The organism is Helcobacillus massiliensis (genome assembly GCF_014191425.1).
Classification (GTDB): Bacteria; Actinomycetota; Actinomycetes; order Actinomycetales; family Dermabacteraceae; genus Helcobacillus; species Helcobacillus massiliensis.
The window spans coordinates 1-57671 of record NZ_JACHWP010000004.1; the positions used below are offsets into that span (position 1 = coordinate 1).

The following is a 57671-nucleotide window of genomic DNA, read 5'->3' on the forward strand; positions in this document are numbered from 1 at the left end:
ATCTCCCGATCATCGCCATCGGCCTGGCCACCACCGGCGGGCAGGGCGGCGCCGCGGCCCTGCCGTTCATCTACGGCTCCGTCATCATCGCGGGCCTGTTCACGTTCTTCGCCGCCCCCTACTTCGCGCGGCTCATCCGCTTCTTCCCGCCGGTGGTGATCGGCACCGTCCTCACCTGCATGGGCATCACCCTGCTCGCCGTCTCCGCGAACGACATCACCTCCTGGGCCGACGGCACGCCCGCCAGCAGCGACGTCCTCTACGCCGCCCTGACCCTCGCCGTCATCGTGGCCGCCCAGCGGTTCTTCCGCGGATTCCTCGGCACCATCGCCATCCTCATCGGCCTGATCATCGGCACCGCCACCGCCCTCGCCCTGGGCGACGCGTCCTTCGCGGAGGTCGGCACAGCCGACTGGGTGGGCGTCACCACCCCGTTCTACTTCGGCCTGCCCGCCTTCACCCTCACCGGCGCCATCTCCATGATCGTGGTCATGCTGATCACCATGGTGGAGACCACCGGTGACGTGTTCGCGGCCGGGGAGATCGTCGGCAAGCGCATCACCCGCGGCCACATCCGCGCCGCCATCCGCGCCGACGGGCTCTCCACCACCCTCGGCGGCGTCCTCAACTCCTTCCCCTACACCTGCTTCGCGCAGAACGTGGGGCTGGTGCGCCTCACCGGCGTCCGCTCCCGCTGGGTGGTGGCCGGCGCCGGCGTCATCATGATCATCCTCGGCGTGCTGCCGAAGGCCGGAGCAGTGGTCGCCTCCATCCCGGGGCCCGTCCTCGGCGCCGCCTCCCTCGCCCTGTTCGCGAACGTGGCACTGGTGGGCATCCAGACCCTCGCCTCCGTGGACCTGCGGGACAACCGCAACGCCGTGGTGGTCACCATCTCGCTCGGCCTCGCCCTGCTCGTCACGTTCAAACCCGCCATCGCGGAGCTCGTGCCCTCCTCCCTGCAGGTGCTGTTCGCCTCCGGCGTCACAGTCGGCTCCATCTGCGCGATCGTGCTGAACCTCCTGTTCTTCCACGTGGGCCGCCAGGCCGGCCCGGATGTTGCGGTGGGGGCCGACGGGTCCCGCCTCACCATGGAGGAGATCTCCGCGATGGACACCGCCGAGTTCGCCACCGCCCTCGCACCCCTGTTCAACAACGAGACCTGGCCGCTGGAGGCCGCCGCCCAGCGCGGCCCCTTCTCCTCCGTCCAGGACCTGCGCGAAGCGATCCAGGAAGCGGTCCTCACCGCACCCCACGAGAAGCAGATCGCCCTCATCGAGGACTACCCCGACATGGCCGAACTCCTCCTGGCCGACGACACCCGCGCAGAGGAGATCGCGAAGGTCGCCGGCTCCCTCGCCCTGGAGAACATGGACGATGCCGAACAGCAGCAGCTGCAGGAGCTCGCCGACGCCTACCGCGAGAAGTTCGACCTCCCGTTCGTGGCATGCCTGGGCCGGATGGACTCCCGCCAGCAGATCATCACCTCCGGCATCCGTCGGCTGGAGAACTCCCGCGAACAGGAGCGCGTGGTCGCGCTCGCGGAGGTCGTGGAGATCGCCAACGACCGCTTCGGCATCATGATGGCGGACGCCAACCCGATCGCCTCGGCCTGGCACCGCAAGTTCGAACAGCTGCACTGAGGAGTCATGCCGGCAACCCGCGCGAAGAGCGCCCACCTGGGCGCCCTCACCATCACCATCCTGACGGCGCTCGCCGCCATCGGTCCGCTCGCCACCGACATGTACATCCCGGCGTTCCCGCAGGTCGCCGCGGACCTCACCGCCCGCGCCGCCCACGTGCAGCTGACGCTGACGGCGTTCTTCGCCGGTGCGGCCGCCGGCCAGGTGGTGGCGGGCCCCCTCAGCGACCGCCTGGGCCGACGGGTGCCGCTGATCTCCGGGACGCTGCTGTGCCTGGTGGGCTCCATCGGCTGCGCTCTCGCCCCGAGCATCGGCTGGCTGCTGGTGTGCCGTGTCCTGCAGGGCATGGGCGGCGGGTTCGGGATGGTGCTCTCGCGCGCCATCCTCATCGATCTGGCGCGCGGGCCGGAACTGTTCCGCTCCATGAACCTGCTGCAGGGCATGGTCGGCATCGCCCCGATCATCGCGCCACTGATCGGCGGGGTGATCCTGATCGTGGGGTCGTGGCGGGAGGTGTTCATCGTGATCGCCACCGCCACCGCCCTGTCCCTGATCGCCCTGGTGCTGCGGATCCCCGAATCGCTGCCGAGGCAGGACCGTCAGCCCGGCGGCTTCCGCACCTTCGCACGGAATGTGGCGCGGCTGCTGCGCCGGCCCGCGTTCACCTCCTACCTGCTGGTGAACGCGTTCAGTGCGTTCGCGCTGATGGCGTACGTGTCCGCCTCCAGCTTCGTGGTGCAGAACCTGCTCGGGTTCTCCTCCACCGTCTATTCGATCTCGTTCGCGGTGAATGCGACGGGCATGATGCTGGCGAGCTTCACCTCCGCGCGGCTTACCCAGACCCGCAGTCCGCGGTCCCTGATGCGCTGGGCGATCCCCGTGGTGATCGCCGCCGGCGCGCTCCTGCTGGTTGGGGTGCTGCTGCTGGGCACTCCGGCGTGGGTGGTGTTCCCGGCGTTCTTCCTCACCGTGGTGCCGCAGGGCTTCATCTTCGGCAACGGCGCCGCGATGGCGTCCCGCGAGGCGACGGACATCGCCGGCACCGGGTCTGCACTGATCGGCCTCGGCTTCGCCTGCGCTGCGTCCCTCGCCGCCCCGGTGGTGGGCCTCGCGGGGGAGGGGTCGGCGCTGCCGGCCGCGATCGGCATCTTCGTGGGCGGCATCATCAGCCTGATCCTGTTCGTGATCGCGGGGCGCTTCGAGCGCGCGTCGGCGTAGTCCGTCGCCAGGACCGTCTGGAAGAGGGGAAGCGGATGCTGAAGCGGAACCCGTCGGCCGCCTGACCAGCCGGGCCCCGCCCGTGCCCGCACGCCCCACCCGACCCCGTCCGATTCGTCCCAGTTCGCCCGGGCGGCCCCCGTCGGTCCCTCAACTCCCGTATCATGCGGGAAGGACCGTGTTGTGCGCACTGCCGGGCGCTGAGGGGAGAGCTGGAATGGACACCACGATGGTGCAGCGGCTGCGCATGCCGCGCGCGCTGATGATGATGGCGATCGCAGCGGTGATGATGCTGGTGCTGGCGGCGTGCGGCCCCACCCTCAACACCAAGCTCACCATCGACGACAAGGGCGCTGGCTCCCGCGTCATCTCCCTCGTCATCACGCAGAGCGACATGGAGTCCATCCCCGGCGGCGCCGGCGTCATCGACGAGACCATCAAGGCGAACGTGCCCGGTGAGATCACCTACCACGGCATGTCCTCGGGGGCCGACGGGGCCACTGTCTACAACTTCGAGATCACCTTCACCGACCCCGCCGACTACGAAGCGAAGGCGCAGAAGGTGCTGGACGCCGGCGGCGTGGACAAGCAGGCATCCGTGACACTGACCCTGCCGAAGAAGCCGTTCGCCGAAGGCGCCCGCATCGACGAGAACTTCACCTCCGCCGACCTGCTCGCTTGGGCGGCCAACGCCCTTGAGGCGAAGCTCGGCTCCGACACCGTCAGCGCATCCGACTTCTCCGGCTCCGGCGAGGTCACCGTTGCGCTGCCGGGCCAGGATGAGATCACCGACCAGCTCGAACCGATCGACGCCGGCGAGGCCTCCCAGCACGGCTTCACGGCCATCGCGGTGAAGACCGGCGGCATCGGCAGCGGCGACGCACTCACCCGCACCATTACCTACACTCTGCCCGCGGATTCCTACGCCCGCAGCCCCAAGGACTATGACGCGTGGATCGACTCGGTCACTCCGGACGGCGGCAAGGCCGAGAAGTCCACGGACGACAACGGCGACACCCAGTGGGTGCTCACCCTTCCCGAGGGTGATGCGCAGGCGATCTCCGCGCAGACCGACACCGCCCTGAACACCTCCGGCACCTCCCTCGAGGTCACCACTGAGCCGGACTCCGAGAACCCCCTGCGGTCCACCACCTACGTCACCGACACCCTGACCTGCTCCACGATCTGCACGGACTCCGGTGTCATCCGTGCGGAGCACGACGTGCCGGAGGGCTGGGAGCACCTGACCGAGAGCGGCGTCGATTCGGACACGGGCAAGTCCACCGTGACGTACTCGCACATGGTGCTGGTGCAGGACTTCCGCGCCACCACCACAATCGGTGAGGTCGGTGGCGGCGAGGTCGCCTACGCGTACACGTTCTCCAAGGAGGACGACGCGAAGATGGGCAAGGACATCGCCGCCTGGGTCAAGGGCGACAGCCGCGCAGCGGACCCGAAGCGCACTGAGGACGGCGACACCGTCACCTACACGATGACGTTCAGCGGCACCGCTGAGCAGCTGGCGGGGGATGTGGGCGAGTACATCGGCGCCGACGGGCCCTACGGCACCGGCACCATCACGAAGTCCGGCGAGTCGATGTTCACCACCACCAGCCGCTTCCACACATCCTTCGCCGCACCTCGCCAGCTCAGTGAGAACCCGCCGGCGGCCAGCACGTGGACCGTGAAGCTGCCCGACGGGTACGAGGCCCAGCCCGGCACCGTGTCCTCCGACCCGAAGGGGAAGACCTCCGCGAAGGGCAGCAGCGTCTCCATCACCACCACGGAGGCGACCTCCAGCGCACCCTCCGTCACCGGTGAGGCGGAGTCCCGCAACTGGGTGGGCGTGATCGCACTGATCGTGCTGCTGGTGTTCGCCCTCGCGATCGTGTTCGCGATCATCGCGCTGGTGCGCCGGGCGAAGCGTCGCTCCGCGCAGGCCGCGCCGCACCCCGCGCCGAACGGGGCGCAGTTCGCCGGCGCGCCGATGGCGGCGGCGGGGGTGCAGGGGCCGACGGGTTCTCACGCGGCACCGCCCGCCGCGTCGGGCATGTCCGCCCCGTCGGCCCCGCCCTCCCCGCACACCGGCCAGTACCCGGCGCAGCCTCCTGCTCAGCCGCCGGCGCAGCCGCCCGTGCAGCCGCCGGCGCAGCAGGGCTTCGGCCCGGGCAGCCACACCTCGGTGATGTCCGCGCCGACCCCGCCGCGCGCGCCGCGCAGCTGACCCCGCGCAGCCGCGTCACAGCACCATCGCGGCGATCCAGCCGGCGGCCAGCAGCGGCAGGTTGAAGTGCAGGAACGTCGGGATCACCGAGTCGCGGATGTGGTCGTGCTGCCCGTCGGCGTTGAGGCCGGCGGTCGGCCCGAGCGTCGAATCCGATGCCGGTGAGCCCGCATCACCCAGGGCCCCGGCCGTGCCGATCAGAGCGACCGTCGCCGCCGGGGAGAACCCGAGCGAGATGCACAGCGGCACATAGATCGTCGCGATGATGGGCAGGGTCGAGAACGACGACCCGATGCCGAGCGTCACCACCAGGCCCACCACCAGCATCGCCAGCGCGGCCGCGCCCCGGTTGTCGCCCACGAGCTCAGCGGCGGACTTCACCAGCGGCTCCACCTGACCGGTCGCGGTCATCACCGCGGCGAAGCCCTGCGCGGCGATCATGATGAACCCGATCAGCGCCATCATCCGCATCCCGCCGGTGAACACGTCATCCGCGCGGCGCCACGGTACTGCGCCCGTGCCCAGCATCAGCGCGAGGCCCACCAGCGCGCCCACCAGCAGCGGGTTCGCCTCCGATTCGAGAGCGGTCAGCACCAGCTGGATCGCGAAGCAGGCGGCGACCGCCACCAGGCTCATGACCATGGAGAAGCGCTGGCGGCCAGCGCTGGGGCCCTCGTCGGCCCGCCCGGCCGCTGTTGCTGGGCTGCTCGCGGCATCGGCTGCCTCGCCGGCGTCGTCGGGTTCGGGGGCCGACGGATTCGGGCGCGCGTCGGCCGCCCCGACCGCCACATCCGCGTACATCCGCGGGCGGCGGTAGCTCACCAGCAGCGCCACCAGCAGACCCGCCGCCATCCCAGCCGCGGGGATGCCCATCGCCGCCATCACGTTGACGGAGCCGACCGGCATGCCCGCCTTTTCGATGTTGCCGAGCAGGATGTCGTTCAGGTAGATCGATCCGAAGCCGACGGGCAGCAGCATATAGGTGGTGACCAGGCCGAACGTGAGGGTACAGGCGATGGCGCGGCGATCCAGGCGCAGACGGTTCATCACCACCAGCAACGGCGGGATCAGCAGCGGAATGAACGCGATGTGCACCGGGATCAGGTTCTGGCTCACCACCGACATCGCCAGCACGCCCGCCACCAGCGCCCACCGCACGGCCGTGACGGCGCCCTGCTGCGCGGAATCGGAGGCCCCGCTGAGCCGGCCGACGATCCACGCCGCCAGCGCGTCCGGCAGGCCCGAACTCGCCACCGCCATCGCGAACGCGCCCAGCAGGGCGTACGCGAGCGCGATCTGGGCGCCGCCGGCCAGGCCGTCCTGGAAGGCCACCATCGTGGCGTCCAGGCCGAGACCGGCCACGAGACCGCCGACGACGGCGCCGATGAACAGGGCAAGGACCACGTGCACGCGCGCCAGGGACAGCACGAGCATCACGATCACAGCGAGGAGAACAGCATTCAGCACCCCGAAACACTAGGCCGAAGCATGCCGCCGCTGCGTGTCAGACCGCCTGGTGGGCGCCGCCCGTGCCGGTGTTCCGGGAGGTCACCGGGCCCCGGGGCCCTTGAAGTGGCGCAGTGCACGCCATCCGGCTACGCTGTCACCAATCATTGTGATGTGGTGCACGCGATGGTGCGTTCACACTCGCTCCCTTGTTCCCCGAAGGAAAGAAGAACATGGATCTCTCACGTCGATCACTCCTCGCCGGCTCCGTCGCATTCGTCGGCCTCGGCGCCCTTGCAGCCTGCGGCGGCGACAACAAGAGCGGCAGCGGCTCCGGCGGCGGCGGCGGTGCAGCCGTCATCGTGAACGGCACCGAGCCGTAGAACGCCCTCGTTCCCACCAACACCAACGAGACCGGCGGCGGTCGCGTGATCCAGTCGATCTTCTCCGGCCTCATGTACTACAAGGAGGACGGCTCCGCTGAGCCCGACCTCGCCGAGTCCGTCGAGTCCGATGACTCCAAGGTCTGGACCGTCAAGCTCAAGGCCGACCAGAAGTACTCCGACGGGTCCGTCATCACGGCGCAGGACTTCGTGGACTCCTGGAACTACGGTGCCGCGGCCGCCAACGGCCAGCTCCTGCAGTCCTTCTTCGACCCGATCGAGGGCTTCGCCGAGGTCGCCGAAGAGGGCAGCACCATCAAGGAGATGAAGGGCCTCAAGGTCGAGGACGACACCACCTTCACCGTGACCCTGGTGGCCCCGCAGTCCGACTTCGCTCAGCGCCTCGGCTACTCCGCGTACATGCCGATGCCGCCCTCCGCGTTCAAGGACATGAAGGCGTTCGGCGAGAAGCCGATCTCCTCCGGCCCGTACAAGCTGGAGACCTGGTCCCACGACCAGGAGATCGTCACCGTGCCCAACGAGCACTACAACGGTCCCCGCAAGGCCAAGAACGGCGGCATCACCTACCGCATCTACCTCGAAGACGACACGATGTACAACGACCTCCTCTCGGACGCCGTTGACGTCACCGACACCATCCCGCCGAGCCGCCTGTCCACCTTCCAGGACGAGCTCGGTGAGCGATCGGTCAACGCACCGGGTGCGGTGTTCCAGTCGATCACCTTCTCCCCGACGGACAAGAACTACCAGGGAGAAGCGGGCAAGCTGCGCCGCCAGGCGATCTCCCGCGCCATCAACCGCGAGTCGATCTGCAAGAACCTGTTCTTCGACTCCCGCACCCCGGCGACCGACTTCGTCGCTCCTGTGATCGAGGGCGGCGGTGCCACCGACATCAAGGGCGCCGAGGTCCTCCAGTACGACAAGGCGAAGGCCAAGGAGCTGTGGGACAAGGCCGAGGCCATGCAGAAGTTCGAGGGCGAGTTCACCCTCGGCTACAACTCCGACGGTCCCCACAAGGACTGGGTGGAGGCCGTGTGCAACTCCGTGAAGGAGGCGCTCGGCGTCAAGGCGACCCCGAAGCCGTTCCCCGAGTTCGGCAAGTTCCGTGAGCAGATCACCAACCGCAAGATGCCCGGCGCGTTCCGCTCCGGCTGGCAGGCGGACTACCCGTCGATGTTCAACTTCCTCGGCCCGATCTACAGCTCCGCTGCGGCCGACGGCAAGGGCTCGAACGACGCCGACTACAAGAACCCCGAGTTCGACAAGCTCCTCGCCGAGGGCCTGTCCGCCACCGACACCGAGGGCGCGCTCGCGAAGTTCAAGGAAGCCCAGGCCCTGCTGATGGAGGATCTGCCCGCCATCCCGCTGTGGTACCAGAACAGCCTCGGCGGCTTCTCGAACGTCGTCAAGGACGTCAAGTACGCCTGGGACACCACCCCGATCTACTACGAGATCACCAAGGAGTGATCCCTCCGGGCGGCCCGGCACCGGGTCACCCCATCTGAGAAGCGGGCCCCTCACCCATGCGGTGAGGGGCCCGCTTCGCTGTGCGCGGGGACGAAGTTCCCCGCGCGGCCACCGGATCGTCACCGCGTCCATCCCTGCCGCCAATCCTCACGCCAACGCCCGGTCACCCGCGCCGCCTACCCTCGGTGAAACCACAGGTCACCGCAGGAAGGAAGCCGCGCCATGATCCTCGAACGCTTCGGCGACGATGACCTCTCACAGGTGAGCTACCTCGTCGGCTGCCCCGCCGCCGGCGACGCGATCGTCATCGACCCTCGCCGCGACATCCAGGTCTACCTCGACCGCGCCGACGCCCTCGGCGTGCGCATCACCGCCGTGACCGAGACCCACATCCACGCCGACTACCTCTCCGGCACCCGCGAACTCGCCGCCGCCACCGGCGCCCGCATCTTCCTCTCCGGGGAGGGCGGCACCGACTGGGCCTACGGGTACGACGCCACCCTCCTCCACAGCGGCGACGACATCCAGATCGGCTCCCTCACGATCGAAGCGGTGCACACGCCCGGCCACACCCCCGAGCACCTCATGTTCCTCGTGGCCGACGGATCCCGCACCACCGACGTGGACGGCGTCGGCGAGGTCGGCTACGCCTTCACCGGTGACTTCGTGTTCGTCGGCGACCTCGGCCGTCCCGACCTGCTCGATGAGGTCGCCGGCGGCACCGACACCCGCTACGAGGGCGCGCGGCAGCTCTTCGATTCGCTGCGTGAGCACTTCCTGCCGCTGGAGGACTACGTGCAGGTGCTGCCCGCGCACGGCGCCGGGTCCGCGTGCGGCAAGGCGATGAGCGCGGTTCCCACGACTACCGTCGGCTACGAGCGCGAGTTCGCCTGGTGGGTTCCGTACGTGCGGATGGGTGACCTCGAGGGCTTCACCGACCAGCTGCTGAACGGCCAGCCCGACGCGCACGCCTACTTCTCCCGCATGAAGCGCCAGAACCGTCAGGGCCCCGCGATCCTGGGGGAGCGGCCCGGGCTCGCGGAGTTCTCCGGCGGGGCGGCGCAGGCGGCACTGGCCGACGGGTCCCACGTCCTCATCGATGCGCGCGGCCTCGACGACATCGCCGAGGGGGTGGCCGACGGGTCCCTCACCATCCCGGCGCCCCGCAGGCTCGCCAGCTTCGGCGCCTGGGCGGTGGACCCGGAGACCGACTCCGCGGGCATCATCCTGCTCGCCGCCAGTGAGGAGAAGGCGCAGCGGATGGCGGACCACCTGGTGCGGGTCGGCATCGATCGAGTGGTCGGGTTCATCCGCTGCCTCGACGGCATCGAGCTGCACTCCCCGGCATCCGTCGGCCCCGAGGAGCTGGACGGGTTCGGGCACGACATGCTGCTGGATGTGCGGCAGAAGGCGGAGTTCGCGCGCGGAACCATCCCGGGGGCGCAGCAGCTGAGCGCGGGCCGGGTGCTGTGGGACCGGTGCGAGCTGCGGCAGGGCCGGATCGTGGTGTTCTGCCAATCGGGGGTGCGCAGTGCGGTGGCGGCGAGCGTGCTGCGCCGGGCCGGGCTGGACGTTGTTGAGCTGACGGGCGGATTCGCCCGCTATTGTGAGGCCACCGCGGAGCGCCGAGCTGAGAAGCCCCAGCTCACGAGCGCTCCCTGAAACCCATCGAAAGGAGAACGTCGATGACTGTCACCGATAAGAAGGTCGCATTCCTCCTCACCCGCGGGGTGGAGCAGATCGAGCTCACCAGCCCCCGCAAGGCCCTCGACGACGCCGGCGCCACCACCGTGATCGTGTCGCCGTCGGAGGGAACGCTGCAGGCGATGGAAGGCGATTGGGAACATGCCGACACCTTCGATGTGGATGTGCCCGTCGGCGAGGCGAACGCGGATGACTACGACATGCTGGTGCTGCCCGGCGGCACCCTCAACGCCGACGCGCTCCGCCTCGACGAGGACGCCGTCGCGCTCGTGAAGGCATTCTTCGACGCGGACAAGCCGGTCGCGGCGATCTGCCACGCCCCGTGGATCCTCGCTCAGGCGGACCTCGCCCGCGGCCGCCGTCTCACCAGCTTCGCCTCCACGAAGGTGGACCTGGTCAACGCCGGTGCGGCCTGGGAGGACAGTGAGGTCGTGGTGGACGGCAACCTCATCACCTCCCGCAGCCCGGGCGACCTCGAGGCGTTCAACCGCGAGATCCTCAAGGCCCTCGGCGCCTGACACCACCGCCGCGCCGCTCAGTCCTTCGTCCAGATCCTCGTGTTCAGGTCGAAGTCCTGCACGAGCCGCAGGAACCGCACCATGTCCCGGTAGATCTGCTCGGTCGCGGCGCGGATGTCTCCGTTCGTCGGGTCGAGGCTGAACCGGTCCGTGTCCACACCCACGGCGATGTTCATCCGGTTGTCGGTGAACGACACCGCGACCGCATCAGACCCCGCCTCGGCCACGAAAGCGTTCAGCGCCTCGATGAGCTGCGGCGTCACCAGATAGCGCGCCTCCGCCTGGTCGCTGGTCCAGCCGTCCACACCGTCGGGCGTCTGCGTGCCGACCAGCCGCATCGGTTCAAGCCCCGCCCCGTCGGCCTCCGAAGCGATCTTCGTGTACACCGGCAAGACCCAGACCACCGTCGCCGTGGGCGACGAAGTGCAGGTCACCGGCACCGCCGACGAATACCGCGGCCGCACCCAGATCTCCGGCAAGATCGAAGTGACCCCGCTGAACGAAGGCCTCGAACCCGTCCGCCCGCTCACCATGGACTGGGCCTCCACCGACGGGAAGCGCGAGAACCTCGAGTCGATGCTGTACCTGCCGAACGAGAAGTTCCTCGTCTCCGACGTGTACCCCGTCGGCCGCTACGGCGAGATCGGCCTCGCCTCCGGCAAGCAGCTGCCCACCCAGCCCACCGACATCGCCCGCCCCACCAGCCCCGAGGCGAAGGCGCAGGCTGAGCGCAACGACGCCATCAGCGTCATCCTCGACGACGGAACCGGCCAGGGCTTCGCCGCCAGCCCCACCCTCGACCCCCGCCCGGTCCCGTACATCGACCCCGAGGACCCCATCGACGTGGGCGACAGCGCCCACATCACCGAACCCGTCATCATCGACTACCGGTACGACACCTGGCGCCTCCAGCCCACCCGCCCCATCACCGACGGCGACGAACCCGCCCGCTTCCACGGCCGCGCCCACCCCGTCCCGAAGCCCGGAGGGCAGATCAGCATCGCCTCGTTCAACGTCCTGAACTACTTCACCACCACCGGCGATGAACTCGGCTGCAAGGGCGGCAACTACTCCACCGACGGCACCAACAACGTCGCCGGGAACCCCTGCGACGTGCGAGGCGTGTTCGACCGCGACGACCTCCACCGCCAGCAGGCGAAGACCGTCGCCGCCATCAACCGTCTCGACGCCTCCGTGGTGGGCCTGATGGAGATGGAGAACTCCGCCAAGCTCGGTGAGGGCAAGGACGAAGCGACGAAGAACCTCGTTGCCGCCCTCAACAAGGACGCCGGCTACGCGAAATGGGACTACATCGAGATCCCCGACTCCGAGCTGCCGGCGATCGAGGACCAGGACTTCATCACCAACGCGATCATCTACCAGCCCGCCGAGGCGCGCCCCACCGGCCACGTGCAGGCCCTCGACGAGGAAGCCGGCGACAACGGCGCCTTCCACAACGCGCGCACTCCCATCGCCGCCACCTTCACTGCAGTCAAGAGCGGCAAGAAGGCCGTGCCCACCACCGTGGTCGTGAACCACTTCAAGTCCAAGGGCTCCGCACCGAAGGCCGGCCCGAACAAGGACCAGGGCGACGGCCAGGGCAACTGGAACGCCGCCCGGATCGAACAGGCGCAGGCCCTCGTGGACTGGACGCCGCAGCTGGTGCGGGACTCCGGCTCTGCCGACATCGCGATGCTCGGCGACTTCAACTCCTACGCGCAGGAGGACCCGATGCACGTCCTGTACGGCGCGCACTACCGTCCGGCTGCGACCGGCGAGTTCTCCTACGTGTTCGGCGGGCAGGTCGGCTCGTTGGACCACTTGCTTCTCTCGCCGTCGCTCGCGGCCCGCATGACCGGCGCCGACGTCTGGAACATCAACTCGGTGCAGTCGCCGCTGCTGCAGTACGCGCAGTACCGCACGGTGGGGGAGGACTTCTACCGCCCGGATGCGACGGCGTTCTCCGACCACGACCCGTACATCGCAGGGTTCCGCGCGAAGTGAGGTGACGGGCCCAGCCTGAGCGCGGGTGCGGGGCGTCGGTGGTCGTGCAAAGGGCGCGAGATGCTGCGGGCGGGTGCAGCGCCGTACAAAAGTTGGAGCAGATTGCCCGTTCGGCCGCGAAAATGGCCGGATCGGTGGAATTTTGGTCGGAAAGTGCACGCCGCGGCTCGATGGGCTCGGTCGTGTTGGGCCTGGCCGAACAAGAACCGCGACAGAATCGGCCGTTCGGGCAGTCAGATGCCACTGAGAGGCGGTTTCGTCGCGGAATCTGTCCGTGAGGCGTGCTGGGTGCTGCAGCTCCGGCGCGGGAACGGCAGAGCCGTTCGGCGTGGAAACGAGAAGAGCCCCGATCGTGAGATCGGGGCTCTTCTGCTCGGCGGAGGATGGGGGATTTGAACCCCCGAGGGCTATTAACCCAACACGCGTTCCAGGCGTGCGCACTAGGCCGCTATGCGAATCCTCCTCGAGCTGTCCGCGAACACATGTGCTCGCGAGCAGTGGCTTCCATCCTAGCGGACGCTCCCGTTGCCTGCATCCTCAGCCCCCTTGCGGGGGCGAAGGTCACACTCGTGGCGTGCAGTGCGCGGTGAGCGGCGTCTGGTCACCGGTGAGCGGCCGGCCGCAATGGTCAGCGGTCAGCAGTCACGGCCAGCCGTCACCGGTCGGCGGCGTGGGAACCGTTGAGCGCTGCGTGCCCGTCGGCTTCCTGGTCGCGCCCGACGGAGTCCGCACCGCCGCGGGACTGAGAACGGTCGGCAGGCGCATCAGCCGTGTCGGGGTTGTGCCGATCAGCGGAGTAGTCCTCATTGCGGATCAGGTTCAGCACGGCGAGGCCGAGGCCGCCCCAGAGCAGGACCATGGACAGAACGAGCAGAACAATGGCTCCGGTGCTCATCGGGCGTCTCCCTTCGCGGCAGTGTCGGTGATGTCGGCATCAGTGCCGGGGTGCGGGGCCCGATGGGTCTGGCCGGTGCCGAGGTCAGCGGCCGAGGACTCACCTTCGGCCTCCACGGCGATCCCACCGGGGCCCACCTTGTCCGGCTGGGCATGCGATCCGGCGATCACCGCACCGGCGGGGACGTCCACCGGGTCCGCCTGCCGCACCGCGGCGACATCCGCCCGCAGCTCCTGCGGGTAGCGGTGGCCGTGCGGCGCCTCAAGGCGGGTGTCGGGGATCGCGGGATCGGCGATGGGGTCGCCGTCGGAGTCCAGACGGTGCGCGTTGGAGCGCGCGGACCACGGCAACAGGCTCAGCAGCACTGCCACCACCAGGACAGCGCCGGCCATGCCCCAGCCGAACGTGTTGACGAACGAGCTGGGCATCCCGTTGTACCCGTTCTTCAGGATGTCGCTGGCATCCAGCCACAGGGTGCTCAGCAGGATCAGCGGCGCCACGGCCGCCACTGTGATCAGCCAGAAGTTGCCCACGCGGAACGTCCCGTACATGTTCAGGTGGTCGCGCAGGGTGGGCAGGGCCCTCAGCACGAAGGCGATCAGGAAGGTGCCCACCAGTGCGGCGGTGACGATGCCGAAGGAGTTGATGAACTTGTCCGTCACGTCCAGCAGGTTCAGGCCGGAGGTGGTGGAGAACAGCAGCACGGAGATCACGGACATCGGGAGCACCACGGCGAGTGTGCCGCTCAGGCGCCCGAGGCCGAGCTTGTCCTGCACTGCCGCCACGACCACTTCGATGATCGAGATGAGGGAGGTGAAGCCGGCCAGCACGAGGGAGCCGAAGAACAGCACTCCCACCAGCTCACCCATGGGTGCTTCATTGATGATCGCGGGGAAGGCGATGAACGCCAGGCCCACACCGGCGGCGGCGACGTCGTTGACGCCCTGGCCGGTGGCAGTCGCCATGAAGCCGAGCGCGGCGAACACGCCGATGCCGGCGAGCAGTTCGAAGCCGGAGTTGGCGAAGCCCACCACGAGACCGGACCCGGTCAGGTCGGTCTTCTTCTTCAGGTAGGAGGCGTAGGTGAGCATGATGCCGAACGCGACGGACAGGGAGAAGAAGATCTGTCCGTAGGCGGCGACCCAGACGCTGCCGTTGGTCAGCTCGCTCCAGTCCGGCTGGAACAGCTGGTTGAGACCCACCTCGGCGCCCTTCAGGGTGACGGCGCGGATCACCAGCACGATGAACATGACGATCAGCAGGGGGATGAACACTGCGGAGGAGCGCGCGATGCCCTTGTGCACGCCGAGCGCGAGGACCACGGCGACCAGAATCCACACGAGCAGAATGCCGCCGAGCAGCGTCGGCACGAAGTCCCAGGTGATGGAGGCGGTCTCAGGGGCGTCGGCCTGGGTGAACTCGCCGAAGAACGCGGCGGGGTCCGAGCCCCACTTCTTGGTGAAGGAGAACAGGGTGTACCAGAGCGACCAGGCGAGGATCGCTGCGTAGTACGCACCGATGACCACGCAGATGAGCACCTGCCACCAGCCGACTGCTTCTGCGCGACGGTTCATGCGGCGCCACGCCAGCGGTGCGGAGCCGCGCCAGCGGTGGCCGATGGCGTAGTCCACGAACAGCAGGGGGATGCCGGCGGTGAGCAGGGCGATCAGGTAGGGGATCATGAACGCGCCGCCGCCGTTGTCGTAGGCGGTGTAGGGGAAGCGCCAGATGTTGCCGAGGCCCACTGCCGAGCCGATGGCCGCGAAGATGAACGCGGTGCGGCCCGAGAAGGCGCCGCGGTCGGCTGCCTCCGTGGGGGCTGGGGTGGATGGACGTGCCATGTCTGCCTTCTGTGGATTGCTGATCAGAGGAATAAGTATGCGCAACCCGCCGGTTCGAGACCAGAGTGTTCACATGGTGGGCGGCCGACGGGGGCGGGTTGGTGGCCGACGGGGAAAGTGAAGCGCCCGGTCCACTGCGGGGGCAGTGAGCCGGGCGCTTCGATGCTCCGAGCGGAGCTGGTGTGCGGGCCGTCAGCGGCGGTCGTCGACCGCGGTGGAGCCGGTCTGCTGGCCGACGGCTTCGTGGCCGACGGTTTCGCGGTCGGTGATGCCGTCGATGCGGTTCTCCCAGAAGGTCGCACCGGCGATGCCGAGGGCGCGCGGGTCGAAGGTGATGTCCTCGAACAGCTTGCCGGCCTTCTTCTGGGCGCGGTAGTCCTTCAGTGCCTTGAGGGCCGGGCCCTGCATGATGAGCACTGCGACGATGTTCAGCCAGGCCATGCTGCCCACGCCGATGTCGCCGAGGGCCCAGGCTGCGCCCGAGGTGGAGACTGCGCCGTAGATGACGGAGATGCAGATCAGGATGCGCAGGAACCAGATGATGCCGCGGCGCACAGCGGGGTTCTTCACGTACCGGTTCATGTAGGTGAAGTTGGTCTCCGCCATGTAGTAGTAGGCGAGCACGGTGGTGAAGCAGAACAGGGCGATGGCGATGGCCACGAAGGTGGGGCCGAAGCCGGGCGCCAGGCTGTCCAGACCGGACTGCACGTAGGCGGGGCCGGGCTCCTGGTCGATCGGCATGTTCTTGCCGTTGTGCACCACGGCGCCCTCGATCGATTCGTCGCGGTACACGTTGTACGCACCGGTGGAGATGATCATGAACGCCGTCGCGGAGCACACGAACAGGGTGTCCACGTAGACCGCGAAGGACTGCACGAAGCCCTGCTTCGCCGGGTGGGACACCTCGGAGGCTGCAGCGGCGTGCGGGCCGGTGCCCTGACCGGCCTCGTTCGAGTAGATGCCGCGCTTCACGCCCCAGGCGATGGCGGCGCCGATCATGCCGGAGAACGCAGCCTCGGCGTCGAAGGCGGAGCGGAAGATGAGCCCGAAGACCTCGGGGATCTGCTGGAAGTTCACGATCATGACGATGATCGCGGCGAGGATGTAGAGGACGGCCATGAACGGCACAGCCATGCCGGCGAAGGTGGCGATGCGCTTGATGCCGCCGAACACGATGGCGGCGAGGACGCCTGCCAGGACGATCGCGGAGATCCACGGGCTGATGCCCCAGGCCTGGTCGACGGCCTGGGAGACGCCGTTGGCCTGCACGCCCGGAAGGAAGAAGCTCATGGCGAGGATGGTGATGATCGCGAAGACGATCGCGTACACCTTGAAGATGCCGCTGGCTTTGGTGTGGGCGAAGGACTTCTCGATGAAGTAGGCGGGGCCGCCGCGGTACTCACCGGTGTCCTGGTCCTTCTCCTTGTAGATCTGGCCGAGGGTGGATTCCACGAACGAGGTGGCGGAGCCGAGGAAGGCCACGGCCCACATCCAGAACACGGCACCGGGGCCGCCGAAGGCGATGGCGGTGGCCACGCCGCCGATGTTGCCCATGCCGACTCGGCCGGCCAGTGACAGCATCAGGGACTGGAACGAGGAGATGCCGTCGGGCGACTTCGCGCCGCGGGCCATCGAGGTGAACATGTCCGGCAGGTGCAGCACCTGCAGGAACAGGGTCCGGATGGTGAAGTAGAGGCCTGCGAGCAGGCACAGGTAGACCAGGTAGTCCGACCAGATGACGTCGTTCAACCAGGAGATGAGTGGTTCCATTGAGTGTCCTCCGAGGAGAAGGGGGTGCGAGCCAAGACTCCGTTGTGGCTTGGGTCACCCCATAGGGATCCCGGCTAGTGTGCCCTGTTCAACAATCTGCGTCCAGCCAGGATTGTCGGCCATGGGTAAGTGTTACCTATTCGTTATCGGTTCGTGATCGCTCCCCAAGGGCGCGTTGGGACAATCCGCCGCATGGACACCACTCGCTCCGCGGCCTCCGTCGGCCTCCTCAGCTCTGATCGACGCCTCTCCTACACCGTCACCGGGCCCGCGGCGGGTCCCACCCTCGTCACGGTCCACGGCGTCACCGGCAGCTCCGCCGCCCTCCACGGCCAGACCGTTCACCTCGCCGCCGCCGGCTACCGCGTGATCACGGTCGACCTGCTCGGCCACGGCTCGTCCCCCCGCTTCAGCGCCGACGACCTCAAGCGCGCTGCGGCACCCGACGCCGCGGTCGACACGATGATCGACCTGGTGGAGGAGATCGCCGCATCCCACGGCCCCGTCGGCCTGATCGGCCACTCCATGGGCGGCGCCGTCATGGCCGAGGTCGCCGTCCGCGTCGGCCCCGAGAAGGTCGCGTGCGCCGTCCTGGAGGACCCCGCCTGGCTGACCGAGGAGCAGGCCGACGGGTACCGCGAGCGGGGCCCGCGCGGCGCGTCGGATGACCTCGTGCGTGCGCGGAGGGATCCGGGCGCCGTGGTGAAGGAGCTGTTCGAGCAGCGGCCGCAGCGCGCCCCGGAGGATGCGGTCGTGTCGGTGCTGTCGTGGATGCGGACCGACCCGGAGCTGGTGCGGCTCGGCCAGGTGGCGCCGTCCACGCCGTGGCAGGACGTCGCCGCTGCGCTGAAGGTCCCCACGATGGTCATCACCTCGGATACCAGTGAGGTCCTCGTGGGCGCGGACCAGCGCCGCGAGCTCGAAGTGATCGGCAATGAGCTGGTCGAGGTGGCGGAGGTTCCGAACGCCGGTCATGGGGTCCGCCAAGACCAGCCGGAGGGCTTCTTCGCCGTGGTGGATCCGTTCCTGGCGGAGCACCTGCGCTGACCTCGCCGGCCTGAGCGGCGCGATCCCCGGCAGAACGGGCAGCGGCGCGACCGCCAGCGGCATGGGCCGCGGCGCGTGAACTGCGCCGCGCTCCTTTCGACTGGAGGGCCCTCACTGTGTACAGTGGGAGCGACCCCTCATGCGGTGTCATCTTTCTGAATCCCCCAGGGCTTGACGGCAGCAAGGGCAGGAGAGCTCTGGCAGGTGCATGAGGGGTCGTTTCGTACCCACCGGCTGGTCCTGCCGGTGATCCACAACCCGGGCGGCGCGGGCCCGGCCCTGAACTACGCTGGAGCGGTGGCTACTACTGCTCTGTATCGTCGTCTCCGTCCGGAATCCTTCGCCGAGGTCATCGGCCAGGACCATGTGACCGAACCGCTGCGCCGCGCGCTGCGCGCGAACCGCGTCGGCCATGCCTACCTCTTCTCCGGGCCGCGCGGCTGCGGCAAGACCACCTCAGCCAGGATCCTGGCGCGCTGTCTGAACTGCGCGGAGGGCCCCACGGACACTCCCTGCGGCACCTGCGATTCGTGCCGTGACCTGGCCCGGGACGGCGCCGGCAGCCTCGACGTGGTGGAGATCGACGCCGCCAGCCACGGTGGTGTGGACGATGCGCGCGAACTGCGCGAACGCGCCTCGTTCGCGCCGGTGCGGGACCGCTTCAAGGTGTTCATCATCGACGAGGCCCACATGGTCACCTCGGCGGGGTTCAACGCGCTGCTGAAGCTGGTGGAGGAGCCGCCGGAGCATGTGAAGTTCATCTTCGCGACAACGGAGCCGGACAAGGTCATCGGCACGATCCGGTCGCGCACGCACCACTACCCGTTCCGGCTGATCCCGCCGCAGGTCCTGCTGCCGTACCTGGAGGAGATCTGCCGGCAGGAGAACGTGCCGGTGGGCGAGGGTGTGCTGTCCCTTGTGATCCGCGCGGGCGGCGGCAGTGCCCGCGACACTCTGTCGGTGCTGGACCAGCTGATGGCGGGGTCGGACGAGCGGGGTCTGGATGTGGAGCTGGCGGCGGCGCTGCTCGGCTTCACCGATATCGAGCTGATGAACCGGGCGACCCTCGCGATCGCTGAGACGGATGCGAACGCACTGTTCACGGCGATCGATGAGGTGATCGGCTCGGGCCATGAGCCGCGCGGGTTCGTGGAGGACCTGTTGGCGCGCTTCCGCGACCTGATCGTGCTGACGGCGGCGCCGGACCATGCGGCGGAGCTGCTGCCGGATGTGCCGGTGGACCAGCTGGAGGCGCTGATGGAGCAGGCGCAGCGGTTCCAGCCGCGGGAGCTGACGGACTGCGCGGAGATCGTCTCGGCGGCGCTGGATGCGATGTCGGGGGCTACGGCGCCGCGGCTGCACCTGGAGCTGCTGGCGGCGAAGCTGATGCTGCGCGGTCAGCCGGCGCCGCAGGCGGGTCATGCTCAGGGGCCGACGGGTGCCGCTGCGGGCGGGTCCGCGGCCGGTCGCGCTGGCGGTGCCGGTGCGGCGGGTGGCTCGCAGGGGCCGACGGGTGCCGGCTCGGGCGGGTCGGCACGGGAGCGTGCGATGCAGGTGGCGCGTGCGCAGGCGGAGGCGTCGCGGAACCGTCGGGCGCAGGCGGAGCAGCAGATGCCGGGCGGCGGCGCGCCGCCGCAGGCGCCGGCCGAGAGCCAGCAGGCGCCCGCCCGGTCAGCCGTGCCTGCCCAGTCCGCGGCGCCCGCACCTTCCGCCCCGTCCGCGGCGCCTGCCCAGTCCGCGGCGCCTGCCCAGTCCGCGGATGCTGATGATTGGGGACCTGTCGCTCAGCCCGGCGGGGGAGGGGCTCAGGCGATCTCCCCGTCGAGCGGCCAGTCCGCGCCGGCGCAGCAGAACGGCCAGGGCGGCGGCCAGCAGGCCGCATCGACCGGCGCGAACGGTCAGCGCCCTGCCGAGCAGAGCACATCCCAGCCGAGCGCTCGCCAGGCCAGCGCCGTGCAGCCCAGTGCTGTTCAGGCCAGCGCCGTGCAGCCGAGCGCTGCCCAGCAGTCGGCGCAGCAGCCGAGTGCCGCGCAGCCTCCCGCTGAGGGCGGCTCTGCACCCGGCGGGGCGGAGCGCATCGAGCAGCATTGGTCGGCGATCATGGACGAGCTGCAGTCGATTCGTCGACCGTCCTGGGCGCTGATCGCGCAGAACGGCACCGTGCATTCGTTCGACGGCACTCAGCTCGTCCTCGCGTTCCGCTCCACCGGCCTGGTGGCAGCGTTCTACCGCGGCACCGCCCAGCAGAATATGGCCGAAGCGGTCAAGAAGATCACCCACCTCGACGTGACCGTGGAGGCCACGGCCGGGGGAGAGATGCCCCCATCGGGTAGTGCCGGACGCCCGGCGGCGGGCGGCCCGGCGGCTAGCGACCCGAGCGGCGGGCCCGCAGCCGGCGGCCCGCAGGGGCAGGGTGGCCCGAACCAGGGTGGAATGCACCGGGGCGGGCAGCAGGCTGGTCGCGGACCGCAGGGGCAGGGCGGCGGGCCGACGGGTGCCGCTGGCACTGGACCGGGCTCGCAGAACGCGTCGAGTAGCGGTGGGGCGCAGTCGGCATCTCCGCAGGCGGGCGATGATGGTGGCTGGGGTGACGTCGTGGTCAACCGCCCGCCGAGCGAGGCAGCGCCTCCGCAGCAGGCGTCAGTGCCAGCGAAGGCGGCAGAGCCAGCACCAGTGCAGTCCGCCGCCCCGTCGGCACCCTCTGCTGCACCCGCACAGTGGGGCGACGCAGCCGGCGACGCATCCCCGTCGCCTCGAGCCGCGGATCATGAGTCCGTTGCCCCCACTGCGAACGCGTCTGCCCAGTCGACTCCCGCCCCGTCGGCGCCGCCGGCGCCCCAGGGGTCAGCCGGTGAGGACTCCTTCATCGACGAGGAGCCCCCGTTCGACCCCTACCACGACGACTTCCCCGCCGACGACGGCTACGCCGCCCCCTCGGAGCGAGGCGCCTCCGCTGCCGGGCAGCAGAATGCCGCGCAGGCGCCCGCATCACGAGGCGCAGATGAGCGCCCGGCCCCGGCGAAGCCCGCAGCGATCGACCCGGTGAGCCTCCCGCCGCAGCCGGGGGAGGACGAGCCGCGCACCCACGGGCAGGGCGAACTCGTCGCCGCCATGCGCGAGGCGTACGGAGCGGACTTCGCCCCGTCGGCGACACTCGTGATCGGATCCGACGATGCCGGAGCGCAGGCCGATGCCGACGCACAGGACGCGCCCCCAGCGGGCCCCGCAAGCCCCGCCGCCGACCCTGGCCCCGCTCCCTTCGGCGACACCTCCGCCGGCACCGGTGCTGCCTCGCCCGAACCCGCCTCCTGGGGCGATGCTGTTGTTGCGCAGCCGCCCGCAGTCGAGCCGCCCTCTGCGCCCGGCTCGACCTCCGGTCCTAGCTCGGCTCCGGCCGCCACGCAGGTGGGCCCCGCCGCCGGCCAGCAGGGCCGCCCGCTGTCCGGCGCCGACCTCGCTCGCGCCGCCGCCCGACAGAACCTCGCGAACGCCCGCGGCCGCGGCCCCGGCATCGCTGATGCGGGGAACCCGTCGGTCAGCAGCGCCGCCGCCCCGATCGACGACGACCCGTTCGGCGGCGCGTCCCGCGACGACGCCGACGCCACCGGTCCCTCCACGTCACGTCGGCCCGGCCGCGACATCGTGGAACAGGTCCTCGGCGGCGAAGTCCTCGAAGTCATCGACGAGACGCAGAACACCGACGCCTACTGACCACCGCGCCCGGTGGCGCAGCCGATGTCTGAGCTCACGAGCGGGTCAGGCGACGAGGTCGTCCGGTTCGCCGTCCTCGTCGTTGTCCAGCGCAATGAAGAGGTCTGTGCGGTTCAGCGCTGGGTCCCCGTCGGCCGTCGGCTCGGTGACGTAGACCTCCCAGAAGTGCTTCGTCGGCACCAGGCCGCGCTCCGCCACCTGCCCGAGGAACGACTGCCATGCCCCGCCGAGGCCGTCGTACCCACCCATGTAGGTGTGCGCCGCGACCCGCGACTCCGGCAAGTGCGAGAGCTCCACGGTGTACTCCGTGTCCGCCAGCTGCAGAGGCTCCGACAGCGCCGCGGTCGACTCCTCAGCGATCGGGAACCCGACCTGCACGTCGATGCCCGACGGCTCCAGGCGCGTGTAATAGGACAGGGGTGCGCCGACGAGCTCCACACCCTGGGCGGCGAGCGTCGGCATGAGGTGCGTGAACACGGCATCCATCAGAGCGGGCAGGTCAGCGAACGTGAGACCGGTCTGCTTCACCACGGCGATCGGCTCCGCTTCGGGAGCGAGCACGGTCACCGACTCGAACGGTGCGGGGGACTGGGGCATGAGCTTCCTTCCATGGGGCGCGGGCGCGCCGCAGTTGCGCACCACACTATCGGCGCAGGACCGACGGATTCGGGTGTCACCTGAACCCCGGCAGGCGCCCTCCCATGCCCCGTCACCGAGGGGGCAGACGCGCCGACGGGCCGACACATCCGGAGCTTTGGTCACGCCCGGTGGAACCGGTCATAAAAAGATAACGAAATGACCCCCGGAGACTCGGTGCCGGGTACGGTCCAGCCATGGGGACGAATCGAACATTCCGCACATCTGTGACCACTCGGGCCACTCGCGCTGTTGCCGCCGCCACCGCCGCGGTCGCGTCGGCTGCTCTGATCGCCGGTTGCGGCATGATCGACCAGTTCAGCGGGTCCGATCCTGACGCCTCTCCGACCTTCACCGGCAAGGAGACGGCGGCCCAGGACAGCTCGCCGAGCGCATCGCCCAGCGAGTCGCCCACCGCGGACGACAGCGCGTCGCCCAGTGAGACCGCGAGCGAATCGGCAAGCGCGACCCCGTCGGCCACCCCGGCGGAGAGCACCAGCGCCGCACCGTCGCCGACGGCTGCGCCGTCCTCCGCAGCGCCGAAGCCGAAGGCGCAGAACAACCAGAGCGCCCCCGCGCAGCAGCCATCCACCAACAATCCGGACCCCGGCCCTGCTGGGAACGGCCCGGCCGCTGACGGCCTCGACGGCGCGCCCGCCGAAGTGAAGCGTGGGTTCAGCAAGGTGAAGCAGCCCGAAAACGGATCCTTCCAAGGGTGGCTGACGAATTCCCACGGGTACGATCCGAACCTGCCGCTGTCCTATGCGACGCTCGCGTCGGACGCTGACGCCGAGTTCGCGGCCTCGCAGATCATGCTGTTCCACAAGGGCACGTACATCGGCACCACCACCGGCAAGGCGCAGACCGGCTGGTACCGGATCGACCGGAACAGCCCGTCGTCCATCACCGTCACGTATTACCACGAAGACGGCGGCGAATACGTGTCCACCTACACGTGGAACGACGCCAAGAACAAGATCGACTACTCCGGCGAGGTCCCCTTCAAGTAAGCCCGCCCGCCTGCTTGCCAGCCTTCCCGGCCACGCAGCCCGCTTGGCCGCCAGCTTCCCGGGGCGCCCCGCCCACCTCGGTAGAGTAGGGCGCGTGTTCGAAGGTGTGGTTCAGGATCTGGTCGATGAGCTCGGGACGCTGCCCGGCATCGGCCCCAAGTCAGCGCAGCGCATTGCTTTCCACCTGCTCGACCGCGACGAGGAGAGCGTGCGCCGCCTCGCCGATGTCCTCATCGAGGTGAAGGAGAAAGTCCGCTTCTGCGAGATCTGCGGTGGCATCTCCGAGACCGAGATCTGTCGCATCTGCTCCGATGCCCGGCGCTCCAACGACATCATCTGCGTGGTCGAAGAGTCCAAGGACGTGTTCGCGATCGAACGCCTGCGCGAATTCCGCGGCCGCTACCACGTGCTCGGCGGCGCCATCGACCCGATCGGCGGTGTCGGTCCCGACGACCTGCGCATCTCCGAGCTCATGCAGCGCATCGCAAAGGGCGAGACCGACGAGGTCATCCTCGCGCTCGACCCCAACATCGAAGGCGAAGCGACCTCCTCGTACCTGGCGCGCATGCTCGGCGCGCAGGATGTGAAGGTCACGCGCCTCGCCTCCGGGCTGCCGGTGGGCGGAGACCTCGACTACGCCGACGAGATGACGCTCGGCCGCGCCTTCCTCGGCCGCCGCTCGATCTGAGCCTTCCCGGCCGAGCTGAACGGTCCGCGGGGCCGAACTCCCCACCGGGACCCATGCCGCGCCGCGCATGATCTGCGTAGTGTCGAAGCATGGACACGATGCCGACACCCCACCCCACCGAGGCCCCCGGCCGACTCGCGCCGCTGCGCCCCGAGAGTCGGCACATCGACCTGCCCAGTGAGATCCTCGCCGAATCGCCTCGGGCGTTCGTCGCGCAGGCACCCGTCGGCCTCTACGTCACCGCCGCTCTGCTCGGCGCGTTCGTCTGGCCGCTGTTCATCGTGGGGTCGCTCCTTGCCGGGTTCGGCGGCGTGTTCGCCGGCACCGCCGCCATCGGCACCATCACCCGCGATCACACCGGCTTGGGCACATTCCCCTCCGGCTTCGTCACCACCGTGCTGCTGGCCGGAGGGCTCGCCGCTCTCGGAGCGGTGGTCTCTGCGGTCATGGTGCCGGCGGGTCTGCTGCTGGTGGCGCGGGTCCGGCCCCGCGCGTACGGCACCGAGGCAGCGTTCCAGCAGGCTGTGGCGGGACGGATCGCGGCCGTTGTGCTGGCGCCGCTGCTGCTGACCGTGCCGTTCCTGCTGCTCGTGCCGGGCAGGCTCGGCGACGCCGGCTGGGACTACTTTGCGGCCCACCGGCCGTTCCTGCTGATGTGGATGGTGGTGGCGGGCTCCTGCGCGTACGGCCTGCTGCGCGCCGCCGTGCCGGTGCCGAGGCTGCTGGGGATCCAGAGCGTGGGGGCGCTGCGCACAGTCGCCCTGACGGACGCGGCGCGCTCGGACCGGGCGCGCGCGATCCTCGGTGTCGATGACCCCCGCGCCGCTCATGTCCTCGCCGCGGACCTCGCCCACGTGGATCTGCACATCGGTCCACAGATGCCGCTTCGCGCGCTCGAAGCGGTGATCCGGGGTGCGTGGGTGGCCGCGCTCGTGGTGTTCCCGCTGATGCTGATGATGGAGGAGCCGCTGCTGTGGATCATCGCCGCCGGGTACGACTCCTCCTCCGACCTGGTCGGCTACCCGCTGCCGCTCGTCCTGCTGGCCGCTGTGTCGCTCGCCGGGTGGGTCGCAGCGAGCACGGCGGCGTATGCGGGCCTGCTGCGGCTGCTGCCGAACCGGTTCGCGGCGTCGTGGATCGCTGCGGCGGCATCCGTCGGCCTCGGCGGGGCGCTCCTGGTGGCGCTGCTGGTGCTGCGCGGCCCGTTGGGGTGGTCGGGCCGGGCGACGCTCGATGCGCTGCTCACGCAGCCGGTGGTCATGGTGCCGCTGGCGCTGCTCGCGTTCATCGCGATGGGGATCGTGCTGCATCGGCAGGCGGTGACGGTGCTGGTGGGCCCGGCCCACTGGTATGCGCGCCGCCCGGTGGACTTCACCGCGATCGTGCCGCCGACGGGGACCCGCACCCAGTGGGCGCAGCGGCTGGACGTGCAGGACGCGGAGCACCGCACGATGGCCCGCCGTGCTCTCGCGCAGGAGGAGCGCCGGATCCAGAAGGCGGCCCGGGCCGAGGAGCAGCAGATGCCGTCGGCCCCTCACGTGCCCGCTCCCGCGCAGGATGCCGTGCGGCAGGGCGCGGAGCAGGTGAGGACCCGTGTGGACGAGATGCTGCCCGCGGCGCGCATCCGCCACGGCGCCCCGGTGCAGAAGCAGAGCACCGTGCGCCTGCCCGACTTCGGCCGGTCCGCCGCAGCCGCCCGCCCGATCCTGCGGCACCGCGCGGAGGCCACCTCGGACCGCAACGGCATCCCCGCGGGGGTGGATGTGCTGCGTGACCGCGGCGTCGGCGCGACGGGGGAGCGTGCGCGCCGGCTGATCGGTCGCCTCGCGGGGCGTGCGGGCCGCGCCGGTGAGCGACGCGCCGGGGGAGCGGGCCGACGGGTGGAGCGCTGGTAGGTCCCCATCCCGGCCGACGGATGTCGGCCACCCGACGGATGCCGCACCTGCCTTAGGTGACCGTCCAATTGGCAGGAATTGGACACACTTGTTGGGCTGTGGGCGCAGAGCGTGCCAAGATCTACCGAGGGCTAACTGAAAGTTTTCACCTCGGTAGTCACCGCAACGTCGAAGGAGCAGGCGCATGGCCCTCGTGGTCCAGAAGTACGGCGGGTCGTCCGTAGAGGACGCCACCGCGATCAAGCGAGTCGCTGCGAGGATCGCCAAGTACTCCAAGGCCGGTCATGAAGTGGTCGTCGTGGTCTCCGCCATGGGCGACACCACCGATGAGCTCATCGACCTCGCCGAAGAGGTCACCCCCACCCCGCCGCCGCGCGAACTCGACATGCTGCTGACCGCCGGCGAGCGCATCTCCATGGCCGTGCTGTCCATGGCGCTGAACAACCTCGGCATCTCCGCCCACGCCTACACCGGGTCCCAGGCCGGTGTCATCACCGACGACTCCCACGGCTCCGCCCGCATCATCGACGTCACCCCCGGCCGCATCCGCAGCGCCCTCGACCAGGGCCATGTCGCCATCGTCGCCGGCTTCCAGGGCGTCTCCCACAGCGCCAAGGAGATCACCACCCTCGGCCGCGGCGGCTCCGACACCACCGCGGTCGCGCTCGCCGCCGCCCTCGGCGCCGACGTCTGCGAGATCTACTCCGACGTGGACGGCGTCTTCACCGCCGACCCCCGCATCGTCCCCACCGCCCGCCGCATCCCCGAGCTCTCCGCCGAGGAGATGCTGGAGATGGCCGCCAGCGGCGCCAAGATCCTGATGCTGCGCTGCGTGGAGTACGCGCGCCGCTTCGGCGTGCCGCTGCACGTGCGCTCCAGCTACAGCGGGAAGATCGGCACCATCATCTGCGATGACTCGGACCGCGACTTCCCCGTGGACCCGATCATCACCCGTAAGCAGCAGGCCGCCGCCGCCCACTGAACGACCAGATCGAGGAGAACAGTCCGTGTCCTACACGACCCAACCTGGCCATGAGGCCCCGATCATCTCCGGGGTCGCCCACGACGACAGCGAAGGCAAGATCACCCTGGTGGAGGTGCCGGACGTCCCCGGCAAGTCCGCGCTGATCTTCGAGACCGTGGCGAACACCGGCGCGAACGTCGACATGATCGTCCAGAACGTCTCCACCGTGGACGGCACCGTCGCCGTGTCCTTCACGCTGCCGGAAGCGGATTCGAAGAAGGCGATCGAAGCGCTGCGCGCCGTCAAGGACGAGATCGGCTACCAGACTCTGGTGTACACCGACCAGATCGCGAAGGTGTCCCTCATCGGCGCCGGCATGAAGTCCAGCCCCGGAGTCTCTGCCTCGCTGTTCCGCGCCCTCGGCGACGCGGGCATCAACATCGACATGATCTCCACCTCCGAGATCCGCATCTCGGTGGTGACCGACGTTGACCGCATGCACGACGCGGTCCGCGTCATCCACACCGCGTTCGGGCTCGACTCGGACCAGGACGAAGCAGTTGTGTACGGAGGAACCGGACGATGACCACCACTTCTTCAGCACCCGTCATCGCCGTGGTCGGCGCGACCGGCCAGGTCGGCGAGGTGATGCTGTCCCTGATCGAGCAGCGCGAGGTGCCGTTCTCGCACCTGCGCCTGTTCTCTTCTGCCCGCTCCGCCGGCACCACCCTGACCGTGCGCGGCGAGGAGTACACGGTGGAGGACGTCGAGACCGCGGACATCACCGGTGACAACGCGGTGGACATCGCCCTGTTCAGCGCCGGCGGCGCCGCCTCGAAGAAGCACGCACCCCGCTTCGCCGCGGCCGGCGCGATCGTCATCGACAACTCCTCCGCGTTCCGCAGCGACGACGAGGTCCCCCTCATCGTGGCCGAAGCGAACGCCGAGCTCGCACTCACCGCCCCGAAGGGCATCATCGCGAACCCGAACTGCACCACCATGGCGGCGATCCCCGCCCTGAAGGCCCTCCACGAGAAGGCCGGGCTGGAGCGCCTGACCATCGCGACCTACCAGGCCGTGTCCGGGTCCGGCCTCGCCGGGGTGCAGGAGCTCACCAGTCAGGTCCAGACCCTCGCGAGCGACATCCCCGCTCTGGTCACGGACGGCAAGGTCGATTCCGAACCGGCCCCGCAGGTGTACGCAGCACCCATTGCGTTCAATGCGGTGGCGCTGGCCGGAAATCTGATGGACGACGGTTCTCTGGAGACCGATGAGGAGCAGAAGCTCCGCAATGAGTCGCGCAAGATTCTGGGTATTCCGGATCTTCGCGTTTCCGGCACCTGTGTGCGCATTCCAGTTGTTACCGGGCATGCACTATCGGTCCATGCAGAGTTCTCTGCACCCATCACCCCGGAGGACGCAACCGCTGTTCTTGAAGGTGCAGAGGGCGTGTCACTGACCGATCTGCCGGGTCCTCGACAGGCTACCGGTCGGGATGGTACATTCGTAGGACGAGTGAGGCAGGACCAGGCAGTCCCCAATAACCAGGGGCTCGTCCTCTTCGTTGCCGCAGACAATCTGCGCAAGGGGGCGGCGCTGAATGCCATTCAGATTGCCGAGCACGTCATCAATACGAAATTCTGACCGACACTGCACATGTCCGAATCCGACTCTTCAGGGCCTGTCATACCCCTGACTGGGCACAGCGGATTCACCTCTCCCACCACCCACTGGAGGTATCCCATGTCCACGCCGAGCACCACCCGGGCGCCGATGCGCACCCGCCGCCGCGAACAGGCGCGTCCGCGCGTCAACCTGACCAAGGCCCGCGGCGAACAGACCCGTGAACTGATCCTGACCGAAGCCACCGCCCTGTTCGCGGTCTACGGATACCGCGGCACGTCACTGCGGGACATCTCCGAGCGCGTGGGCATCTCCCACCCGGGCATGCTGCACCACTTCCCGCACAAGGAGTCCCTGCTGCTGGCGGTCATCGACCGCGCCGGCCAGGGGTACCTGCAGGTCGTGAAGGACTTCTGCAACTGCAACTCCTTCGAGGAGATCAAGGCGTGGCAGTCCTCCGTGACGGTCGAAGCCACCCTCGTCTCCGTCCTCATGGCGGAGATCGTGGACGAAGAGCACCCGGGCCGTGAGCCCCTGCTGGAGCAGCGCGCCCAGGTGGAGTCGATCGTCACCGACTACTTCCGATACGTGCAGTCCCGCGGCGACCTCGCCGACGGCGTCACACCGGACTTCGCCGCCCGCATGCTCGTGGTGCACTGGATGGGAGCGTTCCTGCGCGAGCGCCTCACCGGCGACCAGCTCTATGACGATGACCTCGGCCAATGCCTGCGCATGCTGATGCCTCGCCTGCGTGAGCAGGACTGACCCATTCGAGTTCGGCCAGGGGTGCTGCCGACAACGGTGAATCAGGGGCAGGCTCGCCTGCGCTGAGCCTGAAGCTCCGGCGCCCGATGTGCTGCGGTTATTCCGCTGTCGCGTGAGCGCGTGCCGCCCTGGAAGAGCAGGCTCAGATGAGGAATCCGCACGATTTCACCTGCCACGCGGTAGGCTGGTCGCATGCGCGGAATCATCCTGGCCGGGGGCACCGGCTCACGCCTTCACCCGCTCACCATCGGCGTCTCCAAGCAGCTCATGCCGGTGTACGACAAACCGATGATCTACTACCCGCTGACCACCCTCATGCTCGCGGGCATCAGCGACATCCTCATCATCACCACCCCCGAGGATCAGGCGGCGTTCCAGCGCCTCCTCGGGGACGGCTCCCGCTTCGGCATCACCCTGGAGTACGTCACCCAGCCCTCGCCCGACGGGCTCGCCCAAGCATTCATCCTCGGCGAAGACTTCTTGCAAGGTGAAGGCGCCGCCCTGATCCTCGGCGACAACCTGTTCTACGGCCAGGGCATGGGCACCCAGCTGCGCCGCTACTCGGACGTGGACGGCGCCGCCGTGTTCGGCTACTGGGTGAACGACCCGACCGCCTACGGCGTGGTCGAAATGAACTCGGACGGCAGGGCAGTGTCCCTGGAGGAGAAGCCGCAGCAGCCGAAGTCGAACCTGGCGGTGCCGGGCCTGTACTTCTACGACTCCACCGTGGTGGACCGCGCGAAGAGCCTGACGCCGTCGGCCCGCGGGGAACTGGAGATCACCGACCTCAACCGCCTCTACCTCGAGGACGACGCCCTGCAGGTGGAGGTGCTCACCCGCGGCACCGCGTGGCTCGACACCGGGACGTTCGATGACCTCGCCGCCGCCGGCGAGTTCATCCGCACCGTGCAGAAGCGCCAGGGCCTCTCCATCGGCGCGCCCGAAGAAGTCGCGTGGCGCATGGGCTACATCGACGACGACGGCCTGCGCGAGCGCGCCGAACCGCTCGTGAAGTCCGGGTACGGGCGCTACCTGCTGGATGTGCTGGAGCGCGAACGCCTCAGCTGACCGCACGGTCGGCATGGCACGATAGCGGCATGGCTGAACGCACTCTCCTCGTCACCGGCGGCGCCGGCTTCATCGGCTCCAACTTCGTCCACTACATCACCAACCACACCGATGACCGCGTCATCGTGCTGGACAAGCTCACCTACGCCGGCAGCCGCGACAACCTCACCGGGCTGCCGGAGGACCGGGTCGAGCTCGTCGAAGGGGACATCGCCGATGCGGACACCGTCGGCCGCCTCGCCGCCCGCCTGGACAGCGAGCGCGACGCGATCGTCCACTACGCAGCCGAATCCCACAACGACAACTCCCTGCAGGACCCCTCCCCGTTCCTGGACACCAACATCCTCGGCACGTACACCCTCCTCGAAGCCGCCCGGCAGCACGACCTGCGCTTCCACCACATCTCCACCGACGAGGTCTACGGCGACCTCGAGCTCGACGACCCGGAGAAGTTCACCCCCACCACCCCGTACAACCCGTCCAGCCCGTACTCCGCCACGAAGGCCGGCTCGGACCTCCTCGTGCGCGCCTGGGTGCGGTCCTTCGGGGTGCGCGCCACCATCTCCAACTGCTCCAACAACTACGGCCCCCGCCAGCACATCGAGAAGTTCATCCCCCGCCAGATCACCAACCTGATCGACGGGATCCGCCCCCGCCTCTACGGCGCCGGCCTCAACGTCCGCGACTGGATCCACGCCGATGACCACTCCAGCGCCGTCCTCACCATCCTTGACAAGGGCGACATCGGCGAAACCTACCTCATCGGCGCCGACGGCGAGAAGAACAACCTCGAGGTCATCCGCATGATCCTGCGGCTCATGGGCCGCGACGAGGACGACTTCGACCACGTCCCCGACCGCGCCGGCCACGACCTCCGCTACGCCATCGACGCCTCCCGCCTGCGCGATGAGCTCGGCTGGACGCCCCAGTTCGCGGACTTCGAACAGGGCCTGAAGGACACGATCACCTGGTACCGCGAGAACGAGGACTGGTGGCGCGGAGCGAAGGCCGCCACCGAAGCGAAGTACGCCCGCACCGGTCAGTGACCCCCGGTCCTCAGCCCGCAATCGACGAGAAGGAGACGCCGTGGCGAAGCCGCTGAGCGTGCACACCACCCCCATCCCCGGCCTGCTCGTGCTCGACCTGCCCGTCCACGGCGATGCCCGCGGCTGGTTCAAGGAGAACTGGCAGCGCGAGAAGATGACCGCGCTCGGCCTGCCCGACTTCGGGCCCGTGCAGAACAACATCTCCTTCAACCAGGAGGTGGGCGTCACCCGCGGCATCCACGCCGAACCGTGGGACAAGTTCATCTCGGTGGCGACCGGCCGCGTGTTCGGCGCCTGGGTGGACCTGCGAGAGGGCGACAGCTTCGGCGCCGTCCACACCCAGGAGATCACCCCCGATATCGCGGTGTTCGTGCCCGCCGGGGTCGGCAACTCCTTCCAGACCCTCGAGGCGCCCGCCGCCTACACCTACCTCGTCAACGACCACTGGTCCGAACAGGCACAGGCCGAGTACACCTTCCTCAACCTCGCCGACCCCACCGCCGCGATCGACTGGCCGATCCCGCTCGAGGACGCGGAGCTGTCCGAGAAGGACCGTGCCCACCCGATGCTCGAGGACGTCACCCCCATGCGGCCCAGCGGCCCCGCCGCCGCCCCGGCTGCCCCCGGCGCACCCGTCGGCGCGCAGGCCGGCCGGCCTGGTGGGGGAGGGGCCGACGGGTCCGTGCTCGTCATCGGTGCGAGCGGCCAGCTCGGTCGGGCACTGCGCGAGACATGGGCCGATGGTCGCCGGGCCGCCGAGGGGGCCGACGGGGCCCGCCGTGACGCCCGCTTCGTCACCCGCGACGAGCTCGACCTCGCCGACGTCGATGCGATCCGCGCCCTCGACTTCACCCCCTTCTCCGTGGTGGTCAACGCCGCCGCCTACACCGCGGTGGACGCCGCCGAGACCCCGGAGGGCCGGGCAGCCGCGTGGGCCGTCAACGCCCGCGGGGTCGCGGAGCTCGCCGCCGCAGTGGACCGCGCCGGGGGAGTGCTCGTGCACGTCTCCACCGACTACGTATTCGACGGCACCGCCGAGCTCATCAGTGAGGACGACCCCGTCGGCCCCCTGGGGGTGTACGGGCAGTCGAAGGCCGCCGGTGACGCCGCCGTCAGCGCAACCGCGCGGCACTACCTGCTGCGCACCTCGTGGGTGGTGGGCGACGGCGCGAACTTCGTGCGCACCATGGCGTCGCTGGCGGAGAAGGGCGTGGACCCGTGCGTGGTGGATGACCAGTACGGTCGCCTCACGTTCACCACGGAGATCGTCCGCGCGATCGACCACCTGCTGACGACCGGCGCCCAGTACGGGACGTACAACGTGTCCTGCGGCGGCCGGGCCGCCACCTGGTGCGAGGTGGCGCGCCGCGTGTTCGAGCTGACCGGCCACGATCCCGCCCGGGTGTCCGGGACGAGCACGACCGAGTACTTCGCCTCGAAACCGGGCGCGGCGCCGCGCCCCCTGAACTCCGTGTTCGACCTCAGCCGGCTCGAAGCGAGCGGCTTCGAGCCCCGCGACCAGTGGGCGGCGCTCGCCCAGTACCTGCAGGGCTGAGGGGCTCGACGGGCTCACCCTGCCTCACGCCATCACTTACCCACATTCTGAACTGGAACGCTTGTTCTACTGCGTGGGGGTGGGTAGTCTGGCGACAGTGGACAGGCACTGAGCCATAGGTCAAGGGGGAAGAGATGCTCGTTTATGAGTCGGCTCGCCGAGAAGCACAGCGACTTCTCGACGATCACTGGGACGGCAACCTTCCAGTGAGCCTTGACGTAATGACCCTCGCCGTCAGCGCCTCCAAGTACGAGACGTCGATGGGCGCGGGCCTGTCTGGACTCGTCTCGAAGGAACGCGACAAGCAGCCCATCATCGCGCTCAACAGCGATGAGTCCGCGCCTCGGAGACGCTTCACCTGGGCCCACGAAATCGGCCACATCGTCGAGCGTGACCGGGTGGCGCATGACCGTGACTACTCCTTCACAGAGGCGCGCGGGCAGAAGTATGACCTGCATGAGTTCTTCGCCGATGAGTTCGCGGGTGCTCTTCTCATGCCGCAGAGCGACATCCTGTCCATGTCTGCCCGTGGTTTGTCAAACCAACACATGGCCGAAACGTTCGGAGTCTCCAGGGCTGCCGTCGCCAAGCGACTCGAGAGTTTGGCGAAGACAGGAATTGTCCCGACATCGGTGAGTTTGGCGGACTGAAGGACGCGGAGGGGGATATGAGCAAAGGCGAAGACACGCACGGACATTTCGCCGAAAAGGTCGATGTACTTGAGCAGGCTCCCGTCGATCCTATGACCAGCGGTGTCGACCTGACAGCGGAGCTGGCGATGCGTGAGCGCATTGCCAATACCCAGCGCAAGATCCTTTTCTGGTTCGTTCTCGGGACCATTGGGCTGTCGCTGGTGAGCGTTGTGGCGTTCGTGGCGCTCCTGGGGCGCGGCTTCCTCGATGTCCATCACACGGTGGCTGCCGTATTCGTGTCCGCAAACTCGATCCAGAGCTTCGTTCTTGCGGCGGTCCTCGCCCGTGGGCTCTTCGGTGACCCGGACCGCCGAATTGTACGGAAATAGCTGGGCGCCGGGCTCACCGATTCACGGCTCACCCGTCGCAACGCGCGGGTAGACTCAGCCGCACCGCACCCAGTGAAGGAGCCGCCGTGGACACTGCCGATCACGCCCCGCTGAGCGAGGCGGACGCCGCCTGGGTGCACACCCTCACCACCGACCTCACCGGCGAGGTGGAGAAGGTCATCGAAGGCAAGCACGCCGCCGTCCGCTCCATCATCCACTGTCTGCTGGCCGCCGGACACGTGCTCATCGAAGACGTCCCCGGAGTCGGCAAGACCATGCTCGCCCGGGCGCTCGCCACCGCGCTCGACGCCACCGCCCAGCGCCTTCAGTTCACCCCCGACCTCCTGCCCGGGGACATCACCGGTGCCAGCATCTTCAACCAGGCCACCCGCGACTTCGAGTTCCGCCCCGGCGCCGTGTTCACCCACATCCTCCTGGCCGACGAGATCAACCGCGCCTCCGCCAAGACCCAGTCCGCGCTCCTCGAAGCCATGGAAGAGCACGCCGTCACCGTGGACGGCACCACCCACCGCCTCGACGACCCGTTCATGGTGATGGCCACCGCCAACCCCGTGGAGATGGCCGGCACGTTCGACCTCCCCGAAGCGCAGCGCGACCGCTTCCTCATGCGCCTGTCCCTCGGCTACCCCGACCCGGGCAGCGAACTGCGCATGCTGCGCACCCAGACCACCAGCGGCCCCCGCGCCGACAGCCCCCTGCAGCGCGTCCGGCCCATCGCCACCACCACCGACATCGCCCGCGCGCTCGCCCTGGTGTGCCGCGCCCACACCTCCGAGGCGCTCCTCGGGTACGTGGTCGCGCTCGCGGATGCCACCCGCCGCCACAGCGAGATCATCATGGGAGCCTCCCCGCGCGCCGCCGTCCACCTGGTGCGCGCCGCGAAGGCCACCGCCGCCTGCGACGGCCGCACCTACGTCACGCCGCAGGACGTCCGGGCGAACCTCACCGAGGTGTGGGCGCACCGGCTGCACCTGGTGCCGTCGGGCCCCGTGGACCATGCCCGCGCCGCCGATATCCTCGCTGACATCACCGGCACCGTCCCCGTCGCCGGCACCCACGCGGGCCCGGCACCCGTCGGCGCTGCGGCGGCTCAGCCCGCCGCCACGGGCCGTGGGGCGTCGGCGCCGGAATGCTGACGAAGCGCGGCGCCGGCTGGCTCATCATCGCCGCCGCGCTCTGGATCGGTGGCATCATCACCGCAGTCTCCACCGCCTGGACCTTCGCCGCCGTCATGCTCGCGGCGTTCGTCGCCTGCGCCGTTCTCACCCAGGTCGTGGTGCGCGCCGCCAACGCCACCCGCACGGTCCGCACACCGCTGCCGATCCAGCGCGGCGAGGCCGTCACCATCGACGCCGCGGTGCGTCCCCGCTGGCTCACCGGCCTCGTCGGCACCGCCACCAGCGCCGGCATCAGCACTGTCCAGCGGTTCCATCGCCGCGGCCACCACGAGCTGCCCGTGATCGTGCTGCAGGCCGTGGACCCGCTCGGCCTCACCCGCGCCCGCCGCACCGTGGACGACGGCGCCACCATCACCGTGACGCCGCGCCTCCTGGCCCTCGGCCGACTCACCTTCGGCACCGGGGCCGACGGGGACTCCACCGCCTCGGTCCGCACCGGCCGCGGTGATGCGTCGCCGCTGCCGCGGCCGTCGGAGCCGGGGGACGACATCCGCCGCATCCACTGGAAGGCCACCGCCCGCGCCGGGACGCTGATGAGCCGGGAGGAGGAGCGCCCCGAATCCACCCGCGTGCTGATCCTCGTCGACACCGCCGGTCCCGCCGTCGACTCCACACCGGGCCCCGCCACCGAAGGCGAGCAGACCGAGCAGGCGGAGCGGGCCGAGCAGTCGGAGCAGGTCATGGACGCCGCCGCGTCCCTTGAGCAGGCCCTGCGCACCGAAGGCGCGCACGCGCGCATCATCGAGATGCCGGGGGAGAGCAGTGCACCGATCACCGGCGCGCCTGCAGCAGCGATCCCGCCCGTGACCGCTGACCGGGACGCGCTGCTGATCGTCATCACCGCCGCGCCCGACGCGGAGACCGGCGCAGCCCGCGCCGACGCGATCACCCGCAGCACCGCCTCCAGGAAGATCCGCACTCTCGTCATTCTGCCCACCGACGGCGCCGACGCCGCCCACCAGACCGCGCGCATCGCCGATGCTGCGCGAACGCTGCTGGCTCCGCACCCGTCGCTGGGGGTCTCCGTCGGCCCCGCCGCAGGCTCGATCGCCGCGCACGCGGCCGCCCCTGCCTCTGCCGCCGCTTCCGCCGCCGCGTCGACGGTCGTCACCACGTCCGCTGTCCGCGAGGTCGGCGCATGAGCACCCCCGTGCACCGCCGTCCCGCCGCCCGCCCCGCAGTGCCGCGCCGGGCCGGCCGCACCACCACCGCCCGCGCCCTGGTCCGCGAGTCGGTGCGGGCCGCCCTGCTGTGGCTCGCGCTGATGCTCGCCTTCCTGCCGCTGGCTCAGCTGTTCCGGCACCCGATGCCGCTGATCGGCACGGTCGCCGCCGGCCTCATCGCTGTCGGTGTGGTGGGCCGCGCCGTGCCGCGCCTGCGCCGCTTCACCCCGCCCGCGCAGATCCTTCTGCTTCTGATCGCCGTCGGCACCTGGATGCACCGCGCCGGCATCGGCCCCTCCGGCCTCGTCGATCCCGAAGCGTGGAAGGAGGCGATCATCGGCGTGTTCCGGACGGCAGGGCAGCAGCTGTCCGCCGAGGTGCCGCCGGTGGCACTGTCCCCGCACCTGGTGGCGCTCGCCATCCTCGTGGTCGGGCTCGTGACGCTCATCGCCGAGATCGTGCTGATGGACATGCGCCGCGCCCTCGGCGCCGCCATCGTACCGCTGATCCTCGGGCTCGTGCCCGCCCTGCACATCCCGGACCCGCCGTTCAGCCTGCTCATCGCCCCCGCCGCCGGCGCCCTCGTCATCCTCGCCGCCGACCCGCTCACCCGCCCGGCACCCATCGGCGCAGCACCCGTCGGCGCAGCGCCTGACGGCGGGGCCGTTGCCAGCCCGGCACCCGTCGGCCCCCGCCCCACCAGCGTCGCCGCCCGCGCGGTGCCCGCCGTCGTCGCCGCCCTCGTGATCGCGCTCGCGCTGGCCGCCGCACCGCTCGCCGCCGACCGCGGCAGCCTCGGCATCCGCCCCAGCCACCCCCTCAGCCTGGAGCGGCTCGCCCGCGCCTCCGGCGGACCCGGCCTGCCCGGCCTCGCCGCCACCGATTCCATCTCCGTGCGCCGCTCCCTCACCGACCAGAAGGAGCACACCGTCCTCACCTACACCGTGTCCGGGCCGGCTCCGGACGGCGACTACCTGCGGGTTCACACCCTCACCCGCTGGGACGGAGAAGAGTTCACCTCCCCGGACGACATCCCCGTCCGCGACCCGCAGCTCATCTACCCCGACCGGTCCGACACCCCACGCGACGGTCTCGCCACCTACACCGTGACGCTCCACCAGCTGCGCAGCGACCGCGTCCCCACCCCTCTGCGGCCCGTCCGCCTCGACCCGCAGGCCGGGGTCGACGCCGTCCTGCCCCGTGATGTCGACGAAGCCACCGCCTCCGACGGCGCCACCAGCGACCTCACCGACCTCACCTACCGCGTCACGACGGTCGCCGGGCAGCCCACCGCCGAGGACCTCGCCGCCGTCACCGACGACGACATCCACCGCGTCGCCCCACCCGTCGCGGTCCAGATCGCCCCCAACCCGCAGGTCACTGCGCTCGCGGAGAAGGTCCGCGCCGAATCCGGCGCCACCACCCCGTTCGAGACCGCGCGGGCGTTCGAGCAGCACTTCCACACCGGCTACACCTACTCCCTGGACACCGTCACTCCGCCCGGCGCTGACCCCCTCACCAGCTTCCTCGAGGACCGCACCGGCTACTGCGAACAGTTCGCCGCCGCCTTCGCGCTGATGATGAACGCCGAGGGGTACCCCACGCGCGTCGTCGTCGGCTACACCGGCGGCACGAAGAGGGGCGACCACTGGGAGGTCACCAACCGCAACGCTCACGCCTGGCCCGAAGTGTGGTTCGGCGAGGACTACGGCTGGGTCCGCTTCGAACCCACCCCACCCGCCGGCGGCGTCGGCATCGAACCTCTCGAGAGCCTCAGCACCGAACCCGAGGCCGGCCAGGGCACGGCCACCCCCACACCGGCCCCCAGCACCAGCGCGTCGACGCCGCCGTCGGCCGAGCCCACCACGACCGACGCAGCCACCACGCCCACCAGCGCCACCACCGGCGCGACCGCGGGCACGGGGGAGGGCCGCCGGGGCGAGCCGACGGGTGCCGGCCGAGCCCTGCTCATGACCGCCGTGGCCATCGCCGCTGCCGCCACCGCTCTCGCCGCAGTCCTCTGGGGGCGCCGCCGCCGACGGGTCCGTGCACAGCGTGAGCGCAACCGCGCCTGGGACCGAGCCCTCGCCTCAGACACCCCCGACGAGGTCGCTGCGGTGCTCGCCCTCGCCGATGCCCGCCGGTTCGCGGCACAGCACGGCGCCGTCTGGGACAGCGCCGCGGACCCGGACCGGGCGCTGCAGCGCCTCGCGTCAGACCCGCGGAACCGGGAGGATTCCGAGAATCCGTCGGCCGCCCTCGGCGAGCTCGCCGAGCTCGTCATGCCGGCACTGTACGGGCACAGAGAAGCGCGGACCCGCCGCGACGATGCGCAGCGGATCCGCGAGCTCTCCGATCAGATCGAGACGGACCTCAGGCGAGGCCGTGGCCGTCCTCCGGGTTCGCCCGGTGCGACGGGTGGTCAGCGGTGAGCTCACCGCGTTCACGGCGGGAGCCCTCCCGGTAGGAGAACGGCTTGCCGGCGCTGAAGCCGAAGCGACGCTTCGAGGAGTGCTTCGCGAACTCCTTGCGCGCCCGGTTCGAATCGACCTCGCCGATCACCGGGTTCGGCTGACTGAACGTGGTGCCCATCCCCGCGTACAGCGAGATCAGGTTCGTGGAGACGGCGCGGCGGTTGCGGGCGCCCAGCAGGTTCATCACGTGCACACCCATCCACGCCCACCAGCCGACGGAGCCCGTCAGGTCCGGCGCCTTCTCGAACGGCAGCTGCGTGATCGCGGCGTGGCGACCGATCGTCGCCATCGTGCCCAGATCCCGGTACGCGAACGGCGCATCGGCCGGCTTCCCATCGACCTCCGCGCTGATCAGCGAGGCCACATGCTTGCCGGACTGCATCGCCGGCTGCGCCAGCATCGGCAGGGCCTCATCCTGCGCAGCCACGTCACCGATCGCGAAGATGTTCCGGAAGCCCTTCACCCGCAGGGTGTCGTCCACCTCGATGCGGCCGTTGTCGCGGCGGGGCACGCCCCACCGGTTGATCTCGTCATCGGCGCCCACACCGACGGCCCAGATCGTGATGTCCGATTCGATGACGGTGTCGTCCTGCAGCGTCAGCGAGTCGTAGCCGACCGACTTCACGCCGCGGCCCAGCAGCAGCTCCACCTTGCGCTTGAGCAGCTCATCGGCCGCATACTCCTGCAGGTTCTCATTGAAGTCCTTGATCAGGGCCTTGCCGCGCTGGATCAGCGTGATCTGCAGCGTGCCCGGGTCCATCTCCGGGTAGAGCACATCCAGCTCCTGCTGGCGGAAGTCCGCGAGCGCACCGGCGATCTCCACACCGGTGGCGCCGCCGCCCACCACGGAGATGTGCAGCTTGTCGTTCGTGCCGGTCTCCGACAGCTGGGAGGCGCGCTCCAGTTCGGCGAAGATGCGGTCGCGGATGTCGATGGCCTGGCTGCGGGTGTACATCGGCATCGCGAACTCCTCAGCACCGGGGGTGTTGAAGAAGTTGACGGTGGCGCCGTTGGCGAGGACCAGGTAGTCGTAGGAGATCTTCTGGCGGTCGTGGAGGGTGACGGTCTGCTGCTCGGTGTCGACCGCGCGGACACGGCCCTGGCGGAACCGCATGTTCGGCACCTTCAGCTGGAGGCCGCGCAGGAACATGGTGACGTCGCCCGGGTTCAGACCGGCGGTGGCGACCTGGTAGAGGAGCGGCTGGAAGGTCTTGTAGACGTTCTGGTCGATGAGGGTGACGCGCACCCGCGCCTTGCGCAGCCCGAGGACGGCGTTCGCGCCGGCGAATCCACCGCCGACGATCACGACATGGGGCCAGTTGCGGCCGTTGGTTGCGGGTTTGGTGCGTCGGCGGAAGCTTCTCTTGGCGCGGTCCATGGTTCTCCTTCGCAGCGAAGTGTCGGCGCCGCGGCGGCAGGGGAGTGTCTCGCCCGGCTGCACATGCGTGGGCATCGCCCGGGTGGGGCGGGCCCCGTCGGCTCTCCTCTCGATAGTAGTAGGGCCCTAGGTCCTCACCAACTCACCCGGCGGGCCCAGTGGCGGACTCGGCTGCGACTGCGTCACACCCAGTGTGAACAGCGGGTGTCCGCCATATGACCAGATCCAGTGGATTCTCAGGAAAGGGAGACAGGGGGTGCTTGACGGGTGTTGGATGGATGCGAGTCTTCCCCTCATATCCCCCTTTCGCCCCGTGCACGCACCCCTCCAAGGACACCGACATGTCTGACCACGCGCGTCCCGCAGCATCCCGCCGTCTGAGCACCATCGCGGCGCTCACCCTCGCCGCCGGGCTCCTCAGCCCGATGAGCGGCGCCCTCGCCGCCGAGGGCGATGAGGTCACCCTCTACGGCATCAACGACTTCCACGGCCGTCTCTCCAAGTCCGGCGCGGACCTGGCCTGCACCATCGAGAAGGAGCGCGCCAAGGACGGCGACTCCCTGCTCCTCTCCGCCGGTGACAACATCGGCGCCTCCGAGTTCACCTCCTTCATCGCCCAGGACATCCCCACCATCGACTACCTGAATGCGCTGGAGCTGCCGGTCACCGCCGCCGGCAACCACGAGTTCGATCAGGGCATCGACGACCTCACCGGCCGCGTCAGCGACCGCGCCGACTTCGAGCACCTCGGCGCCAACGTGCGTGACAAGAGCACCGGCGAGCGTCTCCTGCCGGCCTACACCATCGTCACCACGGAGGACGGCAAGAAGGTCGCCGTGATCGGCGCCGTCACCCAGTCCACCGCCACCCTCGTCTCCCCGGGCGGCATCAAGAACGTGCAGTTCACCGACCCGATCGAGGAAGTGAACACGGCCGTTCAGGAGCTGAAGGACTCCGGCGAGCAGTACGACATGATCGTGGCGAGCTACCACGAGGGCGGCGGGAAGGACGCCGCCGGTGACGGCGTGCAGCCGGATCCGCTCACCAAGAGCCTGGAAGCCATCATGAACGGGACCTCGCCCGAGGTCGACGCCATCTTCACCGCCCACACCCACAAGTCCTACGCGTTCGACGCCCCCACCCCCGGCGGCGACGGCATGCGCCCGATCATCCAGACCGGCTCCTACGGCGCGAACCTCGGCGCCGTCACCCTCACGGAGCAGGCCGACGGGTCCTACAGCGTGAAGAAGGGCTCCGCCCACCTCATCTCCACCAAGGGAGCCGCTGAGGGCGAGGACTGCGCCCAGTTCCCCCGCTTCGTGAAGGCGAACCGGATCATCGAGGACGCTGAGGCGTTCGCGAAGGTCGAGGGTGAGAAGCCCGTCGGCTCCATCCAGGGCGACATCACCACCGCGTTCAACGCGGAGCGCGCGGAGTACCGCGACGGTGTGTGGTCCCTGAAGGCCGGCCAGACGCAGGAGAAGGGCGATGACCGTTCGGCCTCCTCCGCCCTGTCCAACCTGAATGCTGACGCGCTCGTGTGGGCCACCCAGCAGGACGAGTCCGCCGGCCCCACCGCCGACATCGGTGTGATGCTGCCCGGCTCGGTCCGCGCCGACCTCCTGTTCGCGCAGTCCGCTCGGAAGGAGGGCGACGGGGTCGTCACCTTCCGCGAAGCGAACGACGTCACTCCGTTCGCCAACAACGTCAACACGGTGGAGCTCACGGGCGCGCAGCTGTACACGATGCTGGAGCAGCAGTGGCAGCCGGAGGGTGAGAGCCGCGACTACCTCCAGCTGGGCCTCTCCAAGAACCTCGAGTACACCTTCGATGCGTCCGCGCCGAAGGGTGAGCGCATCACCTCGGTCACCCTGGACGGCAAGCCGATCGACGAGAACGCGACCTACACGGTGGCGGTGCAGAGCTTCCTCGCTGAGGGCGGCGACAACTTCACCGTCTTCGCTGAGGGCGCCAACAACACGGACTCCGGCATGGTCGACCGTGACGCCTGGATCGGCTACCTGCGTGCCCACAAGGACATCGCGCCGGACTTCTCGCAGCGCGGCATCGGCTTCCAGGTGCTGAAGGGCGAGGACGGCGCCGTGCCGACGGGCAGCAAGGACGATCCGTGGACCGTGCGCGTCACCAACCTGCACTCCACGTCGCTCGGTGCCCCGCAGATCACCGAAGCGATCATCACGATCGACGGGCAGGAGTTCCGCGCCCCCTACCAGCAGGATGAGGAGACCGGCGAATGGTTCGCCGACGTCTCCGTGCACGCCCCGGAGTGCTCCGCCTCCGGCAACGTGGACGCCCTGGTGACGGCGGTGCCGGACACCGGCACCGAGGTCGCCTACCCGGTGACGATCGAAGGCGGCGACGGCTCCGGGTGCGAGGCTCCCGGTGAGGGCGAGCAGCCCGGCGACGGCGACCAGCCGGGCGAGGAGACCCCCGCTCCCGGTGACGGCGACCAGGGCGAGGACGGCGACGGCGACGGCGGTCAGGCCCCCGCGCCCGGTGACGGCGACGACCAGGGCGAGGACGGCGACGACCAGGGCGGTCAGGCCTTCGCCCCGAAGCCGATTAAACCCGCACCGAAGCCGTCCGCCCGCCCCGTGGCCGACGGATTCCAGACCGACGTGACCCCGAAGCCGACGGTCAGCGCCACCGAGTCCGAGGCCGACACCTGGCCCTCCGACACGGACCAGCTGCCCCGCACCGGTGCGGAGATCGCCCCGTACCTCACCGTGGGAGGTGTGCTCATCGCCGTCGGTGTGGGCGCGGTGATCCTGTCGCGCCGCTTCTTCAGCCGCGACTGATTCGGCCGCCGGCAGACCTTCTCGGTCGCAACTGACCCGGCCGGTCCAGCAGCGCGAAGCGCCGCGGTCCGCCTGATCCGTTCAGGAGGCCGCGGCGCTTCTCGTCCGTCACGGCGCGTCCGCGGGGTGGTCAGCGTTCCTGCCGCGTCCGCACCCGTCGGCCCGTCGCCGGTGCCGACTGGACGCCGCTGTGGGCACCTGGGGCGGAGCGAGCGGCCGGTTCAGCGCTGGCGTATAGCGACGGACCATCGCGATATGGCCCATGGGTTGCCGCTATGCGCCAATGCTGATCGCCACGACCGGCGGTGGTGTCCGAACGGAAGGGGCCGAGCAGCGCGTACGGCCCGCCTCGCCACCGCGCACCGTCGGTGCGTTCTGACACGGCTGGTCCGACCGTTCCGCACCCGTCGGCCCGCCGTTGTCGCTGGTCAGCGCCCGGTGCGTTCCGGTACCCGTCTGCCCGCCGCGCCCCGCCGCCGAAGGAGGGCCCACACCGCGGCCCCGGCCGCGACGCCCACCAGGTCCGCCACGATGTCCGCGAGATCGAACGACCGCAGCGGCATCAGCGACTGCACCGCTTCGATCACGAACGCGTGCGCACCGATCGCGGCCACAGCGAACCCCGCCGCCGGCCGCGGCGCCAGCAGATGCAGCACGGTCCACACCGTCAGCGCGAAGATCCCTGTGTGCACCAGCTTGTCCGCGTGCGGAATCAGCGCCCCTGCCGCCTCCGCCTCCGGCGTGAGCTTCGGCCAGTAGAACGTGGAGTTCAGCAGCAGCACCACCGCCACGAGAAGGACCCGCGCGGCGATCAAGCGGTGAGCAGCAGGCATCAGAACTCCTCCAGTGCGGGGCAGGTGCGGCGGGGCGGGGCGCGTGCACAGGACACGACAGAACCGCCGATTCTAGCCGCGCACGCACCAGAAAGGCCGGGTCAATCGTGTCCTGCGCACAGCAGATCCTCCCTCGTCACCGCCGGACGCGGCGGCGAGTTCGGGAGGGTCGACTTTAAATGTCGCACCCCCTCTTTAGGGTGGGAGCCATGAAGATCCTGCACACCTCGGACTGGCACCTCGGGCGCACTCTGCACGGGGAGGACCTGCACGAGCATCAGCGCACATTCCATGACTTCCTGGTGGACCTGGTGAAGCGCGAGAAGGTGGATGTCGTCGCCATCGCCGGTGACGTGTACGACCGCTCCATCCCACCGGTCGCCTCCGTCGACCTCCTCAACGACACCCTCACGCGCCTGGCGGACATCACCACGGTGATCCTGACGCCCGGCAACCACGATTCGGCGGCGCGGCTCGGGTTCGGGGCGAAGCTGATGGGCCGCGGTGTGCACATCCTGTCCGAGACGGGCGGGGTGGAGCGGCCGGTCACGGTCGCCGATGAGCACGGGGAGGTGCTGTTCTTCGGCCTGCCGTACCTGGATCCCGATATCGTGCGGTTCGCTTTCGCTGCTGAGGGGGAGCAGCCCCTCGCGCGCAGTCACGAGTCGGTGACGCGGGAGGCCATGGACCGGGTGCGGCGCACCGTTCAGCAGCACGGCGGCGCGCGGTCGGTGGTGCTGGCGCACACGTTCGTCTCCGGCGGTGAGGGCTCGGACTCAGAGCGGGATCTGACGATCGGCGGGGTGGACAGTGTGACCGGGTCCGTGTTCGCCGGGGTCGACTATGTGGCCCTCGGGCACCTGCACGGCTGCCAGAACATGGCCGGGCACATTCCCGACCAGCGGCCCGCCGCCTGGTATTCCGGCTCCCCGTTGCCGTTCTCGTTCTCGGAGAAGAACCACCGCAAGGCCGTGCTGATCGTGGACATGGGGGCCGACGGGTCCGTTGACGTCACCCCGGTCCCAACCCCGGTGCCTCGGCGGCTCATCGAGCTCACCGGGGACCTCGACACGGTTCTTGCACAGGCGGGTGAGCACGGCGACGACTGGGTGTTCGCGACGGTGCAGGAGCCGACTCGGCCCCCGCACATGCAGGAGAAGCTGCGGCGTGCGTTCCCCCACATGCTGGGCTGCGAGTTCGTCTCCACCGTCCATCGGGACCGGTCCACGGCACCGTTGGTGTCCGAAGCGATGGACGCGGTCGCCGTGGTGGGGGAGTTCTACCAGCAGCTCGCCGGCGCGGAGCCGACCCATGCACAGGTGGAGCTGATCGAACAGGCGGTGCGGGACGCCCGCGCCGCCCATGACGAGAACAGTCAGCGCGCCCGCGCCTGAACCGGAGGACGGAGCACCCATCATGCGCCTGCACCACATGACCTTCACCGGCATCGGCCCGTTCCGGGGCGAGCACCGCATCGACTTCACCGCCCTCGGCGCCTCCGGCCTGTTCCTCCTCGAGGGGCCCACGGGGTCCGGGAAGTCCAGCATCATCGACGCCGTCGTGTTCGGCCTCTACGGCCAGGTCGCCGGTGAAGCCTCCAGCCAGGAACGGCTGCGCTCCCACTTCGCCGGGGCCGATGAGCCCAGCGCGGTGGACCTGTTCTTCGAGACCACCAGCGGCCTGTTCCGCATCACCCGCACACCGCGCTACCTGCGGCCCAAGCGCCGCGGCGACGGCCTCACCCAGCAGAACGCCACCGCGAAGCTGTTCCGGTACACCTCGGAGGACGCGTTACGCGCCGCCATCGCCGGTGAGGAGTCCGCTGGGGCGGTGCAGCCCGTGTCGGTGCGGATCGACGAGGTGGGGGCGGAGATCAACCGCATCGTCGGCCTCACCCATGAACAGTTCACGCAGACCGTGGTGCTGCCGCAGGGGGAGTTCGCGCGGTTCCTCCGCGCGAAGTCCGAGGACCGCAAGGACGTGTTGGAGAAGGTGTTCGGCACCCGCCTGTTCACCACCATCGAGAAGCAGTTCATCGAACTGCGGCGCGAAGCCCGTGCCGCTGCCGAAGCCTCCCAGCAGGCCCTCGCGCAGGCGCTGGAACGGTTCCTCGAAGCCTCCAGTGCTGATGCCGACACCCGCGCCGAGGCCCACCAGGAACTCACCGCACCCGGCGGCCTCACCACCGTCCTCACCGACGCCGCCGCAGCCACCGCCGCGGCCCGCACCGCCCACGAGGACGCGGCGGCTCGCACCGAGAAGGCCCGCACCGGCGTCACCACCGCCGAGAAGGCGACCGAGGCCGCAACCCGGCACCTGCAGGCCGTGCAGGGCCGGCAGGAGGCCGACGGGATCGCCGCGCACCTCGAGCGGACTCGTGAGGCCAGTGACCTCGCCGCCCGGCAGCTCGCCGCGCACGAGCGCGCCGAGCGACCGTTCTACGCCCTGCAGGCCCGCGCCCGCGCCGAACGCGACGCCGACGCGACCCGCCTCGCCCTCCCCAAGGACGACCAGGAGACGCCGCAGCAGTGGCCGGACCTCATCGCCCACCACGACACCACCGCATCGACCGCTGCCGCCGCTGCCGCGGAGCTCGCCAGCGCCGCCCAGCTGGAGACCGGCCTGCCCAAGAGGCTCACCGACCTGGAGGAGCAGCGCGACGCCGTGACCACCACCGAAGCCCGCCTCACCGAGCAGAAGGCGGCACTCCAGCAGCGGCCCACCCAGCGAGATGACCTGGCCGACCGTGTGAAGGAAGCCGCCGAGCAGTCTCGCGACCTCGCCGGCGCCCAGGCCACCCTCGAGACCTCGCAGGAGCGGCAGGAATCAGCGCGCCTCGCCGCCGCCACCGCCGAGAAGATCCAGCAGCTCGCCGGCCCGATCAGGGACGCCCACACCGCGGCGGCGCAGGCCGTCGAGACGGAGCGGGCCCTGCGCCAGCAGCGGATCGACTCCATGGCCGCTGAGCTCGCCACCAGCCTGACTGACGGTGATCCCTGCCCCGTGTGCGGCGCTGCCGAGCATCCCAGCCCCGCCACCAGCGACCAGCCCTTCGTCACCGATGAGCAGATCGAGGAGGCGGAGGGCGCCCGAAGCGTCGCGGAGAAGCGCCTCAGCGACCTCAACGAGAAGAAGGCGGCCCTCGAATCCACCCGAGCCGCCGCGCACACCGCGGCAGGGGAGCGGTCCGTGGAGACCGCAGCCGCTGAAGTCGCCGCCGCCGAGCAGAAACTCGCCGACGTCCGCACCGCTGAGCAGCGCCACGCGGACCTGGAGAACAGCCTCGCCGCGTTCGATGAGGAGACCCAGCGCCTCACCACCGCCGCACACCAGGCGGAGACCGCGCTGTCCGCGGCCCGCACCCGCGTGGAGGAGACCGCGCACGCCATCCAGCGCGACCAGGCGGCTGTTGCCGAGGCCCGCGCCGACGCCGACACCGTCGCAGAACGCCGCACCCGCCTCAGCAACCGGGCCAAGACCGCGGCCGAGGCAGGGAAGCGACTGCGCGCCGCGCAGGACGCCCGCCAGCGGTGGCTCACCGCCGCAGAGACCGTCACCGACGAGATGCAGACCGCTGGCTTCACCAGCGAAGAGGACGTCACCGCCGCCCGCATCAGTGAGGAGACCCGCGCCCAGCACCGACAGGTGCAGACTCAGCGCGCCACCGCCCAGGCGAAGCTGACCGACCTCCTCGCCGATGAGGCCGTCGCCGCCCTTACCCTCGCCGAGACGTCCCTCGAGGACGCTGAGTGCGCCGTCACCGCCGCCCGGGAGCAGCAGGCCGCGGCCCGCGCTGCGCTGGAAGAGAAGCAGAGGCAGCTGTCCCTTGCGGAGCGCGCCGCCACCGCCACCGCAGCAGCGCTCACGTCCCTGGAACAGGCTGCGCAGAAGCATCGCGACACGTCAGCGACGGCGGAGGAGAAGCGGGCGCTCGCAGAGGTCATCACCGGCGGCAGCGGCAGCTCCGCCCGGCTGCCCCTGTCCACGTATGTGGTGATCAAACGGTTCGAAGCCGTGGTCGATGCCGCGAACGCACGACTCTCGGTCCTGTCCGGCACCGATCTCGAACTGGAGCTGGGGGAGCCGGCTGCTGGGGGAACGAAGAAGATCGGCCTGGACCTGGAGGTCGTGGACCGCCGCACCGACCAGCGCCGCAGCCCCGCCTCCCTCTCCGGCGGCGAAACGTTCTTCGTCTCGCTCGCGCTCGCGCTCGGACTCGCCGATATCGTCACCGCCGAGTCCGGCGGGGTGCAGATGAACACTCTGTTCATCGACGAGGGCTTCGGCTCACTGGACCCGGAGAAGCTCGATTCGGTGATCGCGGAGATCCGGGCGCTGGGGAACGCGGGACGGACGGTCGGGATCGTGTCGCACGTGGCGGAGCTGAAGCAGCAGATCCCGGAGAAGATCCACGTGCGCCGACGCTCCGACGGCACCTCCACCCTCGACATCACCGTGTAACCACCCTGCCGAGCGCCCCCAGCACCCCGCCGAGCGCCCCCAGCACCCCGCCGCAGTCGGTCGCGCTCCGTCGCATTCCGCATTGCCAAGCCGTTGCGCCCCACTGCACCTCGCCGCTCGCTACACTGACACCGGCCGGACGGAGCACCCGTCGACTGCCCGCCGCCCAGCACCACCCGCCGACCGAAAGGCCCTCATGGGTTCGGACATCCTCGTCACCGTCATCGCCGCACTCGCGTTCGCGGTCGGCATCACCGGCATCATCGTGCCGGTCCTGCCCGGCTCCATCACGATCATCATCGGCACTCTCATCTGGGCGATCGTCATCGGCGGCACCGGTGCCTGGGTCGCGTTCGCAGTCATCACTCTGCTGTCGCTCGTCGGCATGACCTGCAGCTATGTCCTCACCGGTCGGCAGCTGAAGCGGCAGGAGACCCCCGGGTGGGCGGTGGCACTCGCCATCGTCGGTGGCCTGGTCGGGTTCTTCGTGATCCCCGGCCCCGGCCTGATCCTCGGGTTCATCCTCGCCCTGTTCGGAACCGAGTACGCGCGCCGCAAGGATGCCAACGAAGCCGTCCGCTCCACCCTCACCGCGCTGAAGGCGCTCGGCATCGGGATTCTCCTCGAAGTCGGCTGCGCGCTCATCAGCGCCACCATCTTCATCCTCGTCTCCGGCTACCACTTCTTCGCCTGACCCGCCCCGCGGCACCTCCGCGCGGTTCCGTGCGTTTCAGCGCCCATCCCGGCGATCAAGAGCGCTGAAACGCATGCAACGCCGGCCCGGGATCGGTGAGTCGACCAATGTCGGTGCCCGTCGGCCCGCCGGGCTCCATACAGTGGACCGCATGCTGACCGCCACTGACCTCACCATCGGCTACGGCGACACCGACCCCGTCATTCAGGGCCTCGACCTCACCGCCGACCCGGGCGACATCATCGCCGTCACCGGCGCGAACGGCAGCGGCAAATCCACCCTCCTGCGCGGCCTCGCCGGCCACCAGCCGCTGGACTCCGGCACCATCCTGCTCGACGGCGCCGACCTCACCGCCAACTCCCGCGCCCACCGCCGCGACGTGTTCGCCGTCCTCGACGGCTCCGCGTGGATGCGCGAACTCACCCTCGGCGACCACCTGCGGATCCTCGAAACCGACGGATCCCTCATGAGCGCCGACGACGCCATCCACACCCTCGACCTCGCCGACCTCGCCGACCGCCACCCGCACACCTTCTCCTCCGGGCAGCGGCAGCGCTCCGCCCTCGCCACCGCCCTCGTCCGCCCCTGGTCCGTGCTGATCCTCGACGAACCCGAGCAGCGCCTCGACGTCGACTACCAGGAGCGCACTGCGGACATCCTCCGCGCCATCGCCCCCGGCGCCGTCATCATCCTCGCCACCCATTCGCAGCAGCTGATCGACCGCCTCGGCGCCGCCGAACTCCACCTGTCATGACCGACCCCATCGCCCGCGTCACACCCCACCACACCACCGGTGAGGTGCTGTCCGCCGTCTGGATGGGGGTGCTCGCCGCAGCCGTCGGCCTCGGTGTGTGGATCGGTGCGCTCACATCGCTCAGCCCGCAGCTGCGGGCCGGGCTCCTCCCGCACGCAGACCCGCTCACCGTCCTCGTGGTCGCAGTGACGGCACTGATGGTCGCGCTGATCCTCGCGGTGACCGGCGAGCTTGGGCCCTTCTCCGCATCGGCAGCGGAACTGATGCTGACCGGTGGGCCCCGACGGCGCGCCGCCACCCTCGGCATCCTCGCCGGCGTCCTGCTCATGCTCAGTGCGGCTCTCGCGTCCGGTCTCATCACCGCGCTCGGGCCCCTGCTGCCGGGGCCGCTGCTGCCCGCGATCACCGGCATCCTCGCGACCGCATCTCTGCTGGTGCCGCCGCTGTTGGCCCGAGCCCAGCGCAGCCGGCTCCTCCCCGCCGTCCGCACACTGCCCGCCGCGCTCGTGGCCGGCGCTGTCACACTGCTGGTCGCCTTCCGCTTCTCCGGCACCGTCGGCGCATCGCTCATCACCGCCGCCGGGGTTGCCGCGATCGTGCTCGCGGGCGCGGTTGTGCGGTCCCGGGCGCGGGCCGGTTCTTTCGAGCTGATTCCGCGGTGGGAACTGCTGCGGGCCGACGGGATCGTCACCGCGGCCGGGTCCGCTGCCGTGTCGATGGATGTCGGTGCGGTGCGGACGCACGGTGAGCTGACCCGCCCGGCCGCGCGCCGACGGGCCCTCGCGCCGGGGACGATGCGCCGTCTGCACCCGTCGGCGCGGCTGTTCGTGACCGTGCTCGCCCGCGCTGTCCGACGCACTGCCGCCACCAGTGGGATCGCAGTTCTGGTCGCCATCAGCGCCACCGCGTTCACACCGGCCGCGGGCACGCTCGCGATCGGGGCGGTGGCGGCCCTGCTGACCGCGCTGAGCCTCGCCTCGATCCTCGGTGATCTGGTGGTGTCGGTGCCGCTGCGGTCCGTGTTCGCTGCGGCTGCGCCCGGGGCGGCCTGGCTGACGCTCGCGGGACTCGCGGTGACGGCCCTAATGCCGTTCGCCGCAGCTGCCGTGGTGCACCTGGTGCAGGGCGGGCAGCCGTGGCCGGTGCTGGTGTTCGCCGCGGTTGCGGCCGCGGCGGTGACGCACGGCCTGGTGGGGCCGACGCGGGCGCTGTCCGACCAGGTCAACGGTGTGCTCACCACGATCAGCTCGCCCGAGCTGGGGCCGGTGCCGATCTACCTGATCCAGCGGGTCACCGCGGGCTGGGTGGCGCCGCTGGCACTGCTCGGTGCGGCGCTGCTCGGGCTGGACGCCGTGGCGCTGATCGCCGGGGCCATCGCCGCGGTGATCGCCCTGACCCTGTTCGCGGACGTGCTGACGAAGAACCAGCACTGACCGCACACCGCCGCCTCGCCGTTGCATGCGTCTTCGCGCGCATTCCGGCGATCAAGAGCGCTGAAACGCTTCCAACCGGGGTCGGTATTGGGGCCCGATGGCGCAGGTCGAGCCGACCTCACCAACCGGCGTAAGGAGCGATGTCGGCGTCGCTCACCGCCCCCTCAGCGACATCGTCCAGCGCCTGCGCGAGCAGTTCCATGCCGCGAACACACTCGCCCCGTGAGATAGTCAGCGGCGGTGTGAGCTCGAGGGCACCATCACCGACGGGATAGACGACGAGTCCAAGCTCAAATGCGCGAAACGCCGCCTTTGCGGAGGTCGTCAGAGCATCATCGGTGCCGTTTGGCAACAGTTGGAGGCCCTGCATCAATCCTCGGCCCCGGACCTCGTCGATGAGCCGTGCACCTGGGCGGTCGCTGGCGCGCAGTTGATTGATCAGGGCGGTCAGTACTTCACCCATCGCGGCTGCGTTGTCGATGATCGAGCCGTCGTCCAGTTCATCCAGGACCACCAACCCGGCGGCACATGATGCACCGTTACCGGTGGTGGTCATCAACGCGGAAGCCGCGGGTTCATCAAGAACAGATGCGGGCCCGACCACCGCTGACAACGGGAGGCCGGCGCCGAGAGCTTTGCCGAGCGTCACCACATCAGGCTGGACACCGTTGTGCTCGATGGCCAACAGGCGGCCAGTCCGCCCAAGACCGGCTTTGACCTCGTCACACACTAGGAGCGTTCCAGTTTCTGTGCACATCTGCCGAAGTGCGGGCAGGAACTCAGGGTGCGGCATGATGATTCCACCATCGGATTGGATCGGCTCCACGATCACTGCGGCGATGGTCTGGGTCTGCAGATGGCGCCTAATCTGATCGATGTGCGTGCGTGCCTCCGAGTCGGTGAGCGCGGCCGACGGGTACGTCAGAAGCACAGAATCGGCAGCGGCATCGGCTCCGCCGGATTCGACATGTACGCCTGAGACCCCTTGTGCAAGGCCGAGTCCGCCGTGATAGCCGTTGGAAAAGGCGATCACCCCTTGGCGCCCGGTCGCACGGCGGCACCCCCGCAGTGCGACATCATTCGCGTCTGTCCCTGCATGCCCAAGGTAGACGCGTCGGTCTGGCTTTCCAGGAATCATCTGCAGCAGTCGCTCCGCGAGGAGCACTGCACGTTCGTGTGTGGCGGACAGGATGGAGGCGCTGCACCCGCTGGCCAGCGCATCTCTGACCGCATCGGCGACCGCCGCGTTTCCGTGCCCCAGGCCGACAGCTGTCCACGCGGCAGAGAAATCAAGAAGCGTGCGCCCGTCAGCGTCGGTGACCTCACTGCCGTTTCCGCCGGCAATCGTCAAGGGGAAGAAGCGCAGCTTCTCAACTCCCGCGATGACATCGGCGTCACGTGCGGCCAGGTCTCCTGCCGCGGAGCCGTTGTGTGCAGTCGTCGTCATCTGTTGATCTCCTCGTCCACCTGCTCGTTCAGAATGCGCTCGGCGCCAGCGAGATAACCGGCCAGCATGGCATGAGCGACGTCTTTGATCGCCCTCTCCGTGGGGAGAAATCGAGGATCGTGCAGCGACGGCGCGGGAGAGCACCCCTCGACTTCCACCCCGACGAAGGTCATCAGAGACGGCATCACTGAGCAGAAGTAGGAGAAGTCGTCAGCACCGAGTGACCGCATCGGCTCCGCAATGTCATGACCCATCGCTCCCAACCAGGCTTCGGCCCCTTCTGCGAGCTCCTTATGGTTTGTCAGGACCGGTTCACCAGAATCACGGCTGATATCCGCCGATAGTCCATAGGCGGCAGCGGTGCCTTCGGCCATCTGCCGGACGGCTTCGAACAGGTCGATGCGCTGCTCGTTCGACGTGGTGCGCATTGTGGCGCGCAGGTACGCCTCTGAGGGAAGAACGTTAGCCGCGCTGTCGCCAGCGCGGAGAGTGCCTACGCTCAGAAGAGCTGGCGACATCGGATCAACAGTTCTGCGGACAGCTTCTGGCAGTCCGATCGCGAGCTGGGCGATCGCGGTCACCGGGTCGGCCGCGGTGTGAGGGTAGGCGCCGTGCCCGCCACGACCCCTGAGGACGATGTTGATCTCATCTGCGGCTGCGTTGATGTAACCCGCGCCCACCGCGATGGTGCCCGCCGGAACTCCTGGGTGAACGTGAGCAGCGATCATGTGGGTGACATTGATCTTCTCCAGAGCTTTTTCTTCGACGATGTCCAATGCACCAGAAGGATATGTCTCCTCTCTCGGCTGCAGGACAGCACCGATCGCGACGGGCAGATCCACCTGCGCTGCAGCACGGATGAGTGCGACAAGGGCGGCTTGATGAACGTCATGGCCGCATGCATGCATGGCGCCGTTGCTGGCAGCGAATTCGACGCCGGTGCTTTCGTGGACCGGGAGCGCATCGAGCTCAGCGCGGATTCCGACCGCGGGGCCGTCAGGGCCGATCCGGCCTATCGCTCCAGCGGATGCGACTTCGTCGAATTGGAGGATCCCCGCGAGCTCCGAAACGAGGATGTCGCGAGTGTCGTATTCCATGCCGGAAATGCGGGGGTCGGAATGGATGCGCCGGCGCAGGGCAGCTGCGTCAGAGAGCTGTTCGTCCAGACGGGAACGTAACTCGCCAGCGATCCTGGTGAGCGTGGTTCGTGTCGAATCGGCGGGGCTGTCTGTCGAGGTCAATCCGATGCTCCGTGAGTTGAGGGGGTCGAGGGGTGGGCTGTTGAGGATGGGAGCGTCGCGCTTGGGAGCTGATCGAGCCTGTAAACGCGACGGGCGTTGTCCCGTGAGATCATCTGGGCCACTCTTTGCTGTTCGGCGATCGGCCACTGATCTCGGCGTGCCCAGTCGTCGAGTGCCTCAGCCAGCCCGCGGCGGAACAGGAGCGCGCCGAGGTGATACAACTCCGCTGCTCCCCAGGCATCCGACGAGAACAGCGCCTTGTGGAACGGAGTGAGCTCCAATGATTCGGCGATGATCTGTGCGGATTGGGAACCGGTGTAATTGATGGCCAGGCCGACGTCGCAATACACGTGTTCAAAGCAGTGGGCCAGGTAGCCGGCTTCTCGATGAAATGGGTAGCAGTGCAGAAGCAGAATGTCCGAACCGGACCCGCGGGTGGCGCGCAGCAGGTCGGTGAGCAGCAGAGGGTTGCAGCGATGAAGATCCACATCGGGGTCGCCGTACCCAACGTGGAACTGGATCGGTACAGCACGATCAATCGCGCTCCAAATCAGGTGTCGGATGATGACAGGGTCCTCGAGGCGAATCGACCCGGGGTAATTGCTGATTCGATCGATCCATGCGCCAACGGCGCGTGCAACGTCAGCATGGGTGGGACGCGATGGGTCGAAGTCCAACCCGGTCCGATATGCAGCGATCGTCTTCGCTCCAACCGCTGTGCGCAGGCGTTCGTCCAAGACTCGCGCATACTCGTCGACGAACCCGCTGGGATGCACACCGGCTTCGACCAGCTCTTCGGCGAGCACCTCCAGGCGAACAACCTCGGCGTAGCCCGCGTTCGCTGTCGCGCCCATGTGTGCTGGACCGAGGATCTCGTCCCCTCGGTGGCCGGTCTCGATCAACAGGGTCTCGAATCCGGACGGGCGCAGCAGCCGTCGACCAACTTCGTCGGCAGACAGAGCGGACCGCGCCTCAATGTATTCGTCGGGTGAGCAGAAGGGTTCAGCGTCGAGCAGTGGCGCGCAGTGGCGACGGATGGCGAACCCAAGCTGGGTGTCGAACATGGTTGTTCCCCGCGGCGCGTGGCCGTCCGACTCTGTGATCAGGTCCTCGAACCGACTGCGGTTCGCTGGTGTAGCAAGGATTCCGTGGCAGTGATGGTCGACTAGAGGGATCGAGCCGATCCATTCGGAGGCGGACGTCCTGTGCCTCAGCGCAGAGGGTGTCATGGAGAACGCTCCTTTCAGATGGTTGGGATACGGGGCGACCACCGGAGGAGAAGCCGTGCCACCGCCAGTTGTGTGGAGTCAGAAGATTTCGGCGTACCGCTTGCAGCGCTCTTCCATAGACGTGTCCTTGAACGTCTCGATCTCATGCTCCTTGATCGCCAGGTACGACTGCACGAGTTCCGGGGTGAACCATGATGACACCTCGCTATCGGCCTGGAACGCAGCGAGTGCCTCCGGCAGATCTTCAGGCAGCTGCGGCAGATCCTTGTGCTCCCCTTCGAGGTCCAGATCTCCCTGCACGACCTGTGCGGGATCCATGTCCTCACGCAGACCAGCGATTCCTGCGCGGAGGATCGACCCGAGCAACAGGTAGGGGTTGGCGCCGATATCGCCGCCTCGGAATTCGAAGTGCAGCTGGGGCGCGGGGTCCCGGCCTTCCATTTCATTCGTGGGCGTGATGCGCAGCAGCGCTTCGCGGTTCTGCAGCCCCATGAACGCCCGAGCCGTGGACCAGTTATCCGGGCGGAGCCGCTCACCGGAGATCACCAGGGGCGCGAAGATGGCAGTCATGCCGGGTGCATGGTGAAGGATTCCTGCCGCGAACTTGGCGGCTTTTTCCGACACGCGGCCGGGGCGGGAGGGGTCGTAGACAACCGGGTCGCCATCGAGCGTGGTGAGACCGAAGTGCACGTGAACCCCGGAGCCGCCTGCACCTGCTTTAGGCAGAGGGGAGAAGGTGACATCGCGGTGGTGGCCGGCAAAAACGGCACCAACGGTGTCTCGGACGAGCACGGCACGATCAGCTGCAGAGACCGCATCCGTTGGGCGGACGGTCACTTCGAACTGATGGGGGGCGTACTCCGGCAGCCAGTTCTCCGGTTCCGCACCCATTTTGTCGAGCGCGTTCATGATCTGAGAACCGATGGGTTCGAGTGATCGGTGCGCGGCGAGGGAGAACGGATGGGTGGGGGAATCATCCCCCAGGTCCGTGAATTCGTGCTCGAACGCGGCGGTGACGGTCAACCCGAATTCGTCCTCGAGCATCTTCACCGTGTCACGCAGGAACGTGCGGGAGTCTCCGGCCCACGGCGATCCGTCAGTTTCAACGATGTCGGTGAAGACGAGGGTGTGAGGCTCCTGGCCGGGGATGTCGGTGATCCGGACGGCTGAGGCGTAGTCGGGACGAAGGCGGCAGTCGCCAGTAGAACCGTAGGGCAGTCCGTGGACGATCTCGCCGAGGGGCCCGATGCCGAGGTTGGCCGGTACCCATCCCACGGACGATGTCTCATCGAAGTCTTCGGCTCTGACAGCGCGCCCCTTGGTGATGCCGGATAGGTCGCTGACAGCGAGGAATACGAGTTCGCCGGGGCGGGGGCGCACCTCGGGGGCGAGTGCTCCACCGGGGGTGTTCAGACCGTCGGCCGGGGTGTGGTGTGCGGGGTTCATTCGAGATCCTCCTGGGTGAGGCGCTCACCGATGCGATCAGCGAGACGCGGCTGGGCGATGACAATGATGAGGCCGAAGAGGCACCAGGCACCGGCGATCCAAGGGAACCATGTGTATGGGGCCTCTTGGCCGATGATCTGAACCGCGTAGACCCACACAAGGAATGCGAGGCCAAGTACGGGGACGATGACCTCCCATGCGGGGATGCGAGTTCCTGAGGTGATGGCGTACTTGATGATGCCGACCGACGTCATGGCATATGCAACAACCATGCACAGAGTGGCGATGGTGGCGTACCAGTAGTAGACATCCACCGCGGTGGCTCCGATGGCTGCAAGTGCGGCCGCGAGGACGACGGTGAGGACGACGACGGACAGCACGGCGATCGTGGGGACCCCGGTCCGGGCGTTTGTGCGGGCGAATACGGTGGGCCCGAAGCCGTCACGGGCGAGAGCGAACAGCAGCCTTGAGGCCGCAGCGGTGGATGACAGCAGCGATGCGAATGCAACGAAGAAAGCGATGACGCTGATGAGGACGGCGTACCACGAGCCGATGTAGGTCGCGGAGAGCTCAGTGAGCGTGGAGGCTGCGCCGGAGAACTTCTCGATTCCGGTTGCATCAGTGCCATAGCCGATTGTCTGGGCGAACATGACGAACGTGTAGATCGCACCGGCGATCACCACAGCCAGCAGTAGGGCCTTGGGCACGGTTCGTTTGGGGTCGTTCGTCTCTTCTGCGAGCGAGGTGCCGGACTCAAAGCCCGCCCAGGACAGAAAGCCGAATACGGACGCTGTCATGACCGCGGTGAGGGAAGCACTTCCGGGCAACAAGGTGGACAGATCGACGCCGGTTGTGACCGGAGCACTTCCGGAACCGACACGCGTCACAATCACCACGGAGAGAATGAGCATTGCAATGATGCCGACGAACCCGATAGCCA

Annotated in this window: 42 protein-coding genes, 1 tRNA gene, 1 other RNA gene and 1 pseudogene (1 of these 45 running past the window's edge); 31 read left to right on the forward strand and 14 right to left on the reverse strand. The window is 69.2% G+C overall.

Features of this window, described 5'->3' with window-relative positions:
* The 3 genes from FHX50_RS07805 to FHX50_RS07815 all read left to right on the forward strand — a co-directional run.
* On the forward strand, positions 1-1640 hold a 1640-nt coding region (locus tag FHX50_RS07805), incomplete at its 5' end, for a solute carrier family 23 protein (protein WP_183376342.1).
* Positions 1641-1646: 6 nt separating this feature from the next.
* Entirely contained in the window at positions 1647-2858 is a 1212-nt protein-coding gene (locus FHX50_RS07810) for a multidrug effflux MFS transporter (protein ID WP_183376344.1), read from the forward strand.
* 217 nt (positions 2859-3075) lie between these two features.
* The gene (locus tag FHX50_RS07815; RefSeq protein ID WP_183376346.1) at positions 3076-5082 is read left to right on the forward strand and encodes a hypothetical protein; all 2007 of its coding nucleotides are present in this window, start codon (positions 3076-3078) and stop codon (positions 5080-5082) included.
* Positions 5083-5097: 15 nt separating this feature from the next.
* Here FHX50_RS07815 and FHX50_RS07820 read toward each other — a convergent pair whose 3' ends face one another.
* Complete coding sequence (locus FHX50_RS07820) at positions 5098-6549, reverse strand: Na+/H+ antiporter family protein (RefSeq protein ID WP_425485177.1); 1452 nt, start codon at positions 6547-6549, stop codon at positions 5098-5100.
* A gap of 212 nt (positions 6550-6761) precedes the next feature.
* Here FHX50_RS07820 and FHX50_RS12370 point away from each other — a divergent pair, with 212 nt between their 5' ends.
* From FHX50_RS12370 to FHX50_RS07835, 4 genes are all read left to right on the forward strand, one after another.
* The gene (locus FHX50_RS12370) at positions 6762-6911 is read left to right on the forward strand and encodes a hypothetical protein (RefSeq protein ID WP_343064064.1); all 150 of its coding nucleotides are present in this window, start codon (positions 6762-6764) and stop codon (positions 6909-6911) included.
* 45 nt (positions 6912-6956) lie between these two features.
* Entirely contained in the window at positions 6957-8399 is a 1443-nt protein-coding gene (locus FHX50_RS07825) for a peptide ABC transporter substrate-binding protein (RefSeq protein WP_343064065.1), read from the forward strand.
* Between the two features lie 222 nt (positions 8400-8621).
* Complete coding sequence (locus FHX50_RS07830) at positions 8622-10061, forward strand: MBL fold metallo-hydrolase (protein WP_183376348.1); 1440 nt, start codon at positions 8622-8624, stop codon at positions 10059-10061.
* A 23-nt stretch (positions 10062-10084) separates the two neighbouring features.
* On the forward strand, positions 10085-10621 hold the full coding sequence (locus FHX50_RS07835) for a type 1 glutamine amidotransferase domain-containing protein (RefSeq protein WP_183376365.1): 537 nt from the start codon (positions 10085-10087) through the stop codon (positions 10619-10621).
* A gap of 17 nt (positions 10622-10638) precedes the next feature.
* On the opposite strand, the gene FHX50_RS07840 is transcribed toward FHX50_RS07835, so the two are convergent.
* Positions 10639-10959 carry a DUF3137 domain-containing protein gene (locus FHX50_RS07840; protein ID WP_183376367.1) on the reverse strand — a complete coding sequence of 107 codons (321 nt, stop codon included), beginning with the start codon at positions 10957-10959 and terminating at the stop codon, positions 10639-10641.
* Here FHX50_RS07840 and FHX50_RS07845 point away from each other — a divergent pair.
* On the forward strand, positions 10943-12625 hold the full coding sequence (locus FHX50_RS07845; protein WP_343064066.1) for an ExeM/NucH family extracellular endonuclease: 1683 nt from the start codon (positions 10943-10945) through the stop codon (positions 12623-12625). The genes FHX50_RS07840 and FHX50_RS07845 overlap by 17 nt on opposite strands.
* A 377-nt stretch (positions 12626-13002) precedes the next feature.
* On the opposite strand, the gene FHX50_RS07850 is transcribed toward FHX50_RS07845, so the two are convergent.
* The 4 genes from FHX50_RS07850 to FHX50_RS07865 all read right to left on the reverse strand — a co-directional run bounded on the left by FHX50_RS07850 (position 13003) and on the right by FHX50_RS07865 (position 17131).
* Positions 13003-13088 (reverse strand) — tRNA-Ser (locus FHX50_RS07850).
* Between the two features lie 192 nt (positions 13089-13280).
* Positions 13281-13520 carry a methionine/alanine import family NSS transporter small subunit gene (locus FHX50_RS07855; protein WP_183376369.1) on the reverse strand — a complete coding sequence of 80 codons (240 nt, stop codon included), beginning with the start codon at positions 13518-13520 and terminating at the stop codon, positions 13281-13283.
* On the reverse strand, positions 13517-15361 hold the full coding sequence (locus tag FHX50_RS07860) for a sodium-dependent transporter (RefSeq protein WP_183376371.1): 1845 nt from the start codon (positions 15359-15361) through the stop codon (positions 13517-13519). The genes FHX50_RS07855 and FHX50_RS07860 overlap by 4 nt, the downstream gene beginning before the upstream one ends.
* A gap of 192 nt (positions 15362-15553) precedes the next feature.
* On the reverse strand, positions 15554-17131 hold the full coding sequence (locus tag FHX50_RS07865) for an alanine/glycine:cation symporter family protein (protein ID WP_183376373.1): 1578 nt from the start codon (positions 17129-17131) through the stop codon (positions 15554-15556).
* A gap of 192 nt (positions 17132-17323) precedes the next feature.
* On the opposite strand from FHX50_RS07865, the gene FHX50_RS07870 reads away from it, so the two are divergent.
* The 3 genes from FHX50_RS07870 (at position 17324) to FHX50_RS07880 (ending at position 21889) form a co-directional block, all read left to right on the forward strand.
* Positions 17324-18178 (forward strand): alpha/beta fold hydrolase, encoded by an 855-nt coding sequence (locus FHX50_RS07870; protein WP_183376375.1) that lies wholly within the window; start codon positions 17324-17326, stop codon positions 18176-18178.
* Positions 18179-18306: 128 nt separating this feature from the next.
* Positions 18307-18402: signal recognition particle sRNA small type (ffs, locus tag FHX50_RS07875), an RNA gene on the forward strand.
* 73 nt (positions 18403-18475) lie between these two features.
* The gene (locus FHX50_RS07880) at positions 18476-21889 is read left to right on the forward strand and encodes a DNA polymerase III subunit gamma and tau (RefSeq protein WP_183376377.1); all 3414 of its coding nucleotides are present in this window, start codon (positions 18476-18478) and stop codon (positions 21887-21889) included.
* A 45-nt stretch (positions 21890-21934) separates the two neighbouring features.
* Here the strand turns inward: FHX50_RS07880 and FHX50_RS07885 are convergent, their stop codons facing one another.
* Positions 21935-22486: a GyrI-like domain-containing protein gene (locus tag FHX50_RS07885; RefSeq protein ID WP_183376379.1), complete on the reverse strand. Its 552-nt coding sequence runs from the start codon at positions 22484-22486 to the stop codon at positions 21935-21937.
* Between the two features lie 266 nt (positions 22487-22752).
* Here FHX50_RS07885 and FHX50_RS07890 point away from each other — a divergent pair, with 266 nt between their 5' ends.
* From FHX50_RS07890 to FHX50_RS07955, 14 genes and pseudogenes are all read left to right on the forward strand, one after another.
* On the forward strand, positions 22753-23535 hold the full coding sequence (locus FHX50_RS07890) for an LppP/LprE family lipoprotein (RefSeq protein ID WP_183376381.1): 783 nt from the start codon (positions 22753-22755) through the stop codon (positions 23533-23535).
* A 94-nt stretch (positions 23536-23629) separates the two neighbouring features.
* Positions 23630-24223, forward strand: coding sequence for a recombination mediator RecR (gene recR / locus FHX50_RS07895; protein WP_183376383.1), 594 nt, complete (start codon positions 23630-23632; stop codon positions 24221-24223).
* 89 nt (positions 24224-24312) lie between these two features.
* Positions 24313-26118: a hypothetical protein gene (locus FHX50_RS07900; protein WP_183376385.1), complete on the forward strand. Its 1806-nt coding sequence runs from the start codon at positions 24313-24315 to the stop codon at positions 26116-26118.
* A gap of 184 nt (positions 26119-26302) precedes the next feature.
* Positions 26303-27668: pseudogene (locus FHX50_RS07905) on the forward strand (aspartate kinase).
* Positions 27665-28726, forward strand: coding sequence for an aspartate-semialdehyde dehydrogenase (locus tag FHX50_RS07910; protein WP_183376393.1), 1062 nt, complete (start codon positions 27665-27667; stop codon positions 28724-28726). The pseudogene FHX50_RS07905 and the gene FHX50_RS07910 overlap by 4 nt, the downstream one beginning before the upstream one ends.
* A 99-nt stretch (positions 28727-28825) precedes the next feature.
* Positions 28826-29470, forward strand: a complete 645-nt coding sequence (locus tag FHX50_RS07915) for a TetR/AcrR family transcriptional regulator (RefSeq protein WP_246370890.1) — start codon at positions 28826-28828, stop codon at positions 29468-29470.
* A 192-nt stretch (positions 29471-29662) separates the two neighbouring features.
* Entirely contained in the window at positions 29663-30538 is an 876-nt protein-coding gene (gene rfbA, locus FHX50_RS07920) for a glucose-1-phosphate thymidylyltransferase RfbA (RefSeq protein WP_183376395.1), read from the forward strand.
* Between the two features lie 29 nt (positions 30539-30567).
* Entirely contained in the window at positions 30568-31584 is a 1017-nt protein-coding gene (gene rfbB, locus FHX50_RS07925) for a dTDP-glucose 4,6-dehydratase (protein ID WP_183376397.1), read from the forward strand.
* 40 nt (positions 31585-31624) lie between these two features.
* Positions 31625-33139 (forward strand): sugar nucleotide-binding protein, encoded by a 1515-nt coding sequence (locus FHX50_RS07930; RefSeq protein ID WP_183376399.1) that lies wholly within the window; start codon positions 31625-31627, stop codon positions 33137-33139.
* 221 nt (positions 33140-33360) lie between these two features.
* Entirely contained in the window at positions 33361-33789 is a 429-nt protein-coding gene (locus FHX50_RS07935; protein WP_183376401.1) for an ImmA/IrrE family metallo-endopeptidase, read from the forward strand.
* A 17-nt stretch (positions 33790-33806) separates the two neighbouring features.
* Positions 33807-34160 carry a hypothetical protein gene (locus FHX50_RS07940; RefSeq protein ID WP_183376403.1) on the forward strand — a complete coding sequence of 118 codons (354 nt, stop codon included), beginning with the start codon at positions 33807-33809 and terminating at the stop codon, positions 34158-34160.
* 86 nt (positions 34161-34246) lie between these two features.
* Positions 34247-35317 carry an AAA family ATPase gene (locus FHX50_RS07945; RefSeq protein WP_343064067.1) on the forward strand — a complete coding sequence of 357 codons (1071 nt, stop codon included), beginning with the start codon at positions 34247-34249 and terminating at the stop codon, positions 35315-35317.
* Positions 35311-36501: a DUF58 domain-containing protein gene (locus FHX50_RS07950; protein ID WP_183376404.1), complete on the forward strand. Its 1191-nt coding sequence runs from the start codon at positions 35311-35313 to the stop codon at positions 36499-36501. The genes FHX50_RS07945 and FHX50_RS07950 overlap by 7 nt, the downstream gene beginning before the upstream one ends.
* Entirely contained in the window at positions 36498-38954 is a 2457-nt protein-coding gene (locus tag FHX50_RS07955; RefSeq protein ID WP_183376405.1) for a transglutaminase TgpA family protein, read from the forward strand. Before FHX50_RS07950 ends, FHX50_RS07955 begins: the two co-directional genes overlap by 4 nt.
* Here FHX50_RS07955 and FHX50_RS07960 read toward each other — a convergent pair.
* Positions 38896-40374, reverse strand: coding sequence for an NAD(P)/FAD-dependent oxidoreductase (locus FHX50_RS07960; RefSeq protein WP_183376406.1), 1479 nt, complete (start codon positions 40372-40374; stop codon positions 38896-38898). The genes FHX50_RS07955 and FHX50_RS07960 overlap by 59 nt on opposite strands.
* Positions 40375-40715: 341 nt before the next feature.
* Between FHX50_RS07960 and FHX50_RS07965 the strand changes: the two genes are divergently transcribed.
* Entirely contained in the window at positions 40716-43193 is a 2478-nt protein-coding gene (locus tag FHX50_RS07965) for a 5'-nucleotidase C-terminal domain-containing protein (RefSeq protein WP_183376407.1), read from the forward strand.
* A gap of 428 nt (positions 43194-43621) precedes the next feature.
* On the opposite strand, the gene FHX50_RS07970 is transcribed toward FHX50_RS07965, so the two are convergent.
* A complete protein-coding gene (locus tag FHX50_RS07970; protein WP_183376408.1) occupies positions 43622-44026 on the reverse strand; it encodes a VanZ family protein in 405 nt (134 codons plus the stop codon).
* A gap of 209 nt (positions 44027-44235) precedes the next feature.
* Here FHX50_RS07970 and FHX50_RS07975 point away from each other — a divergent pair, with 209 nt between their 5' ends.
* From FHX50_RS07975 to FHX50_RS07995, 5 genes are all read left to right on the forward strand, one after another.
* Positions 44236-45420 (forward strand): exonuclease SbcCD subunit D, encoded by a 1185-nt coding sequence (locus FHX50_RS07975; RefSeq protein ID WP_183376409.1) that lies wholly within the window; start codon positions 44236-44238, stop codon positions 45418-45420.
* A gap of 22 nt (positions 45421-45442) precedes the next feature.
* Positions 45443-48487, forward strand: a complete 3045-nt coding sequence (locus FHX50_RS07980) for an AAA family ATPase (RefSeq protein WP_183376410.1) — start codon at positions 45443-45445, stop codon at positions 48485-48487.
* 196 nt (positions 48488-48683) lie between these two features.
* Positions 48684-49181, forward strand: a complete 498-nt coding sequence (locus FHX50_RS07985; RefSeq protein ID WP_183376411.1) for a DUF456 domain-containing protein — start codon at positions 48684-48686, stop codon at positions 49179-49181.
* A 151-nt stretch (positions 49182-49332) separates the two neighbouring features.
* Entirely contained in the window at positions 49333-49935 is a 603-nt protein-coding gene (locus FHX50_RS07990; protein ID WP_183376413.1) for an ABC transporter ATP-binding protein, read from the forward strand.
* On the forward strand, positions 49932-51368 hold the full coding sequence (locus tag FHX50_RS07995) for a hypothetical protein (protein ID WP_183376415.1): 1437 nt from the start codon (positions 49932-49934) through the stop codon (positions 51366-51368). Before FHX50_RS07990 ends, FHX50_RS07995 begins: the two co-directional genes overlap by 4 nt.
* 118 nt (positions 51369-51486) lie before the next feature.
* On the opposite strand, the gene FHX50_RS08000 is transcribed toward FHX50_RS07995, so the two are convergent.
* The 5 genes from FHX50_RS08000 to FHX50_RS08020 form a co-directional block, all read right to left on the reverse strand.
* Complete coding sequence (locus FHX50_RS08000; protein WP_183376417.1) at positions 51487-52815, reverse strand: class-III pyridoxal-phosphate-dependent aminotransferase; 1329 nt, start codon at positions 52813-52815, stop codon at positions 51487-51489.
* Positions 52812-54056: a M20 metallopeptidase family protein gene (locus FHX50_RS08005; protein ID WP_183376419.1), complete on the reverse strand. Its 1245-nt coding sequence runs from the start codon at positions 54054-54056 to the stop codon at positions 52812-52814. The genes FHX50_RS08000 and FHX50_RS08005 overlap by 4 nt, the downstream gene beginning before the upstream one ends.
* Positions 54053-55120 (reverse strand): amidohydrolase family protein, encoded by a 1068-nt coding sequence (locus FHX50_RS08010; RefSeq protein WP_239374844.1) that lies wholly within the window; start codon positions 55118-55120, stop codon positions 54053-54055. The genes FHX50_RS08005 and FHX50_RS08010 overlap by 4 nt, the downstream gene beginning before the upstream one ends.
* Before the next feature lie 243 nt (positions 55121-55363).
* Positions 55364-56731, reverse strand: a complete 1368-nt coding sequence (locus tag FHX50_RS08015; RefSeq protein ID WP_183376424.1) for a type I glutamate--ammonia ligase — start codon at positions 56729-56731, stop codon at positions 55364-55366.
* Positions 56728-57671, reverse strand: the 3' portion of a protein-coding gene (locus FHX50_RS08020) for an APC family permease (RefSeq protein WP_183376426.1). The gene runs 568 nt beyond the window's last position; the window shows 944 of its 1512 coding nt (coding positions 569-1512); its start codon lies off the right edge, out of view; it ends in the stop codon at positions 56728-56730. The genes FHX50_RS08015 and FHX50_RS08020 overlap by 4 nt, the downstream gene beginning before the upstream one ends.

Bases quoted from the DNA above. Each gene is read 5' to 3' on its own strand.
- FHX50_RS07860 (WP_183376371.1), bottom strand. From the start codon at position 15,361: ATGGCACGTCCATCCACCCCAGCCCCCACGGAGGCAGCCGACCGCGGC.
- FHX50_RS07840 (WP_183376367.1), bottom strand. From the start codon at position 10,959: ATGCGGCTGGTCGGCACGCAGACGCCCGACGGTGTGGACGGCTGGACC.
- FHX50_RS07915 (WP_246370890.1), top strand. From the start codon at position 28,826: ATGTCCACGCCGAGCACCACCCGGGCGCCGATGCGCACCCGCCGCCGC.
- FHX50_RS07900 (WP_183376385.1), top strand. From the start codon at position 24,313: ATGGACACGATGCCGACACCCCACCCCACCGAGGCCCCCGGCCGACTC.
- FHX50_RS07965 (WP_183376407.1), top strand. From the start codon at position 40,716: ATGTCTGACCACGCGCGTCCCGCAGCATCCCGCCGTCTGAGCACCATC.
- FHX50_RS07940 (WP_183376403.1), top strand. From the start codon at position 33,807: ATGAGCAAAGGCGAAGACACGCACGGACATTTCGCCGAAAAGGTCGAT.
- FHX50_RS08015 (WP_183376424.1), bottom strand. From the start codon at position 56,731: ATGAACCCCGCACACCACACCCCGGCCGACGGTCTGAACACCCCCGGT.
- FHX50_RS07910 (WP_183376393.1), top strand. From the start codon at position 27,665: ATGACCACCACTTCTTCAGCACCCGTCATCGCCGTGGTCGGCGCGACC.
- FHX50_RS07985 (WP_183376411.1), top strand. From the start codon at position 48,684: ATGGGTTCGGACATCCTCGTCACCGTCATCGCCGCACTCGCGTTCGCG.
- FHX50_RS07970 (WP_183376408.1), bottom strand. From the start codon at position 44,026: ATGCCTGCTGCTCACCGCTTGATCGCCGCGCGGGTCCTTCTCGTGGCG.
- FHX50_RS07855 (WP_183376369.1), bottom strand. From the start codon at position 13,520: ATGAGCACCGGAGCCATTGTTCTGCTCGTTCTGTCCATGGTCCTGCTC.
- FHX50_RS07950 (WP_183376404.1), top strand. From the start codon at position 35,311: ATGCTGACGAAGCGCGGCGCCGGCTGGCTCATCATCGCCGCCGCGCTC.
- rfbA (WP_183376395.1), top strand. From the start codon at position 29,663: ATGCGCGGAATCATCCTGGCCGGGGGCACCGGCTCACGCCTTCACCCG.
- FHX50_RS07815 (WP_183376346.1), top strand. From the start codon at position 3,076: ATGGACACCACGATGGTGCAGCGGCTGCGCATGCCGCGCGCGCTGATG.
- FHX50_RS07865 (WP_183376373.1), bottom strand. From the start codon at position 17,131: ATGGAACCACTCATCTCCTGGTTGAACGACGTCATCTGGTCGGACTAC.
- FHX50_RS07955 (WP_183376405.1), top strand. From the start codon at position 36,498: ATGAGCACCCCCGTGCACCGCCGTCCCGCCGCCCGCCCCGCAGTGCCG.
- FHX50_RS07960 (WP_183376406.1), bottom strand. From the start codon at position 40,374: ATGGACCGCGCCAAGAGAAGCTTCCGCCGACGCACCAAACCCGCAACC.
- rfbB (WP_183376397.1), top strand. From the start codon at position 30,568: ATGGCTGAACGCACTCTCCTCGTCACCGGCGGCGCCGGCTTCATCGGC.
- FHX50_RS07995 (WP_183376415.1), top strand. From the start codon at position 49,932: ATGACCGACCCCATCGCCCGCGTCACACCCCACCACACCACCGGTGAG.
- FHX50_RS07830 (WP_183376348.1), top strand. From the start codon at position 8,622: ATGATCCTCGAACGCTTCGGCGACGATGACCTCTCACAGGTGAGCTAC.
- FHX50_RS07980 (WP_183376410.1), top strand. From the start codon at position 45,443: ATGCGCCTGCACCACATGACCTTCACCGGCATCGGCCCGTTCCGGGGC.
- FHX50_RS07885 (WP_183376379.1), bottom strand. From the start codon at position 22,486: ATGCCCCAGTCCCCCGCACCGTTCGAGTCGGTGACCGTGCTCGCTCCC.
- FHX50_RS07810 (WP_183376344.1), top strand. From the start codon at position 1,647: ATGCCGGCAACCCGCGCGAAGAGCGCCCACCTGGGCGCCCTCACCATC.
- FHX50_RS07835 (WP_183376365.1), top strand. From the start codon at position 10,085: ATGACTGTCACCGATAAGAAGGTCGCATTCCTCCTCACCCGCGGGGTG.
- FHX50_RS07990 (WP_183376413.1), top strand. From the start codon at position 49,333: ATGCTGACCGCCACTGACCTCACCATCGGCTACGGCGACACCGACCCC.
- FHX50_RS08000 (WP_183376417.1), bottom strand. From the start codon at position 52,815: ATGACGACGACTGCACACAACGGCTCCGCGGCAGGAGACCTGGCCGCA.
- FHX50_RS12370 (WP_343064064.1), top strand. From the start codon at position 6,762: ATGGATCTCTCACGTCGATCACTCCTCGCCGGCTCCGTCGCATTCGTC.
- FHX50_RS07935 (WP_183376401.1), top strand. From the start codon at position 33,361: ATGACCCTCGCCGTCAGCGCCTCCAAGTACGAGACGTCGATGGGCGCG.
- FHX50_RS07975 (WP_183376409.1), top strand. From the start codon at position 44,236: ATGAAGATCCTGCACACCTCGGACTGGCACCTCGGGCGCACTCTGCAC.
- FHX50_RS07870 (WP_183376375.1), top strand. From the start codon at position 17,324: ATGGACACCACTCGCTCCGCGGCCTCCGTCGGCCTCCTCAGCTCTGAT.
- FHX50_RS08010 (WP_239374844.1), bottom strand. From the start codon at position 55,120: ATGTTCGACACCCAGCTTGGGTTCGCCATCCGTCGCCACTGCGCGCCA.